The sequence below is a fragment of the Blautia sp. St.27G3 genome, from assembly GCF_059728505.1.
In genome coordinates, this window is sequence record NZ_BAAGFO010000001.1 from 1,728,574 (window position 1) to 1,786,244 (window position 57,671).

Consider the following 57,671-nt stretch of genomic DNA (forward strand, 5'->3'; position numbering starts at 1 on the left):
GGTTCTGTGCTACGACACGCTCGTAAATCTCTTCTGTGTATGACATAAAATATGGCCTCCTTATCTGAAATAAATTTCTGCGTTATTATACAACGCACAATCCAATTTGGCAAATCCTTTTTCACGTTAATAATGAGAAGTGGCAAAATGTTTAATTATAAACGGTCCAAAGCCACTTTCTTCAGCAAATCATCCATTAATTTTCTCATTCATAGTTTTGTTCTGACAATGGTAACTGTAAGATTTATTGTCATTGCAACAATCATAGTTTCCATATTTTTCCAATTGCAAAAGGGCTGCCGCACAGCCACCTGTGCGGCACCCCCACTCTGTTTTATTCGTTTCTGTAATCCTGCAGCGCGCCAAGTGTCACATCAACCTTCTCAGAAACATACTCACCATCATGAGCTGAGCTGACTGTCAGTTTCACATCCTCGCCTGCTGCATAATAAGCCAGTATCTCCCGCAGTCCTTCCATCGAAGTAATACCGCTGCCGTCAAATTTTGTGATAACGTCTCCCTTGTTCAATCCTGCCGCCTCGGCCGGACTGTCTTCTGCCACTTCAGTAATAAAAAGTCCTTTTGGAATACCGTACAGGGAAGACATCTCATCCGTCACACTCTGCCCGGAAATGCCAATGTAAGCACGATCCTCCTCCTCAACCGTCTCGGTACGCGTCTTTTTGTTCATCAGATCCTCAAGAACCGGCTTTGCATAGGAAATCGGAATTGCGTAGCCCATGCCCTCCACGCCTGCTGCCTTGATCTTTGCTGAATTAATGCCAATCACACGACCATTCATATCGAGAAGCGCTCCGCCGCTGTTTCCGCCATTGATCGCAGCGTCCGTCTGAATCAGTTTTGTATTATCATATCCGTCCGCCTGGATCGTGCGGTTCAAAGCGCTGACGATACCAGTCGTCACAGACTGTCCATATCCAAGCGCATTTCCGATTGCAACAACCTGCTCGCCTACCAGCAGATCATCGGAGTCTCCGATCTGAGCAACCTTGATCTGGTCTCTCGTGTCATCCTTCAGGTCAGAAAGCTTCACACACACAACCGCCAGGTCGTTTTCCGGATCGGTTCCTTTTACGACTGCCTCATATACCGCGTCATCTACAAAACCAACGGTAAGCTCTGTCGCGCCTTCTACCACGTGATTGTTCGTGCAGATCAGCAATTCATCTTCATTCTGTCCGATAATAATACCGGAACCCCTGCTCTCACTCTCATACGTGTAAGTCCTGCCATTTCCAAAACCATACATGCCGTACATGCTGAACAGATCCCGTACCTCCTGCACGGATTTGTTCGTAATTGATACAACTGCCGGCATCACTTCTTTTACAATATCCGAAACCCCTGTAATCGTGCCGTCTGTTTTCTTAACCTCCGCCGCATCTACCTCCGCTGTAGACAGAAGCGTGTAACCGCCTGCCTCACTGGAAGTATTTTCTCCGTCTGCAAACCCGGTCAGTCCTGTGACCGCTGCAACCATTAAAGTTCCTGCACATAAGAAAGAAAGTAAAGTCTGCTTCTTCATATAAAATCCCTCCTGGTATATTTTGTCTGAAAAATCGGAAATTCGTTCAGAAATCAAATCTCCTATTCCCAGTCCATTGTCTCTTTGTTAGTTCAGAGTATATCCGCGCCCTTTGACAAAACTGTGATAAATATGTGGTAAATCTGTGAACTCAGTCAAAAAATACATTTTTCCGGAAACTAACGCGTAAAATTTTTTATTTATAAAATTATCTTCCATACAAAATCAATCCGAACCATGTCACAACACCGCCCCCGTTCTCAAACGCGATTCCTGCGCGCTGCGCCAATAGCGGTACCACAATACCAAATCCCTCAATACAAGGGATCATCCGATCCGGATGCCTGCACGGTCCCGCCGGGTATGCACATTCCGGACAAATTGCACAGGAATCACCTGACATTGCCAACGTCCGGAAAGAACGTTTTCGAAACAGATCACGGATTTCGCGCGTCACTTCCTCATGTCCATCTCTCGTTGCCAGCGTCTCTTCCATATTCATAATATCCTGCACTTCCGCCACTGTCGTAAAGACAAATGCACCTTCAAATTCATCACAAATCGCACGACATTCCCCAACCGTACCTACGCCTGGCGGACATGCCCAGCTTTTCCCGTAACGCGGGCACTCCTCTTTACAAATTGTACGTACCTTTTCTGAAAAAGGAATTTCCGCTTTCGCTACCCATGCATACTGAATCACAGGAAGCTCCCGCAATTCCTCTTCCAGTTCTGTTCTGATCGTGTTGTCCATCTGTTACTGTTTCCCCCTGCAAATTCTTACTGATATATCCGGCAATTTTCCGCTTTTTTTAGTATTCCAAGTATACCTGTTTTTTTCTTCAGTAGCAATACCTTCCATATCATCATAAATAAAGGAGCCCCTTACAAAATTTTTCTGCCAGACTGCGGCATTTCCGTTCGAATTTTTTAAGAAAGATTGCCTTGCTTTTTCCTGCAATCCCTGCTAACCTCATCTTGTATCATTTTTTCTAAGGACAGGTGATCTTATGCATTTTACAATAAAAGCGCTTCTTGCCGCATTCTGGCTCATTTTTGTGCCGACAGCCTCAGGAGCTTTATTTTTAAGAAAAAAAGAAAGCTTTACGCTCTGTGAAAGCTTTTTGACCGGCTATCTATTTATATTTGCAGCGACAGAACTTTTGACGGTACCCATGCTCTTTGCAGATCAGCCGCTTCATGTTCTTGTTATCTGCTATGCCGTAGTTATGTGTATTGCTACTGGTGCCGGCCTTTTCAGTATGAAAAAACGTGGTTTTTCCACATGGTTTCCCACAAAGGAAAAATTGCAGGATACCTCTTTATTTTTCTGGATGGCAGTCCTTTTAATTGCGCTCCAGGTTTTTGTCGTTGTCCGCTACGCACATCTTGATGCAGACGACGCACTTTACGTAGCTGCATCTACTACAGCGATCCATGAGGACAGCATTTTTCACGTAAACTCTTATACGGGACTTGCCTACCGTGAATTGCCGCGCAGATATATTCTGTCGCCGTTCCCGATTTTTCTGGCTGTGATCAGCCAACTGGTAGGGGGACTTCATGCGGCCATCACTGCGCACACGATTTTTCCGGCTGTCTTTCTGCCTGCTTCTTATCTGGCTTTGTACCAGCTCGTAAAAAAATGGTTTGCCAAAGATAAGGATGCCCGTGGTATTTTTCTGTTCCTCGCAGCTGTGCTCTTCTGGTTTTCTGCCTATTCCACTTACAATTCCGGCAGTTTCCAGATGATCCGTATCTGGCAGGGGAAAGCCTTGCTCGCCGCATTTATGCTGCCGCTTGTAATCTGGCTTTCCTTGTCCGTTATCATGAAAGAAAAACCGGAATATTCCTGGCTGTTATACGGCATGGCCAACCTTGGCGCCTGTCTGCTTACCTCCGTCGGTATCATTCTTACTCCGATTATGATGGGCTGCTTTACGCTGATCGCAACCATTCATTTTAAAAGTCTTCGGAGAATGGCAGCGGGCCTGCTTTGCTGTCTGCCGTCTGTGATATGCGGTGTTGCATATATTATGATTTTAGTGTTAAGGAGATATGGAATCCTATGAAAGAACTCATGACATGGATCCTTTCCAACTGGAAAATGTACTGGGAGGGCGGCTATTACCAATATCTTTTGCTTGCCGCTGTGATCTATCTTCTGGTACAAAAACGAAAGGAAAAAAATACGCGCTTCGTATTGCTCTATTCCGCGTTGCTGTTATTCATTTTTCTTTGTCCGCTCACCGCAGCCATCATCCACGCCTGTCTCGGCGATGAAGTTTACTGGAGAGTTCTGTGGCTGCTTCCTACTGTCTTCCTGATCGCGCTGGCAGCGGCAGATTTTCTGAAAAAAAGAAAAACCAAAATACAAAAGCTTATCCTGATGCTTCTTTTTTCCGCAATCATTGCCGTTAGCGGCAAAGGCATGTTCGCTGCCAACAATTTCTTTCTGGCAGACAATCCGCAGAAGGTTCCAAGCGAAGTAGTTTATCTCTGCAACCTGATCAACAACAAAGCGGCCGCAGACGGACTTGAACTAGTGCGCCTCGCCACAGATGAACATATCGGCGCATATGCCCGCGTCTATGACCCATCAATTCTGATGCCATACGGAAGACGCGGCAAAGGTTCCCTTGGAAAATACAGCCAGACACTCTACAAACAGGTCAATTCCACGGAACCAAATTTCAAACAAATTGCCAAATGTGCCAAAAAACTCAAATGCAATTTTATTATCATGGATTTGCGCGGCCAGTCGCCTATGGACACCTTTTCTGCTTACGGCTACGCAAAAATCGGAGAACTCAACAAATATACAATATTTCAGTTCATAGAACAGGGGGATGCATAATATGGCAAATTTTTGTCTGATTCTTGCATACGACGGCACACGTTACAACGGCTGGCAGCGCCAGGGCAACACTTCGGACACCATTCAGGAGAAACTGGAAAACATCCTGGAACATCTCTACGGAGAGCCGGTTGAAATCCACGGTTCCGGCCGTACCGACGCCGGGGTACACGCCCTTCGCCAGGTCGCAAACTACCACGTTCCAAGAATGCTCAGCCGTTTTTCCTGTCAGGAAATCCAAACGTATTTTAATCAGTATCTTCCTCTGGACATTCGTGTTTTGTCTGTCTCCAAAGCAGACAGCCGTTTCCATGCGCGTTTAAGCGCCGAAAGCAAGATCTATGAATACCGGATCGACTGCGGTCCGATTGCCAATATTTTCAACCGGCGTTATCTCTACCGCATCGAAGAACCGCTGAATCCCCAGAAAATGCAGGAGGCGGCCTCTTATCTGATCGGCACACATGATTTCAAAAGCTTCTGTGCCAATCGTCATATGAAAAAATCAACCGTCCGTACCATTTATGACATATCCTTTGAACTCGTGGATGGTATTTTGTATATCCGGTACTGCGGAGACGGCTTTCTGTATCACATGGTACGCATCCTCACTGGAACACTGATCGAAATCGGTATGGGTGACCTCCTCCCAACACAGCTTCCCACCATCCTCGAAAGTCAGAACCGGGCACTTGCAGGATTCACAGCACCTGCCCAGGGATTATTTCTCGTGGAGGTTCATTATCCGGAAGCAGGCGAATAATCTATATTTTTAGTTACTGCACGCGCTATTCCATATATTTTTTCAGTACCTGCCACAAAGCTGATACAGGCAGGCCAACCACTGTATTATAATCGCCCTCTATTTTTTCAATCCAGGCAGCAAACCTGCCCTGTATTCCGTATGCCCCTGCTTTATCCATAGGCTCCTTCGTATCCAGATACTGCTCGATTTCTTCTCCCGTCATCGGTAGTACATACACCTGTGTCTCTTGAAAAAATGTATGACAGTTCTTGTTGCCATTTTCCTTTATGATTACTGTGACACCGGTAAACACAGAATGCGCACCGCCCTGAAGTCCCTGCAACATTGCTCTGGCGTCTTCCCGATCCACAGGTTTCCCAAGAATACGCCCTGCATGATACACTACGGTATCTGAACCAATCACGATTCCTTCGGTAATTCTTTCTGCCACATCTTCCGCTTTCTGTCTTGAAAGCTCTTCCACTACTTCACCCGGATTCTCTTTTGTAATCATTTCCTCGCACGTGCTCGGTATCACTTCAAAATTCAGCCCGATCTGTTCCAACAGCTCTCTGCGTCTTGGCGACGCTGATGCCAGTATCAATCGTTTCATTTCATCTAATCCTCCCTTTTTCTTCTGCTATTCTTTTCGCCGAAATGTAAAACTTCTTGTCTGTACCTCCAAACTTCTTCTCAATATTTCTCTGGACAATTCCCGTTTAAAATATTACTTTAAACCAGACAGAACAACTCTTTGTATCTTTCAGCAGTCTGCCCTGTATCTTTGCATAAACAGCATCCCCGCCGGACACACGGTCAGACGGGGATTACAATACAGTCTTTAAAGAAAGGACCTGCATTTCTGTTTGTGATTATCATAAACCAAATTTTCAAAATGCTTCTTCTCCCTGGCAACCATCCCGCTGTTCATCTATGCCGCAGAATAGCTGCTTACTTGATACCGGAAACTGATATTAAAAACCGATATTGAATATTGACATGGAAACTGATATCCGATCGCACTGCGCACGGATGTAACCTAGTTAAAAACTCTATTGCCGAATGTAAACACCCTGAGACTCAATGAAATCATCCAGATCCATAATAGCCTCTTCCGCCCAGGTAGCGCTGATGTTATGCTCAGCCTGGGCTCCCTGGTTTTTCTGTTCTATCTGCACAGTCTCCTGTTTCTGTCCTCCATGTGCCCCTTGCACAGCTTCGCTTCTCTCACCTGCACGCTCCATTTGCACAGTTTCGCCTTTCTCACCCGCACGCTCCGTTTGCACAACCTTCATTTCCTCGCCTGCTTGCACAGCTCTGCCTTTCTCATCTGCACATTCCATTTGCACAACTTCTATTTCTTTGCCTGCTTGCACAACTTCTATTTCTTTGCCTGCTTGCGCAGCTTTGTTTTCCCGATCACTGTGAGTTTTCTGCACCGTTTACGCCTCCGTCCTTTTATCTCTTTTGTAATCGCCAGCAAGCCTATCAGTCATTTCCTTTCCAGAAACCTTCCTGTCCAAGCTCTGTCATCCGGATACGATCCTTAAACTGCAACTCAGGATTTTTAATGCTGACCCTTGTTCCGCCCGGCACTGAAGAGGTAATAAACGCATTCGAACCGATCACAGCGCCTTCTCCGATCACTGTCTCTCCGCCAAGAATTGAAGCCCCCGAATAAACGGTCACATTATCCTCCAACGTCGGATGCCTCTTAGCCCCCCGCAGGCTCTGTCCGCCTCTTGTCGAGAGTGCTCCTAAGGTAACGCCCTGATAAATTTTGGCACCCGAGCCGATTCTTGTCGTCTCTCCGATTACTACACCCGTGCCATGATCAATAAAAAAGTAACTTCCGATCGTTGCTCCCGGATGAATGTCAATCCCCGTAAGGCTGTGCGCATGCTCCGTCATAATCCTCGGAATCAGCGGTACCCCCAGCTGATGCAACTCATGTGCAATTCTGTTCACCGTGATCGCAAACACACCTGGGTAAGAAAAAATGACCTCATCTGTATTAAAAGCTGCCGGATCTCCATCATACGCCGCCTGTACATCGGTTGCCAGAACTGCCCGCAGCGATGGAAGCCGTTTTAAAAACTTACTCACAATCACTTCAGCCGCCTCGAGCGCATCCTCTTCACTTGCCGGTGCATGCTCAGAATGAAACAACGCCTTTGTCACCTGCTTAGTCAGGCGGTACTGAATATCTTCCAGCAATTCCCCCACATGGTATTCTATAAAATGGTCATTTAACGTCTTTGTCTCAAAAAATCCCGGAAAAACAATACTCCTGATCTTCTCCAGCAAATCAACAATAATATCGTTATTCAATCTGTGTCTCGTACTGATACTGCAAATTTCCGGATATTCCTGATAACTCTGAAGCAGTTTCCCCACCAAACGATCCATCTCTTCTTTATATGAACCCCTCATCACATCGCTCCTTTTCTTCTTTTCCCACCGCTTTCTTTATCCTATGCGGCTTCGTCCGAATGCGCGCCTATCTCATCCCGGCTCACACCACGCGCAAAGTTTCCCGCACAGTATAACACAATTTCCCATAAGATGCCAACCCTTCCACCGTCAAAAAAACGCTGCCAAATACAGGATAAAATCTCTTTCTCCCATATTTCGCAGCGACTCCGTTTTTGTCAGCAAAAGCTACTTACAGAATACAAACATTTATTGGGAATATCGGTTGCAAATCCGATACAGCAAATCTTCTGTCACCTCAAATGGTACATTGCGCAGCTTACTCTCGTTTGACATGAGGCCACTCACTGCCTTTTTCATCAATTTTTCGTCCATTTTCTCAGCTCCTAGCAGTCTGTGAATAAATGCTGTAAAATACTGCATATCCGGGAATCCGGCATAAGAAAGTATCTTTTTACGAATCATCGGTCCCGATGCCGCAAGATATCCCGGCAGAAAATAGCCGACTGCTCTGCCGTGCGGCACTCCATTCTCATACGTCAGATAATAACTCAGACCGTGCGGCAACGCCGTTCCGGTATGCGCAATGGCCATTCCTGCCAAAGTAGAGGAAAACATCATCGCATCACATTCCTGAACCGTAAGCCCGGCCCCAATCAGAACATTTTTCACACTTCTCCAAACACCCAGTCCATACTCGCAGAGCATCCGGCTAAAATCCGTCGCATTTGTATTGATATAGCTTTCAATAAAATGCCCCAGAGTATCTACTGCTGTATTCACAATAATCTCACGTTTCGTACCTAACAGATATTTGCCGTCTACCAACGCATACGCCGGATAAATTTTGTGAGGCAGACTTGCCTTAATACATGTATCATGGCGCGTCAAAATGGCATAAGGCGTGACCTCTGATCCTGTTCCGCACGTTGTAGGTACCTCAACCACCGGAAAGGCCGCATCATAATCCTGCTCCCCGGCAATATTTCTTTCGTAGAGAAATTCCGCTCCTTTATCAGAATGAGCTAGCATCAAAGCTACAGCTTTTGCCGCATCCATCGGCGAACCGCCGCCAATACCAACCACAAAGTCCACCTGTTGCTCAATGCCTGTTTCTCTGATTTCTAACACAAGCTCCACGGATGGATTTTGCTGTGTCTCATCGAATACAAAATACGAGGTTCCCTGCTTTTCAAGCGCTTCTATAACATCCTGTAGAGCTCCGTTTTCTGCTGAACTCTTTCCCGTTACAATCAAAGCCTTCCTGCCAAGACACGCCCATTCGTTTCCATGCTTTTTTACAGAATCTCTTTCGCTGTAAATCCTGGTCGGCAAATAAAAATACATCCTCTTCTCCCCGGCTTTATGCCTCATCATCTTTTGTCATTTTATGTTTTGCTGCTTGCTTATTTTCGCCTCTGCTTTCGTGTTCTCTATCCTTGTATCTATTCGACTACTTCTCCACTTTTTTCCTGTGCAACCTGAGTTCCTTCTACTACTTCTTCTTTTTCTTCCTCTGGCGCCACAGTTTCTTCTACTACCTCTTCACTTTCTTCTACCTCAGCACCTTCTTCTGCCGTTTCCGCGGCTTCTTCCACTGCTTCTGCTTCCATTGTTTCCTCTGTTGTATCATGGACTGCCGCACCGTCACTTTTTTCGGCAGACTCTGCCTCCGTTACATCCACAGAATCTACGACAATGGCATTTTCATCTGTTTCGTCCGGATTCACAACCTCCGGCATCTTATTGCCACAGTTTGAACAGAAACGCTCTTTTTCTCCTACCTCCATATTACAGCACGGACACAGAACAACACCCTTTACCTTGCGAATCTGCTCTTTCAGCTCTTCAATCAAATCACTCTTTTCATTGATCGTCTCTATTTCCGTCTCAAAACCGGAAAAAGGCGCCTCCTTGTACTGTTCATACAACTTTTTGCCGATTTCCGTATACAGATTATTAATCTGCTTTTTGGTATCGCTCACTTTGTTGTTCAGCTGTCTGACCTCATTCATTTTCTGTACTTCTTCAACGGTATCCTTACCAAACTGTTTCACCTTTTTTCCAAACATTTCAAAATTCATATTCAAATCCTCCTGTCTATTTATTATAAATTAAAGCCATAAATACTAAATCTTTATCAGAATTATTTTCTATCGCATGACCCTGACCTATCTCGATTACACAGACGTCACCTGGTCCAACCGCAATTCTCGAACCATCATGATCAACAAAAATTCCTTTGCCCTCTAATATAAAATATGGTTCTGTGTTGTCAATGTGCTCATGCCAGCCAATACTGCTTCCCGGTTTTAACCGGACAAGCGCATACATACCACCATGCCCGTTCAGTTCCTCTTTGGAGACAATATGATAAAACTCTGCCTCGCCATTGCCTCCCCGAATTCCCTGTTTTATCTCCACCTGTGTTTTTCTGACCATAAGGCCACCCCTTTCTGTATCACAGATTTTTCCCTGCCGATGCGCTGTACTGTTCCTGAACGCCACTGTTCCGGCTGGTTGCTTGTGATAAATTCATCTTAAAAAAACAGCCAGAAATTGTCAAGGCATGCAAAAAAATGTTCAGAAAAATTTAAGTACCGCAACACTTTTCCAACAAACCGCTTTTACCGATGTTTTGCAATTTTCTAATTTTATTGACAAAGCAAAACCTTTCTCCTAAAATTCTTTATGTTGGCCGTCTGGCCTTTTTTACCAAATCCATAAAACTATTTGATTTGAGGTACTTTCACATGAAATCCTGTTTAAAAGAAAATTACAATCACACGCTGTACGCCTGCTTTATCGGCTACATCATTCAGGCAATTGTAAACAACTTTGTGCCACTGTTATTTTTAACATTTCAACGGGAATATGATATTTCTCTGGAAAAAATATCGCTGCTCATTACCTTTAACTTTGGAATACAGCTTCTCGTTGACTTTCTGGCCGCAGGATTGACGGATCGAATTGGCTATCGGATCTGCGTGGTTGCCGCACAGCTCTTTTCCTGTGCAGGGCTTCTGGCGCTTGCCTTTCTGCCGGAGCTCGTGCCGGACCCATTTCTCGGCCTCCTGTCTGCTGGAATTATTTATGCAATTGGTGGAGGACTGATCGAAGTTCTGATTAGCCCGATTGTTGAGTCATGCCCTACCCGGCGGAAAAAAGCAGCGATGGGTCTACTCCATTCCTTTTATTGTTGGGGACATGCCGCAGTAATTATCCTTTCTACCTTGTTTTTTATGATTTTTGGTGTTCAGAACTGGCGCATCCTGGCTTGCATCTGGGCTGTTATTCCACTTCTGAACGCCTTGTATTTCACACAAGTACCGATTGCTTCCCTGAATGAAGAAGGTACCGGCATGACTATCCCTGCGCTTCTAAAAACCCGCAAGTTCTGGTTTATGATTGTTTTAATGATCTGTGCAGGCGCCTGTGAACAGGGAATCAGTCAATGGGCTTCCGCATTTGCTGAAGCCAGCCTGAACGTCTCCAAAACAATCGGAGACCTTGCAGGACCATGCGCATTTGCTGTCTTAATGGGGCTTTCCAGAATCATTTATGCCAAATTCAGCGAACAGCTCTCCCTGTATCATTATATGTTCTGGTGTGGCCTGCTCTGCCTCACCAGTTATCTGCTCGCGGCATGTTCTGTAAATCCGGTCCTTGGTCTTGCTGGATGTGCACTTTGTGGCCTTTCGGTTGGTGTCATGTGGCCTGGTACCTTCAGTCTTTCTTCCCGCAATATTCCCAAAGGTGGAACTGCCATGTTTGCTTTTCTGGCCCTGGCCGGAGATATCGGCTGCGCAGGTGGTCCTACCCTTGTCGGTTTCATTTCCGGACAGGCCGGAGGCAATATGAAGATTGGAATCTTATCCGGTATGATCTTTCCACTGTTCCTCATATTTACACTTTTATTTTTAATGAAAAACAGGCGCGCCGGTTAACCCGGCGCTTTCTGCTTTCCACCTTGGTAATCGCTTTAGTTACTGCCTTCGTTTTGTGTTTCACTGGTATTCACATTCACAGTGATATCCTTTCCTTTCCCAGAATCTTTCAGTGATGCGCCCATAAATCCAGCCAACAATGCTTTCACATCAATTCCAAGGGACTCACCGAGACCATCTGAAATCTGCGTCACTGTATTCAGAATATTTCCTGTCAACTGTGCGGAATCTCCGCCGTACATCCGAATGGAATCTACATTGGTGTAAGCCTCTCCCGCAGCTTTCGCAATCGACGGAAGCTGCTCAAAATATGAAGTCAAAGCCTTGAGCTGCATATCCATCTGTGCTGCTTCTCCGTACTGTTTCATCGCCTCTGCTTTTTTCAGGATACCTTCTGCCTCTGCAAGCGCTTTTGCCTGAATCGCCTCGGCCTCTGCCCTTCCTTTTGCAGCAATGGCTTCCGCCTCGGCAAGACCCGCTGCTTTGACTGCCTCCGCTTCCTGTTCCTTCGCATATTTCTCGGCCTCTGCCTTTGCTTTCTGTGCCTCGGCGCGTTGCAATGCTTCGAATTTTTCAGCCTCTGCCTGTTTCTGACGCTCATACAGCTCTGCCTCTGACTGCTTTTGTGTTTTATACAGATGTGCGTCTGCTTCCTGCTGTGCTGCATATTTTGACGCCTCTGCCTGTTTTTTCACCGTAGCTTCCAGTGATTTTTCTGTAATTGCAACCTCGCGTTCCTTTAACTCAATTGCCTTTTCCTGACGAGCAAGATTGGCATCCGCGGACGTAATTTCAATTGTCTTTCTCTGCTCTTCCTGCTGAATCTGATATGCTGCATCTGCTTCCGCTTTTTTGATATCCGAAATCTTTTTCAGTTCCGCCCTCTGCACATCAAGCTCATTCTGTTTTTTTGCAATTTCCGTGTCAGCTGCTACCTGTGCTTCATTTGCAGCCCTGGAAGCTTCCGCTCTTGCCACTGCAATTTCTCGCTCTGCATTTGCTTTTGAAATCGCTGCATCCTTGCTGATCTGCACTGTATTTTCCAATCCCAGATTTTCAATGACACCATTACGATCCTTAAAATTCTGAATGTTAAACGTTGTCAGATCAAGACCCATATCTCTTAAGTTCGGTGTCACATTTTCAATCACTTTTTCAGCAAACGCTTTTTTGTCCCCCTGGATCAATTCTTTTAGCGTTGTCTGAGAAATGATTTCTCGAATATTTCCTTCCAGAACCGGCGTAATGATTTCTCTGATCTGATCCGGTTTATATCCGATAAATTTTGATGCCGCCACTTTTAATAAAGAAGGTTGCTGAGAAACCGCTACATTTGCAACTGCATCTACCATTATATTAATGGCGTCTCTTGTAGGAATTTCATCTCTTGAAGTAAAGTCTGACTGAATATTTTCAAGTGACAAATAATCCACACGCTGTAAGATCGGAATCACAAAACAGCCTTTACCAATCACTGTTTTACAGCCTCCCGGCCCGGTCACAATCATTGCCACATTCGGTGGCGCTTTCTTATACATAACTTTCGATACAATAAGTACCAACGCAAATACTACTATTACAATCGCTGCTACGGTCAGAACCGGAATAATCCCAGACATTATATTATTTTTCATACTCTTTCTCCTTTCGCAATTCCCCAATGTCCATGCTGTTTTTCCTTATTACTCCATTATTACTCCAACTTCTGTGATAACTCTTCTCCCATACTCACCTCTCCTTTCAACAATCATTCAGGTGTTCATTTCAAAATCTTACTTTTGAACTCACTCCCATGGTAGAGCAAAAAGCTACTTTATAAATATCCGGATATTTCATCTAATATGAAAAAAAGACCTATCATGACTCAGTCACAATAAGTCTCGCCATCTCATTTGATACGGGTACACATCGCACCGTTCTGACGTTTTCAAACCCACCTTTTGGATGTTCGGCTACTCCCTTGTTGGATTGTCAAAAATATAACATTATTTTTATATTTTGTCAATATATTTATTTATTAATCTTTTATTATCTGAAAATCAAAAGAAAAAGCTAAAAAAATATTCTGCTCTCGGTAATATAATCATTGCTTATGCTGAAATGTTATCTTGGATTATTTTGCTCACTTTGTATAGATCTGCTTCTTTCACCAAAAATGATTGTTTATTTGAGGAAACGTAAAAGATAGTCGGTTCATCTATTTGAATAAGATACGCTTTTTAAACTAAGAAAATAAAAAAGCTTCTGGAAAACCAGAAGCTTTTTAAGAGGCGCGAACCGGATTTGAACCGGTGATAAGGGTGTTGCAGACCCGTGCCTTACCACTTGGCTATCGCGCCATATAAGTGACTCCTACGAGAATCGAACTCGTGTTACCGCCGTGAAAGGGCGATGTCTTAACCGCTTGACCAAGGAGCCATGTTTTTGTATCTTTTCTTAGATACTACAAAACTCCCCGAGTTGGGCTCGAACCAACAACCCTTCGGTTAACAGCCGAATGCTCTACCATTGAGCTATCGAGGAATATCTTCAGGTATATTCTGTTCTTAACATACCTTCAAAACCACATACAGGATACTATATCTTTCCGTTTTTTGCAAGTCCTTTTTTCTCTTTTCTTTCTAACCCTTCCGTTTTCGCTTCAAAAGTCTTCTTCTTCCTTTCTCCACGCTTGGATAAGCTTGCGACCTATTAGTAGCAGTCAGCTCCATGCATTACTGCACTTCCACCTCTGCCCTATCTACCTCGTGTTCTTCAAGGGGTCTTGGGATATCTCATCTTGAGGGGGGCTTCACGCTTAGATGCCTTCAGCGTTTATCCCTTCCCGACTTGGCTACCCGGCCATGCCTTTGGTAAAACAACCGGTACACCAGAGGTCAGTCCACCCCGGTCCTCTCGTACTAAGGGCAGCTCCTCTCAAATATCCTACGCCCGCGCCGGATAGGGACCGAACTGTCTCACGACGTTCTGAACCCAGCTCGCGTACCGCTTTAATGGGCGAACAGCCCAACCCTTGGGACCTACTACAGCCCCAGGATGCGATGAGCCGACATCGAGGTGCCAAACCACTCCGTCGATGTGAACTCTTGGGAGTGATAAGCCTGTTATCCCCAGGGTAGCTTTTATCCGTTGAGCGATGGCATTCCCACTTAATACCACCGGATCACTAAGCCCTACTTTCGTACCTGCTCCACCCGTCGGTGTCGCAGTCAAGCTCCCTTCTGCCTTTGCACTCTTCGAATGGTTTCCAACCATTCTGAGGGAACCTTTGGGCGCCTCCGATACCCTTTCGGAGGCGACCGCCCCAGTCAAACTCCCCGCCAGACATTGTCCCCCAACCGGTTCACGGTTGCAGGTTAGAAACCCAATAACGCAAGGGTGGTATCCCAACAGCGGCTCCATGGAAACTGGCGTTCCCACTTCTTCGCCTCCCACCTATCCTGTACATGCATTACCGGATCCCAGTGTCAAGCTGGAGTAAAGCTCCATGGGGTCTTTCCGTCCTGGCGCAGGTAACCAGCATCTTCACTGGTACTTCAATTTCACCGGATGCATTGTCGAGACAGCGCCCAAATCATTACGCCTTTCGTGCGGGTCGGAACTTACCCGACAAGGAATTTCGCTACCTTAGGACCGTTATAGTTACGGCCGCCGTTTACTGGGGCTTAAATTCAAACCTTCGCGTTGCCGCTAAGCTCTCCTCTTAACCTTCCAGCACCGGGCAGGCGTCAGCCCATATACTTCACCTTTCGGTTTTGCATAGACCTGTGTTTTTGCTAAACAGTTGCTTGGGCCAATTCTCTGCGGCCTGGTCTCCCAGGCACCCCTTCTCCCGAAGTTACGGGGTCATTTTGCCGAGTTCCTTAACAATGCTTCTTCCGTCGGCCTTAGGATTCTCTCCTCATCCACCTGTGTCGGTTTATGGTACGGGTACGATATAAGCAATAGCGGCTTTTCTTGGCACATGGCTCACATGCTTCCCTACTTGTATTCGGTCCGCCTCACGTCTTTGCCTTATGCGGGGGTTTTTCCTCCCGCACAGCTCCTTCGCTTGCACGCAGCTTTCCATTCTGCGCCCATGCTCTCCACATGCGTCCCCACAGTTCTGTTATACCGTAGTACAGGAATCTCAACCTGTTGTCCATCGACTACGCCTTTCGGCCTCGCCTTAGGTCCCGACTTACCCAGAGCAGATCAGCTTTACTCTGGAAACCTTGGATATTCGGCCGGAAGGATTCTCACCTTCCTCTCGCTACTCATTCCGGCATTCTCTCTTCCATACGCTCCACAGCTCCTTTCGGTACTGCTTCTTCGTGTATGCAATGCTCCTCTACCAATCCTTGCGGATTCCTCAGCTTCGGTGTCGTGTTTTAGCCCCGGACATTTTCGGCGCAGGACCTCTCGACCAGTGAGCTATTACGCACTCTTTGAATGTATGGCTGCTTCTGAGCCAACATCCTGGTTGTCTTCGAAATCCCACATCCTTTTCCACTTAACACGCACTTTGGGACCTTAGCTGGAGGTCTGGGCTCTTTCCCTTTTGACTACCCAACTTATCTCGTGTAGTCTGACTCCCGTACATCATCTATATGGCATTCGGAGTTTGATATTCTTCGGTAAGCTTTGACGCCCCCTAGGAAATTCAGTGCTCTACCTCCACTAGACTAATACGAGGCTAGCCCTAAAGCTATTTCGAGGAGAACCAGCTATCTCCGGGTTCGATTGGAATTTCTCCCCTACCCACACCTCATCGCCACCCTTTTCAACGGATGTGCGTTCGGTCCTCCACTACCTCTTACGGCAGCTTCAACCTGGACATGGGTAGATCACCCGGTTTCGGGTCTGCATCCACTGACTTTACGCCCTATTAAGACTTGGTTTCCCTCCGGCTCCTCACTTTCCGTGATTAACCTCGCCAGTGATCGCAACTCGCCGGACCGTTCTACAAAAAGTACGCGGTCCTACCTTAACGTAGTTCCACAGCTTGTAAACACAGGGTTTCAGGTTCTCTTTCACTCCCCTCCCGGGGTTCTTTTCACCTTTCCTTCACAGTACTATGCGCTATCGGTCACTAAGTAGTATTTAGCCTTACGGGGTGGTCCCCGCTTGTTCCCACAAGGTTCCACGTGTCTCGTGGTACTCTGGATCCCGCCATGCTTCCTTTCGTTTCGGGTACGGGTCTTTCACCCTCTTTGGATGGCTTTCCCAAAACCATTCCCCTACAATCAGAAGATCAATTATGCGGTCCGAACCCCAGGGTGCACGCACCCTGGTTTGGGCTCTTCCGGTTTCGCTCGCCGCTACTCCCGGAATCGATGTTTCTTTCTCTTCCTCCGGCTACTTAGATGTTTCAGTTCACCGGGTTCCCCTCCATACGTTATGGATTGGCGTATGGATACTGGAGCTTTCCTCCAGTGGGTTTCCCCATTCAGATATCTCCGGATCTATGGATATTTGCTCCTCCCCGAAGCTTTTCGCAGCTTATCACGTCTTTCATCGGCTCTTAGTGCCAAGGCATCCACCCTGCGCTCTTATTCGCTTAACCTGTAAATCGCGGAGAAAACACAGCTCTCGAGGTGTTTTCGTCGCTTTCTACTTTCTCACATATATAGCGTTATATGTGTGGTTGGGTTGTTTTTCTGAGTTTTCTCTCCGCAGCCTTCCCCTTTCGGTTCCTGCTGCTTTACTTGCTTGTTTCTAAGCTCAGGTTTCCCTGAACTTATCCTCGGATGTCTTGTGATGAATTCTTTCTTGTTCCATCCATTTATGATCTATAAATGTTTGTTCAATCAGATTCATCGGATATTTTTTTCTGTATGCGGTTTTCAAGGTACGTTTCTGACTGAATGTTTTATCAGCCATTTAAAACCAAAACTATTTTTGATTTTAAATCACTGGTAAAACCAGTTATCGAAACAGCACTTCCCTGCTGATTGGGTTAGCATATCGCTTTTCACAGACGTGGTATTCATCCCACTGTCATTGGATACGCCGGTATATATATCAAACAGGATTCCTCCCGTTTTTTCTTTTTTTAATCTGGCAGCCACCTACTCTCCCACACCGTCTCCAGTGCAGTACCATCGGCCGCTTAGGTCTTAACCATCGTGTTCGGGATGGGTACGGGTGTTTCCCCTAAGCGCATCGCCACCAGAAGCTTTGAGCACTTATTGAGTGCAAGTTTTGCGCCGCACGAATTTAGTGCGAAAGCTGTTCGTTGCAACTTGGCGAGGTCTTTTCGAGCCTAGTACAATCGAACTTCCTTGTCTCCCTTAATAACTCAACAGTGATACAACCTTTACTTCTCGATTCTTCCTTAGAAAGGAGGTGATCCAGCCGCACCTTCCGATACGGCTACCTTGTTACGACTTCACCCCAGTTACCAGTCCCGCCTTCGGCAGCTCCCTCCTTTCGGTTGGGTCACTGACTTCGGGCGTTACCGACTCCCATGGTGTGACGGGCGGTGTGTACAAGACCCGGGAACGTATTCACCGCGACATTCTGATTCGCGATTACTAGCGATTCCAGCTTCGTGCAGTCGAGTTGCAGACTGCAGTCCGAACTGGGACGTTATTTTTGGGATTTGCTCCAGATCACTCTCTTGCTTCCCTTTGTTTACGCCATTGTAGCACGTGTGTAGCCCAAATCATAAGGGGCATGATGATTTGACGTCATCCCCACCTTCCTCCAGGTTATCCCTGGCAGTCTCTCTAGAGTGCCCATCCATAATGCTGGCTACTAAAGATAAGGGTTGCGCTCGTTGCGGGACTTAACCCAACATCTCACGACACGAGCTGACGACAACCATGCACCACCTGTCTCCTCTGTCCCGAAGGAACGGCAGCGTTACCTGCCCGTCAGAGGGATGTCAAGACTTGGTAAGGTTCTTCGCGTTGCTTCGAATTAAACCACATGCTCCACCGCTTGTGCGGGTCCCCGTCAATTCCTTTGAGTTTCATTCTTGCGAACGTACTCCCCAGGTGGAATACTTATTGCGTTTGCTGCGGCACCGAAGAGCTTTGCTCCCCAACACCTAGTATTCATCGTTTACCGCGTGGACTACCAGGGTATCTAATCCTGTTTGCTCCCCACGCTTTCGAGCCTCAACGTCAGTTACCGTCCAGTAAGCCGCCTTCGCCACTGGTGTTCCTCCTAATATCTACGCATTTCACCGCTACACTAGGAATTCCGCTTACCTCTCCGGCACTCAAGATTTACAGTTTCCAATGCAGTCCAGGGGTTGAGCCCCCGCCTTTCACATCAGACTTGCACATCCGTCTACGCTCCCTTTACACCCAGTAATTCCGGATAACGCTTGCTCCATACGTATTACCGCGGCTGCTGGCACGTATTTAGCCGGAGCTTCTTAGTCAGGTACCGTCATTTTCTTCCCTGCTGATAGAGCTTTACATACCGAAATACTTCTTCGCTCACGCGGCGTCGCTGCATCAGGCTTGCGCCCATTGTGCAATATTCCCCACTGCTGCCTCCCGTAGGAGTTTGGGCCGTGTCTCAGTCCCAATGTGGCCGGTCACCCTCTCAGGTCGGCTATGGATCGTCGGCTTGGTGAGCCGTTACCTCACCAACTACCTAATCCAACGCGGGCCCATCTTACACCACCGGAGTTTTTCACACAGAAACATGCGTTCCCGTGCGCTTATGCGGTATTAGCAGTCATTTCTAACTGTTGTCCCCCTGTGTAAGGCAGGTTGCCCACGCGTTACTCACCCGTCCGCCACTCAGTCATTTTAAAATCCACCCGAAAGTCTCATTTAAAATGCTTCGTTCGACTTGCATGTGTTAAGCACGCCGCCAGCGTTCATCCTGAGCCAGGATCAAACTCTCTAATAAAGTGTTGTTCAATCCGGTCAGATAACGTCTTGGCTATCTTTCCTTTTACTGTTTTTAAAGGTCAGTTCCTTAGAAAAAAATCTCTTAGAATCTTTTCAAGGTTGTCTCACTGTTCAGTTATCAAGGTGCTTCTTGATCGTTTTCCTGATGATTTATCAGTTTTTCGATCTGTGACTTTTCGTCTTTTCTGTTGCCTCTCTACCGGAGCAACTCTGATATCATATCATGTCTTTTTCGGTTTGTCAACAACTTTTTTGGATTTTTTTACTTTTTTATTTCTCAACTGTTATTTTCCCTAACAGCGTGTTTTATTTTATCACCCGTTTTTTGGTTTGTCAACTATTTTTTTACTTTTTATTTTTCTTTTTTTGTATCACACCACTGCAAGGGAAAAACAACTTAATAACCGAAGAAAATGGCGATACAATCCCCATTACAGAGAAGTACCGCCTGATCACAATCATCTCTTTGCCATCAATTCCTGATCCCATGATGTAATAGCGCCCGCGTCAGCGTCCACATCAAAATCATACTTTACACCGTTAAGAATAAATTCAATTTCATAATACAAAATTCCGTCGTCCCGTTCCGCCTCAATCCACATGTCATCTGTGGCGGCTTCTGGTACCTTCTCCAAAATCAGGGCTGCGGCTTCACTGTCAGAAATAGCGGTGTCCTGCACGGGAAGCTCTCTTTGTTTCCGGTCAGACATATCATAGGATGCACTGAGAATACGCCCATCATCCAGGTCAATCTCGTATTCATACTCGTCATCATCCACCTCAAATTCTACTTCTAAAATATTCATTCCGTCATCCCGGTCATACTCTGAACGCTCACGTTTTACTTCATCCCGGGCAAAACCGGCATGCGCAAAGGCTAAGGCAATCCCCTCCTCTTCTGTGATTGTCTGCCCAGAACCATAATCCTGAATTGAAAAAGATGCTTCTCCTCTCTGCTCAAATCCTTTAACCGTCGTTTCTTTGACGGCTTCGGAAGCCAGAGCGGAAAACGCTACAAATACTGCAAAACCAAGCGGGCAGATGGTCGCTGTTAAAAATTTTTTTCTAGTCATGCTATTGTCCTCCTGCTATTCAATTGTTTACTATATTCTTTGTAATTGAAAATATAACTGCAAAAGATTAAAACAAGATTAATACAAAAAAAATTTCACTCTGTGCTCTACATTCTTTTATTAACCGGCTCTGAGGGAAGTGTAAATGTAAATATACTTCCTTCTCCTTCTTCGCTTTGTGCCTGAATACTCCCTCCGTGCGCTTCAACTATCCATTTCACCATAGATAGCCCGAGCCCTGAATGAGAAGGTTCAAAGCGGGAAGGTTCTGCCCTATAAAAACGCTCCCAGATTTTCGGCAGATTCTCCTCGGAAATTCCTACCCCCGTGTCTTTCACATACCCGGTCACACTTGTATCATCTGCGAAAAGTCCGGCCTGAATCCGTCCTCCTTCTTCCGTATAAGCGATTGCATTGTCAAACAGGTTCATCCAAAGCCGGAACAGCATTGTCTCGTCTCCCTGCAAAATAATATCTTTCTGAATATGAGTCTCCATAATGAGTCCCTTTTGCCTTGCAATCTCTCCCTGTTCTTCCATGACAGTTTGTGTTAGCAGACTAAAATCCAGTATCTCAAAACAGAGCGGCTGACGGTTCTGGTCAGCGCGGGACAAAAGCAACAGCTGAGATACAAGGCGAATCAATCCCGTTGTCCGGTCTCTGATCACCTGCAAAGCCTGTCTTTCTTCCTCGTAAAGAGCCGGATTCGCCAGACAACTCTCACATTGCGAAAGAATCACTGACAAAGGCGTGCGAAGCTCATGAGAGACGTCCGAAGTAAACTGCTTCTGGTTCTCAAAAGCTGCCTGAAGCTGAGTAAGCATCTGATCAAAGGTTTCTGCAAGGACACCGATTTCATCTCTGCTTCCTTTTAATCCAATCCTGCGTGAGAGATTTTTCTGTTCGCAGATTTCCGCTGCCGTCCGGGTAATGCGGGACACCGGACGCAGCGTGCGCTTAACCAGAGAATAACAAAGTACCGCAGACAAAATCACACTCAGAGGAAGAAGTATGAAACACAGTTTTATGAGAAGATACAACTCATTCTCCACAGCGGACACAGAACAGATTCCCCTAATATGAATCACGCCGTATTTTCTTATCTGAAATGCAGCATCAAAAATATACCACGTAGTTTCATTTAATTTTGCAGTCTGTAATGTATTTTCCTGAAAGGATACGGCAGACGTGAATCCGTATGGAATCCGTCCTGCCAGAAGAACCCCTGTTTCATCGTATGCAGACAGATAAATGCCATTTTCCACATCAGAAAAATCAGAATCTATGATTAACGTCCCTTTTTTCATTTTCACCAAATCGACGCTTTCAAAAACCCTTTCTTTCAAAACGTCGGTTGCAGATTCCAGAAACAGATCACCTCCCAGATACAAAAGTACGGTCAGTACCACGCCTGTAAGCAGCGTCATCAGCAATGTATACAGAATCGTAAGCTTCCATTTCAGGGAAATTTTTTTCATTGGTCTGGCTCCTCTCTCAGCACATATCCGGTTCCACGTACCGTATGAATCAGTTTGCTTGAAAAAGGATCATCTATCTTCTTTCGCAAATACCGAATGTACACGTCTACCATATTAGAAGAGCCGGCATAATCATAATTCCAGATATGCTGCTCGATCTGATCACGGGACAGAACGTTCCCCTGATTCATCATCAGATAACGCAGAAGCGCAAATTCTTTCGCTGAGAGGACTATCTTCTGCTCCCCTCTTGTAACGGTGTGACTGCTCAAATCCATTGTCAGGTTTCCTGCACGAAGCAGGTTCGAAAGCTGCCCACTGTGCTTACGCAGCATAACCCTAATTCGTGCCAGAAGCTCTTCAAACGCAAACGGTTTTACCATATAGTCATCTGCCCCGGCATCCAGACCGATCACGCGGTCTTCAATGCTGTCCTTTGCTGTAAGAAGAAGCACCGGAGTCCTCCGGTTTTTTTGCCGCAATGCCTTCAACACCTCCAGGCCACTCTTCTTCGGCATCATAATATCCAGCATAATTACATCGTACTCTGTACACGCAATATAGTCTATTGCCTCCTGCCCGTCAAAACAGGCATCCACACTATAAGACTGCTCTTCCAGACGTTTTTTCAGAAGGGCATTCAAATCTTTCTCGTCTTCTGCAATTAAAATCCGCAATTTCAGACTCCTTTCACTGTTCCCACAATAAATATATACTGCTGCAAATCACCTGAAAAATAAAAAGTCCTGATAACATACGTAAAACGAAAGTCCGGGAGGCGTTTCATTGCTGAAACGATTCCTCCCGGGACTTAATTTCTGGTTATTTTCCTTCTATTTTTGAAAACAAGATTCTGTCGTTATCCAGCGCCTTTCCGGTACCCACGCTGAACTTTTCCAAAAGTCCGTCTACCGTCAGCCCGGCGCGCTCCTCTCCGCTGATATCCAGAATGATCTTCCCTGCATCCATCATCAGTGTTCGATTGCCGAGTTCCAAAGCAGAATGCATATTATGGGTAATCATCAGGCAGGCCAAATGATTCTCCTCCACTATGCGTTTCGTAAGCGCAATCACCTTGTCAGCCGTTCCGGGATCAAGCGCAGCGGTATGTTCATCAAGCAGCAAAACCTTGGGCGGTATAAGCGTTGCCATCAAAAGCGTAAGCGCCTGTCTCTGACCCCCTGAAAGCAGTCCCACCGGCTGCTTCATCCGATCTTCCAGTCCCATATTCAAAAGAGACAGTTTTTCCCGAAATTTCTCTCTGTCCTTATTTCCAATCCTGGAAAAAACAGAGTTTCTGCTCTTTGCGACACGCAGATACGCAAGCGCCAGATTTTCTTCAATCGTCATATGCGGCGCTGTTCCTTTCATCGGATCCTGAAACAGTCTCCCGATCTCAACCGCCCGGCGATACTCGGGCATATAGGTGATCTCTTTCTCATCAAGATACACACTTCCCTCGTCTACATAGAAACTGCCGCAGATGCAGTTAAATAACGTAGATTTTCCTGCTCCGTTGCTCCCGATAATGGTTGCGAAATCCCCGTCCTCCACCGTCAGGCTCACGCCATCCAACGCAACCTTTTCATTCACGGTTCCTTCATTAAACACTTTTCTTATATTTGTCAGTTTTAACATGTCCGGCTTCCTCCCTTTCTGGCAGAAGCAGCAGCCAGCCTTTTCTTCTGAAATGCAATCTGTTTTTTCAAATAAGGCGACGCAATGGCTATTGCCACGATGACTGCCGAGACGAGTTTCAGGCACTCTGCCGGAATATGAAGCCGCAGTGCAATCGCAATAGCAAAACGATACAAACAGCTTCCAACGATAACGCCAAGAATTCTGCGGAACACGCTGCTCTTTCCAATTAAAGTTTCACCGATAATCAGGCTAGCCAGAGCAATCGTGACCATTCCGGTTCCCAGATTAATGTCGCACGTTTTCTGATACTGTCCGATCAGACAGCCAGAAAGCGCGGTCAGAGAACCAGAAATACAAAGCCCCACCGTGATCGTAAAACCAGGGTTGATGCTGGACGCGCGGACCATGTCCGGATTATCTCCCGTTGCGCGAATCGAAAGTCCGATCCGCGTACCGAGAAACCACGCGATTATCACGCAGGCAACCACAACAATGACAATCGAAACAATCAGCTTATACCAGGTACTTCCGAACCAATCTTTGCAAAGGCTGTAAACCGTATCGCATTTAAAAAGAGACAGATTCGAAGAAAATCCCATCACTGCAAGGTTAACCGTATAAAGGCCTGTATTAACTATAATTCCTGCCAGAATTGATTCCACTCCCAGTTTTGTCTGCAAAAATGCCATGATGTACCCGGAGCACACACCAGCAGCCATTGCCGCAAACAATGCCAGAATCGGATGTCCCATAATTGCCACCTGTGCACCTACCGCACATCCCAGGGTAAAGCATCCGTCTGTTGACAGATCAGCAATATTCAAAATTGAATAACTTAAAAACAGTGCCAGCGCCACCAGAGCATAGATAAAACCAAGCTCTAATGCACTGATGATCACCGGGAGGGAAAGTAGTGATTCCATATTTTACTCCTTTTCAAACGACAGCTTTTCGCTTATATACAATCGCTTACCCAAATCTCGTTTTTTCTCTTAGTCAGACGCTTATTCGAATTCTTCTGCGGTAATTGTCTCAATTACTGCACTGCAGTTTGCTGCAAATCCGCTGTAATCAAGTCCGATTGCTTCTGCTGTTTCCGTATTAACCGTAACAATTCCGTTATCGAATGTCTGAATCGGCGTTGTCGCCGGATCTGCACCCTGAAGGACTTCAACTACCATATCAGCCGTTGCCGTTCCAAGGTTTACGTAATCCACACCGTAACCGCAAAACGCGCCGTTCAGTGCAAAAGAATCTGCTCCGCCGTAATGCGGGATATTTGCATCAATAAATTTCTCATAAATTCCAAGCTCGGCCGTCATAACCGTATTGTCCGTCGGTGTAAAGACAGCCTCAACACCTGCTGCAATCAAAGCATCCACTGCCTGGGTCACTTCTGTGTTGTTTGTTCCGGTCTTTTCTACATAGTCTATACCTTTTTCCTCAAGATATGCCTTGGCGTCAGCAATCGGCTGTTTTGAGGCATCTTCAGACTGGCTGTACAGAAGTCCGACTGTCTTAATATCCGGATTTGCAATCAACATGAGGTCCAGAATCGCATTTGTATTCAGTGCATCGCTGGTGCCTGTGATATTTGCGCCCGGAGCTTCCATATTATCGGCAAGACCTGCGCCTACCGGATCCGATACAGCTGAAAAAACAACCGGTATCTCGTTATCCTCTGTTGCTGCCTGCACGATCTGCGCTGCCGGCGTTGCGATCGGAACAATCACATCCACACCGTCTGCAAGAAGCTGCGAGGCAATCTGATTCAGTGTAGTGGGATCTGCCTGACCATTGTATACATAACCTTCATAGATAAACTTGTCCTCGCCTTCTTCCGATCTCGCATCCAACCGGGCTTCGATTGCTGTTTCGATCTGATTCAGAGATGCGTCGTCCACGAACTGAATGATTCCTACCTTATACTCTGCTGCCATTGCTGTTCCTGCTAACATAATGGATGCCATAACGGATGCTGTTGCGCCTGCTAAAATTTTCTTTTTCATAGTTTTGCTCTCCTTTTCTTTGTGAGATTTCCTGATTCATTTTTAGATGCGCAAAGAAATAACCGGTGTTTATCTGAATGTGGTACGGGTTCATTGGCTTTCGCTGGGATGCGATCTTGATTATGACTTCGCGGCGCATCCTGGAGTCGCCGGGACGCCGCCGTGTTGCGACCTCGATTCCGCTTCGCTGCATCAAGGTCGCGGGCTTCGCCCTATCAATATGTCCAAAGGGAAACGCGTCTGCTAGCAGCCGGTTGCCCTTTGGACATATTGGCACGGCTCATTGCCAACGCGAAAAAAACCGTCTCAGATTTTATCTGAGACGGTAATAATTTCTTATTATCGCGGTACCACTCAATTTGACGTAATGTCCACTCTCGCATGTACTGTTATACACTCCTGATTGATAACGGGTTCGGTTCCCGGCGGCTCCTACTTTATTATATGATATATTTCAGGCCACCCTCAAAAGTCCATTCGGCAAACTGCTCCATGCTGCAATCACACCACCTGCAACTCTCTGTAACTTTGCATCGTATGCCTACTACTCTTTCTCATCGGTTTCTTCCTTTGTTGTGGTAAAGTGTAACATCTGGCGATACTTTTGTCAACCAGAAATTTCTGTCACCGCCTATTTGCGAACATCAGATTTTATCATATTTTTTCAGATTGTCTGTTCAATATCTATCTTGCACGATATGCCTTCCCGTACTACACAAAAAGTGAGGCTGCCTGAACAACGATCGTCATAAACAAATTGGCATCATACAGATATCCGAGCAGACGGCTTTCCTGTACCATGGACATCAGCTGAAGACCGATTTCCGTTGTCGAGGTCATCGACAAAATCAAAAAGAAAATCCAGACAAAAAACAATGCCTGCAAAAGCCCGAGCAGCAAGCCCAGAAGCCGGTTGACCCCTCCCAGAAGCGGAATATGCGATATAATATCAAGGGCTGCAATCGCTGCCCGCAAAACAAGCTGTACGGCAAGCAGAGCAGCAACAAAAGAAATCACATTCAAAATAATCGTCGCAATAAAATGAATAACGTAATCCTGGAACGTGGAAACGCCAAGGCTTGCATAACCATCCGCATTGTTGTAGTCCAGAAGAAGATCCCGCAACACCTCCGGAACCGGCAGATTTTCCAACAGCTCTGTCTGTTCAATGCGGGTTGGCTGCCAGAGCGTACCTGCGCTTTTTTCGCTGGACTGTCCACTGCTTTCTGTATCGCTGATCCCCAGGTAATCGCCAAGATATTCTTCGATAAACTGTTCTTTGTATTCCTCCAGCTGGGCATCGGTAAGCGTATCCACAACCGTACTGTCATAACCGTACTGGTCCATCAGCGACTTAATCTGCTCACGTCCCATATTGCGATACATATCCAGCTGTGATGTGCCGCTTTTTCCGTTGCCTGACTGCGCCTCAGAACTGCCGACCAGTGCTTCTGTCACCTGTTCCGTCACTACTTGACGGCACTGTTTTACAATGTAATCATACACCGGTGTGCTGCTTTTCAGAAAATCTGTCATATACGGCAGAAAAACGGAAACCAGGACGATGGACAGAACAAACGACACCATAGAAGCCAGCTTCCGCACAAATCCTTTGCGGTACCCCGACAGCGCGATTCCTGCAATAACTATAAGTACAATAATCTCCAGTAAATTCATATTTCCTCCATAATCGTAACAATGGCCACAGCCTACAGTCAGCTGATACGAATCCGATCAAAACTGTCCCTTGTAATAATCATATATTTCCGGAATTCTGAAAAATAAAACACATCGGCTATTTCTTTTTCATAAACAGAAGAAAAACGCTTCGTCCCGGACAGGGTATAGACTTCGCAGTGATGATCGTCATACATCAGTATCTGCCCGTTCTGTATGCGGATCATATCAAAGCTTGCGTCAATTTCCTTGGAAGCTTTCCTGTGGCCGCTGTAATTATAGATCTCCATCCGATACGGATATTCCGCACTGCCGCTTCGAAACAGGAATCCGATCCGGCTGCCATCGTGAAATGCACTGACAACCTCCTCCTCAAATGATACGGAAGCCGACTGTTCCGGTGCATCATTTCCTTTAAATACCATGAAGCCGTTGTCCGCCACTGCCACTGCTCTGGAATTATCCGTAAAATAAATTTCCGGTATCACCGTATCGAGATAATTGGCGCTGCTCACAACATGATCCTTTTCGGATTGCCCGGCCTGACCGAAATGGTAAAAGACCACCCGGCTTTCAATAATGCCCTCTTTGATCCCAAGATACGAAACTGCAAGCTTTTGGCCGTCCGGAGACAAATCAATATCAAGCGGATAGCCCGACTGCGCAACGGTAGTTTTATCGTTTGCAATCGAGGTCCCGTCCGGGCGGTACAGGCTGACCCATGTAATGCCTTCCTCCTGCAATACCACAGCCACAACCCCCTGCTTGGACACCCGTACTTTCAGGATTGGAAGCAGCGTGTTAAAGTTTCCAACCAGACCGTCCTCATTTACCACGTATATCTGATTCCCCTGCTGCTCTGCCACTGCCATCGTACCCCCGCAGACATCCGCAACCGGAGCCTGCATATTATAGGTAATGCTCCATTTCAGTTCATTTTTTCGACTGACGCAGGAAATCCCGTCAGAGCTGTAGCGGTAAATATTTTTCCCAACTGACTCATACTTACTGCCGGCAGCCACCTTATTTTCATAAGAATCGACAATCACATAATCACTGAATGTGTTCGTTCTATTGTATAGTGTAAAACCACCGGCTACCAGCACAATAAGCACGACAATAGCAATTCTGCGAATCCGTACGAAGCGCCTGTTTCTTGCCAGCTTTTCCCGCAGATCTCCCTCCGGTAAATCCCGTTCTGACGGACTACCGGAGGAAAGCTCCTTTTCCTCTACCAGTATTTCATCTTCCGAATCCGGATCCTCCTCTTTTAAAAACCGAAGTTTCTGAATCAAAGAGTTGAATCTGTTTTTCCATTTATCTTTATTCATGTATTATACCTGCTATCTGTTCTGCAGTTACCTGCTGCGCGGTTCCTGCATATACTAAAACCAAAGAATACTTCCTTTAAACCTGTATGTTATCATAGCAGAATCTGCTGGCAAACGCAACCGAGCCTTCAATTTTCTTTCCCGTTCTTTACGGAAGCACAATTTTCTGTCCTGGCATAATCATATTTGCATCTGCAATATGATTCACGCTGCAGATTTCTTCTACCCGATCCAAACTTCCGTAATATCGGCTGCAAATATCCGCCAGTGTATCTCCCTGCCGGATTACATAAGAGGAGTGAATGGCCCTTGACGACGTTTCACTTGCTGCCGGAGGAGCTGACGTACCATCTGTCGTACTGCTCTGTGTACCTGCTGTGTCGGCTGCGCTGCCTTCCACAGGTGAAGAATTCATGCCAGATGTACTGCCAATGGATGTATCCCGGGCGCTCTCTGAACTCTGCGTCCCCGAAACATCCTGTCCTCCGGCTGCGCCTGCCAGGTTCCCCGTTCCCTGTATACTACCGGTTCCGCCTGAACTTTGTGTATTTCCATCCCCTGACAGGTTCTGCCCACCACTTTGCGCTGTATCTGTATTTTGCAGAACATCTGCACCACCCTGCATACTGTCAGCCTGATTTGTCAGATTTCCCGTTGCGTCCTGCATTCCCTCCGCAGAATTCTGCATGTTTCCCACTGTGCCTTGTACCCCTTCTGCTGCATTCTGCATATTTCCTGCCGTACCTTGTATTCCTTCTGCTGCATTCTGCATATTTCCTGCCGTACCTTGTATTCCTTCTGCTGCATTCTGCATATTTCCTGCCGTACCTTGCATTCCTTCTGCTGCATTCTGCATATTTCCTGCCGTACCTTGCAGCCCTTCTGCTGTATTCTGTATGGTATCTGCCACGTTTAGCAGATCGCCTGCCGTATCAGTTCCGGCGCCCGGCTGGCCCAAAACATTTCCGGAAGTTGCCGTACTTCCTCCATCTGCACCGGGATCTGAAGCAGGCAGCCGTTCTCCCTCCTGCTGAACTTGCCCTGACAGTGCCTCCTGGCCGTTCTTCAGTGCGTTTCGTCCGGCCCGGATATCATCAATCCGGTTCACTGCGATTGCACCGACAATCAAAACAGTCACAACAAAAAAGGAACTGGCCAGCCGCAGCATGCTTCCTGTTCTCTTTTCTCCTTTTTCACGTATTTTCTCTCGAAAGCTTCGAATTGCCTGATCCGGCAAGCTTTCTTTTTCTACACTTTTGTCCTTAAATTCCTCGGTCATATACTCCTGCATTTTTCGATTTTGCTCGTAAAAAACCAGATATCCCCGGAGTCTGCGATATTCTTCTGCATCCCTCCAATAAAGTGTTTCCTCCTGTTCCTGCAGATGATAAATCAGTTGTCCTGCCTCTGGTGCTATCTCGGCAAGCTGCTCAAGCTGCTTTGGCTGATACATACCGATGACACAGCAGCCCTGGATCTCCCATCCCGGAAAATATTCCTCTTTTTGTTTTTCGAACCATTCTCTGCTATTTAATGGTACTTCCTCTGTCTCTTTCGGTGTGCCTTCTTCCTGTAGCGTTTTTCCCTCTATTTCGGCCTTCTCGAGTTTGCCTTTCTTCTCTTCTTTGTTCTCTTGCGCTGCTTTTACCGCGTTCCCGTCCATTGTTTCTCTTTCTTTTCCATGTTCATCGCGTACCTGTATTTTTTCTTCCTGATCATTCTGTGCACGCAGTTCTCCGTCTTTTCCATCCTGAGCCTCTGTGTGCATCTCTTCTTTTCGCTTTTCTTCCCGTACCCGCTGCGCTGCTTTCATCTGGTCATCCGCAAAAGACATTTCCAAAATACCGCGTATGAACACATAGGTACCCTCTTCCGTCTCCTTACGCTCTCCCAAAAAGACACCCAGGTACCCCTTTTCTTCCTGCGGTTCCTTTTTGTGAATATACGTCATCACGTAATCCTCAATGCAGACTTTTTCTTTTCCCTGGATTTCCCCTATCTGGCGTATGTTCTTCGGCAAAGCCGTCCCTTTTTCCATACTCCTCTCACTCCTTTTGCCATATTCACATAACCTTACCATATACTTTATGCAGAATTTAGTATTTCATGGACAAAAACAGAATTTTTTTCAAAATTTTTCTTTTTTTGTATACTGTCCCGGGTTTCCGGATAAAATGAAAAGATTAGTAACAGAGAGGTGGATTATGACAGCTTACCCAAATATTTCATATTTACCGGATACTTCGGCTTCCTCACAGGCAATGTGCCTCAAAAAACTGATAAAATCTTTCCCGGACAGGCCAGATACCCCTGTTATTCTCTGTATCGGGACGGACCGCATCATCGGCGACTGCCTTGGTCCGCTGGTCGGAACAACACTGGAACGTACCGTGAAAGACCAGCTGCCTATTTACGGAACGCTTCAGCACACAGTACATGCACTGAATCTTCCAGACACCATTTCACAAATAAAAAAGAAGCATCCCAACCGCATTGTCATTGCAGTGGATGCCTCTCTTGGCGACCCGAATCAGGTCGGTGGTATTTTTATCCGTCCCGGACATCTGCGCCCCGGAGCCGGTGTTTTCAAAAAGCTGCCCGAAATCGGAGATATTTCTATCACAGGAATTGCCAACAGCGAAAGCAGCCAGCCTTACCTTGATCTGCAAACAGCCAGGCTTTCCACCGTATCTGCTATGGCAGATATCATCTGCCATTGTATCGTGAACGCCTGTCTGCCAGCGCGTAAGGGCTGACTTTGCGCAAGGGCACAGGGCTGACGAGTTTTATGCAAAAGACACAGCGAATGCCTAAAGCTCAACCCGCCCCTCCAAAGCACGCAGAAGCGTAACCTCGTCAATATACTCGAGATCCCCGCCTACCGGAACACCGCTTGCAATCCGGCTGACCTTAATCCCGGTCGGCTTGATTAGCTTGCTGATATACATCGCTGTCGTCTCGCCTTCCAGGCTGGAATTGGTCGCAATGATGACCTCGTTCACGTCTCCCTGAAGTCGCTGCATCAGCTCTTTTAGTCGGATATCTCCCGGACCGATCCCGAGCATAGGGGAAATCGCTCCGTGAAGGACATGGTACACACCCTCATATTTCCCGGTCTTTTCGTATGCTGCCAGATCTCTGGTACTCTCCACCACCATAATTGTCTTCTTATCTCTGGCAGGATTGCTGCATATCGGACACGTTTCCTGATCTGTCATCGTAAAACATTCGTTGCAATAGCGGATGTTGTTACGCGCATTAGTGATTGATGTGGTAAGCTGCTCCACCTGTTCTTTCGGCATATGCACAATATGAAATGCCAGGCGCTGGGCGGACTTGCCGCCTATGCCCGGCAGTGATGAAAGCTGCTCAATCAGCTTCGTCATCTGGCTTCCGTAATAGTCCATCAGAACCCAAAGCCTCCCAGTCCTCCCCCAAGCCCGCCTGCGAGCTTAGACATTGCAGACGCGGATGCTTCCTCTACCTGACGCAGCGCTTCATTCGTAGCTGCCACAATCAGATCTTCCAGCATCTCGATATCATCCGGGTCCACAACCTCCTCTGAGAGCTTTACCTTGGTCACTTCTTTTTTGCCGGATATCGTCACTTCTACCGCTCCGCCACCGGCTGTAGCCGTAAACTCTTTCTCTTCCAGTGCTTTCTGGTTCTCTTCCATCTGCTTCTGCATTTTCTGCGCCTGCTTCATCAGATTACTCATGTTGCCCGGCATACCTCCCGGGAATCCTCCACGCTTTGCCATATTTCTCCTCCATCATCAAAACTGTTCTTTTTGATTGTATCATTTTTAATCTTCGATTTCTATATCTGTATGAATAAATTCATGAATTCTTTCATCAATATCAATCGAAGAGAGTTTTCCACGCTGAATACTCTCATCTGCTGCCAGAACAAAACGAACCTCTGCCTTTTTTCCGGTCTTATCTGCAATAATCTGTTCCAGCTCTTCTATTCTCTCACGATTATCAATATAACGCTCTGCCAGAAAATCTGCAAACACAACGTACAGCCTTCCATCCTGTTCATCCTGAACATTAAACTTCGGTTCCGCTGAGGCGAGCGCAATTCGAAACCGTCCTGTAGTCTCTGCAATAATACTTTTCCACATGGACCGAATCCGTTTCAAATCGTCCGGGGCTGCCTTCGGATAAGAGATCCCGAACTCCTGCCCGGCTGCATACATATCTTTGCCTGCCTGCATTCCTGAGCCCATCTGCATGGTTCCGCCTGCCTGCATTCTGGGGCCTATCTGCATGGTCCCATCCGGCTGCACTCCGGGCCCCATCTGCATGGTTCCGCCTGCTTGCATTCCGGACCCCATCTGTATCATACCGCCTGCCTGCATTCCGCCATTTATCTGTATCATACCGCCGGCCGCAATCTGTTCCAGGCGCCGTTCCAGTTTCCGGATGCGTTCGATCTGTGAAAGTTCATCCCGCTCCGCCTCCGGCTTGCACAGCTTGATCAGAGCCAGTTCCAGCAGCACGCGCTTATTCGATGCATAGCGAATGCTGTTTGCCAGCTCTGAAAAAATCCGGATAAACCGCATCAGCGTGTCACTTCGAATCAATGCAGCCTCCTCCTGCAAATGAAGCAGATTTTCTGTGGAGACATCCAGAACGTCCTCCATATCATCAGAGGCTTTCAGAAGCATGAGGTTCCGCATATACCAGGTGAAATCATTCACAAACTGCGTCAGGTCACGACCCTGCATCATCAGCGTTTCCAACAGACGGATTGCGCCCACCAGATCTTCATCCAGAATTTTGCGCAAAAGATCACTGAATACCTCTGTGTCAACCGCACCGAGCACCTCAAGCACTTTATCGTATGTCAGCGTCTCACCCAGATAAAATGCAATACACTGATCCAGAAGGCTCAGCGCATCACGCAAGGAACCATCCCCCTTTTTGGCAATATAGCGCAGCGCACGCTCTTCCGCACTGACCTGCTCCTGTTCCATCAGTTCTGTCAGCCTGTCTTGTATGGTCTCCTGCGAAATCCTGCGAAAATCATACCGCTGGCATCTTGATAGAATTGTCACCGGTATTTTATGCGCCTCGGTTGTTGCCAGAATAAAAATAACATAGGAGGGTGGTTCCTCCAAAGTTTTAAGCAGTGCATTGAAAGCGCCAATCGACAGCATGTGCACCTCGTCTATAATATAAACCTTATATCTTCCCTCCGCCGGAGAATATGCCACTTCTTCTCGAATTTCCCGGATGTTATCCACACCGTTGTTCGAAGCTGCGTCAATCTCCATTACATTCATAGAAGAGCCCGCAGCTATGGCCCTGCACGCAGCGCACGTATTGCAGGGATTACCGTCCACCGGATGCTCACAGTTGACTGCCTTGGCAAAAATTTTTGCAACCGTGGTTTTCCCGGTACCCCTTGTTCCACAAAAAAGGTATGCATGTCCGATACGCTCCGCCTTGATCTGATTCCGAAGTGTCTTAACAATATGCTCCTGTCCTTTTACGTCTGCAAAGGAATCCGGACGAAATTTTCTGTATAATGCTGTATAGCCCATGATGCGTTCTCCCCGTCTGCCACCAAATCCAAAATCACAGTATTTTTGTTTTATTCCAACCATTTATTTGTCTTACGGTTCTTGTACTTTTCTGAAAATGAGGCTGCCGCACAGATATCCGCCCGTGCGGCAACCTCACTTTACGTTCCTGCCAGAAAGGTTTTTTTTACGGAAACCGGAAAGCCTTTCGATTAATCTCCAAAACTGATTCCCATCATTTTCATTTCCTGAATAATCGGGTCCTTCGGGGATACTGTTTTCAGCTTTCCCGCCACTTCCTTGAGCGGCACCTTTTTCATCTTCCCATTCACAATCGCTACCATATAGCCGTACTCTTCGTTCAGAATCAGCTCTGCCGCTTTTACCCCGATTCTCGTCGAAAGGACACGGTCATACGGACACGGACTTCCGCCGCGCTGTGTATGCCCCGGAACCGTAATACGCACCTCAGGGCCGTTCGCAGCCTTGATCTCTTCCGCCAGCTCATACGCAACAGAAGGATATTTCTTTTCTTCGATCTTTTTCTTATATTCTTTCTTGCTCAGTTTGGCATCTTCTTTTGAGATTGCCCCCTCTGCCACTGCAATAACCGTGAAGCCCTTTCCCGCTTTCGTTCTCCGGTCAATCGCTGCAATCACTTTTTTGATGTCATACGGAATTTCCGGAAGCAAAATGATGTCGGCACCGCCTGCAATGCCGGAATACAGTGTCAGCCAGCCAACCTTGTGTCCCATAACCTCTACAATAAAAACGCGGTTGTGGGAAGCAGCCGTTGTATGAATGCAGTCAATTGCTTCTGTCGCAATATTTACCGCACTATAAAAACCAAACGTCATATCAGTACCAAAAATATCATTGTCGATCGTCTTCGGCAAATGGATAATATTCAGACCTTCTTCACTCAGCAGATTGGCAGTCTTCTGCGTGCCGTTTCCGCCAAGAATCACGAGACAGTCAAGACGAAGCTTGTAATAATTCTGCTTCATCGCTTCTACCTTGTTCAGACCCTTCTCATCCGGTTCCCGCATCAGCTTAAACGGCTGTCTCGATGAGCCGAGAATCGTTCCGCCCTTTGTCAGAATACCTGAAAAATCTCTTGAGGTCAGCAGCCGGTAATCTCCATAAATCAGCCCTTTGTAGCCATTCATGAATCCGTAGACTTCCAGATCATCCAGATTGCTGGAAAGCCCCTTTACCACACCGCGCATTGTAGCGTTCAATGCCTGACAGTCGCCGCCGCTGGTTAACAAACCTATCCTTTTCATGATATCACGTCCTTTATGATTATTTACAGATCATTCTCTGTATGAATATTTCTGTCCGGCTAAGATATCCCTACTGCTGCCTGGACAGAATTTCTCCTTCGTTAACAAGGATATCTTCAGTATAACGCACTTTGCACGTTACCACAACCAAAAATAAAGCCTCTTTTCCACACAGCAAATAAGCAGTTCTTTTTCTTGCAGGTAAAATCCACTTATACTATACTGTATGTAACCGGAACCCTGATTCCGGAAATTTAAACCCACGGGAGTAACCTATGATAAAATGTGTGATCTTTGATATGGACGGCGTACTCATCAACACAGAACCTGTACACTTTCGCATCTGGGAACAGATCTGCGCGGAACACGGTTTTACCCTTGCATACGACTGTTACAAAAAATGTATCGGTTCTACCACCCGCTATCTGCACGATCTGATTCAGGAATGGTACGGCGTTTCCTTTCACGATAATTCCCAAATCCGTACCCGCTTTGTAGAGCTGAAAGAGGAGATTTTCAAAAACGAGGGCATCCCCGCCATTGAAGGCGCTGCAAACGCAGTCAGAACCCTGTGTGCAAAAGGCCTCCCGCTCGCCGTCGCTTCCTGCTCCGATCAGTATTACATTGAATACACCATGAAACGGATGCAGATTGACCAGTGCTTCCGGCTCCTGTTTTCCGGCGAACGCGTCAAGCACCCGAAACCTGCTCCAGATGTTTTTCTGGAAACAGCAAAGCAGCTGCAAATCCCGCCAAAGGAGTGTCTTGTGATTGAAGATTCCCGCAACGGAAGCCTTGCTGCCAAAGCTGCCGGCATGACCTGTTTTGGCTTTATCAATCCGGATTCCGGCAATCAGGACTTATCTGCCGCTGATGATGTTTTTACATCATTCTCAGAGCTGCCGGAAATGGTTTACCATCTGTGTCACACAGACAAACACTGATGCTTCAGCCGCGTAAGCCTTTTTCATGGGTATCTGCAATGTTATTATTTTTTTAGGAACACTGCATTTTCCCGTACTGTCACGGTTTTCAGGCTTCGCAGAAAGCTTGAGATGCGGCTGTATCCATATTCCTTGAGATCAAGATGGCTGTATGTTTTGTGCAGCTCATCATTGATTGTGGAGAGATTCTCTATCACTCCCCCGCTGCGCTCAATCATTTTAATGATATACTGTTCCAGCTCCTCTTTTGATACGGAATCGCCCCGTTTAATAAAAGTGCGGTGCCCCACTTTCTGTAAATTCAACTCCTGAAGCTCCTCCAAAATCATAACACTCAATTTGGAATACCCGTAATTACGCACATCAAAATCCGTAAATCTTTCATTCAGGCGGCTTCCGACAAGTCCCAGCTCAATTCCGCCTTCGCCCGTATCATTTAGCATTCCCAAAATGGCCTGTTTGATCTCTTCCAGCGAAGTGACATACTGTTCCACATCGCTACCCTCCGGTACGCTCACAGCGCCGCTGTCCTTGTTCTGCTCTGCAATCAGATTCAGATAGATAAATTTATTGCAGGCTCTCGTCAGTGCCAGCGGTGTTTTGGATTCTCCCATGCCCAGAACAAACTTGTTCTCTTCACGCAGCCTCATGGCCAGCCTTGTAAAATCGCTGTCGCTCGTCACAAGGCAAAAGCCCTGTACCTTATCCTTATACAAAATATCCATGGCATCAATGACCATAGCCATATCTGTAGCATTTTTACCGGTTGTATAAGAAAACTGCTGCACCGGAATCGTGGAATATTCCAGCAATGTTTCCTCCGTCCATCCATTTCCTTTAGACCAGTTCCCGTAAATCCGGCGGCACGTGGAAAACCCGTATTTTTCCATCTCCTCAAAAATAGTTGCCGCGTACCGGGAGCTGATATTATCGGCGTCAATTAAAACCGCAAATTGCATCTTTTCAACTGTTTCTTCCATGTTTGTTCTGTTCTCCTCTTTTTTTCTGCACATCTTCGGCGGAAGATACTTCCTGCCTGCCGCCGTCTATATGTCCGTTTATCCGGTATACCGGATATGGTCCAACCCGCATAACCTCCTCTGCACTGGCGTCACTGCTGTAGCAGTCATGCAGGTACTTGAGGGTTGATTCAATTTTCTGGTCAATCAAATAAATCGTATCACTTCCGATCATATCCCGAAACGGATTTTCCACGCCGTAACGCTCCAGTACAGTAGTATAGACCGGCGTCTTTGTCGGCCAGCCGCCAAGCGGATACAGATTATCACCGATGCCATACGGAATGCGATCAAACACACCATACGCTTTCGCAAATGAGACACTTCCCATTTTAAGCAGATACAGATGCTCCTGATCGCTGTGAATGGTCTCGATCACAGTTCTCTCCTGCAGCATCGTTTCCTTTTCTTTTGCTGCATTCCATCTTAACTGTTCTGCCCAGTTCAACTGAAATACACAAACGCAGGACAGTACAAACGCCAATCCGGTCCGTTTTGTAAACGGATTCATCCGCTGCTCCGACAACCGGATCACCACGAGAATTGCCGCAAACCAGATTCCAGTATCAACGCGGTTATGGATATACCTGCCACGGTAAAACAGATACAGGTATAACCCTGCAATCACCACAATTTCATACAAGATTCCAATTCTGTCACTTTTCCGCCATCTCCCCCAAAGCAGTCCATATAGCCCGTAAAGTGCACAGAGGAAAATACCGGCAATATTTACAAAACGGGGCAAAAACTCCTCCAAAAACTCTATTTTTAATTCATTCCCAAATGTCCGCGGCTCCTTTAATTTTATCAGTTCCTGCATTGTTTCTGTAGAAAACCGCTCCTGATCCATATGGTTCCACGACTCATAAAACCTTTTGGCTGTTTTACTGATTCCAAGTGCCTGATACGCCTCTTTGTTTTCGGAATACGCCGGAAAACCATAATCAAACAGCTCTGTCCGCGCTTCGTTGTAAGCGAGATATTCCTGCCATGCGGGCTCTCTGTATGCCATACGGTCCGAAGTCCAAAAAACGCCAAGTACCAAAAGCAAAACAGTTGCACTTCCCACGTAACGCAAAAGCCGCTTCCTACGTCTCTGTCTCTCCAGCCCTTTCAGCTCAAGCAACAATGCCACGCCAATCCCCGACATAACCGCTGCCTCTGCAAAAAACTGCTCTGACCGGTACAAAAAACCAAGACAGGTCAGCAGATACCCCCAAAGAATATCTCTGAAATACAGTTTTTCCTGCTCCAACGCGTAAAATAAAAGGAAAAAACCAGCAGCCGCTGCTATCCCTGCCGTCTTCGTGTACTGAAGCCGGATATAACCCTGATAAGAAAAGAAAACCAGCATCGGCAGGGGAAGCCACAGTGCATAGGTGCTTGAAACTTTTCGCTGTATCACATAAAACACTGCCGTATAAGAAAGAAAAAGAGTCGCATACTGAAGCAGCGGGTACCACGGTACACGCTGCGTAATGCGGTAACACCAGGACAGCACTGCGCCCAGAAAATAGTTCGAGTAGACCAGATGACTCTCATACACGCCTCTCGCGCCATTGACCAGATTGCAGATCCCCATATCGTCATTTGTCTCATACTCCGGTCGGAAGAAAAGCAGAAGGAGAATGAGAATCCCTGCATTTACCATAACAGAAAAACTCAGCTTTTTCTGGTTTTTATTTATCCAGCCTGTCACTATTTTTTGCATCAGCTCCCCCTCTTTTATTCAAACTCTTTCTTTTCCGGCTCTTCCTGCTGTTCCCCTGATGGAAACATTCCAATCCGATCTTTTATAATATACCTCGGTCTCGCCTTGGCCTCCATATAAGTCTTCCCAACATATTCGCCAATTACACCAAGACTAACCAATTGAATTCCGGAAAGAAAACAGAGAATACAGATGATACTGGTCCACCCCGTAACCGTTCTGCCCATCAATCTGGAGCCCACAGCCCAAATAACACCGAGAAAACTCAGAAATGACACAAAAATCCCCATTGCCGTTATGAGACGAATCGGACGAATACTCAGGCTCGTGATCCCGTCAATCGCCAGACCCAGCATTTTTCCGACCGGATAATGAGATTTCCCGGCTTTTCGTTCCATACGCTCATAATATACCTGACCGCTCTCAAAACCAATCAGAGGAAACATCCCCCGAAGAAACAGATTCACTTCTTTATAATCAACAAACTCATTAAGCACCCGAGAAGATACGAGTCGGTAGTCTGCATGATTAAATACGATCTCACAGCCCATCCAGTTCATCAGCCGGTAAAAACTCTCTGCCGTAAACCGTTTCAAAAAACGGTCCGTCTTCCGACTGCTCCGCACACCATAAACGACATCGCAGCCCTCCTCATACTTCTGAATCATCTCATCCACTGCATGAATATCATCCTGCCCGTCGCAGTCAATCGTTACGGCAATATCACACCAGCACCGCGCCTCCATCATTCCAGCCAGAACAGCACTCTGATGTCCCCGGTTCCGACTCTGACGGATTCCGATGCAATGCACATCCATCCTGGCAAATTGCCGGATAACCATCCATGTCTGATCCCGGCTCCCATCATCCACATATAGGATTCTGCTTTTCTCATCAATTACTTCACTCCGGATCAACTCTTTTATCTTATTTAAAAACAAACTCCCAGTAACAGGCAAAACCCTTTCCTCGTTATAACATGGAATGATCAGCGCAAATATCGGTCTCATATTAATCTGACAAAACAGGGACGCCACTCCGACAAATGTATCAAAGCGCTCTAGCCCTGCCCCTTTCTTTTTATCATTTATAACTTTTCATATTTTACCACGTGAAAGTAATCCTGTCATTCATTTCCGTTAAAGCCAGGAAGTAGTAAAATTATATTTTTTAGTTTCCTTTTGTGAAAGAGAATAGCTTACCGCCCAGGTCGGGCAGGCACCGCATGGGTGATTTCAATCCACGCTTCCGCGAGGGAAGCGACATAACGGCTCATGCCGAACATTTCCGATGTTTCACGATTTCAATCCACGCTTCCGCGAGGGAAGCGACTTCCAAGAAGAGTGGATGCCCGGATTTATGGTTATTTCAATCCACGCTTCCGCGAGGGAAGCGACGAGGAGCAAGAGCGGTATGAGGAGAGCAGGTAAATTTCAATCCACGCTTCCGCGAGGGAAGCGACCGGATGAAATGCGGGAGCTGAATCGGGAATATGAATTTCAATCCACGCTTCCGCGAGGGAAGCGACGGGACTTACAACAGTAGGCGGGACATATATTAGCGATTTCAATCCACGCTTCCGCGAGGGAAGCGACTTGTTTTGTCCGGCCATCAAGCGGCTTCTCCGCAGATTTCAATCCACGCTTCCGCGAGGGAAGCGACGCAGCTGGTTTCCAGGCGATCATAAAATAGCAAAATTTCAATCCACGCTTCCGCGAGGGAAGCGACGAATCCTCCACAGCTTTCTGTGATAAGGCCATAATTTCAATCCACGCTTCCGCGAGGGAAGCGACTATACAAATGTGATCTATAAGTCAATCTTCGGAAAATTTCAATCCACGCTTCCGCGAGGGAAGCGACCGCGTACCGGTGTGCTGACTGATATGACGGTTGTATTTCAATCCACGCTTCCGCGAGGGAAGCGACACCAAAATTCACCTATTTCTTTTAAAAATAGGGATTCTATTTAAGCAATACTTACAAAGTATAGCACTCGACATTTAATTCAAACATCAATCTTACTCTATTTTGTTACTTTATTATGGTGCGAACCCTCTGACCTTTTCTGTCAACTTACGGTCCGCACCTGCTTATATCATTAGAGTTCCTTCCGCATCATAAGAGGTTTTACTACCGAAATGTTCGACTTTTGTCCGATAGTTATTTCCTAGACAATAAAAACGCAGACTGTCTTCTTTCTCGTTAATCAACGATACAAGCCTGTCTTTCAACAGCAATAATTGTGATGCATCTAATATGCACTCAAACACTGAATTCTGGACACGCTGTCCATAATTGACACACTCTTTTGCCACTTTACGAAGGCGCGTCCTTCCCGCCGCGTCCTGAGTAGATACATCATATGTAATCAGCACCAACATTTAACCACCTACTTCCACAAAAATGGCGGGTATTCATCAACATCCCCACGGATAGTTCTGGCAAGCAAAAGCGCCTGTACATAAGGAACCAACCCCCATTCCATTTTTACTTTTAAATATGGATGCGTTATCATCTCTTTTTTATGAGTTTGCCACGCATTAAAAAATACTTTCCTGCCATCTTCATTTAATAAAACCGCATTGTCCTTTTGCTTGTCAAAATGAATTGCCCGAATTGCCTTGGTATTAATCAGTGTTAAAATAAAGCGATCTGCCAGAACTGGTCTCAGTTCTTCCATCAAATCAAGGGCAAGAGATGTCCTACCTGGCCTGTCACCATGCATAAAGCCTACGTAAGGGTCCAGCCCGACACTTGACAGCGCATTGGCACATTCTCCTGCAAGCACTGTATAGGCAAAGGACAATACAGCGTTAACATTGTCAAGCGGTGGCCTCCGATTCCTTGTTGTAAAGAAAAAATCCTCTTTCTGATTTAAGATCATATCGTTTAATACAGAAAAATATTGCTCGGCAGCCTTCCCTTCTATTCCCCGAAGTTCATCCACTGAAAGCGTCCCATCTATTTTAGGTAATGTGCCATACAGAGTATCCGAGATTTGTTTCAGCTTCCCGGCGTCCACGCGATAAGCATGGTCACGCAACGTGCGCTCTATGCTCCATCTGCTGTTAAAAACCTTTCCAGCAATCATGTTTTTCGCATACCCAATGCTTCTGTTCTCATCATCCGATATGCGATACTGTTCTTTTCTAAGCAGTACATTCCCATACTCTTTTCCGACAATTCTTGCCAAAAACGCCCCTCTTGGCGAGAAAAAACTCATTCCAATTTTTCGTTCTGCACAAGCCCCCATCAATGCAGGACTTGCTCCTTTGTAGGTAAAACATACAATATTCTCCAAAGTATGTAAAGGAAATCTGCCTAGCATTTTTTCTCCATCCTGTATTACAATATTTTGTCCGTCAAGGGTTAAGTAGCAGCTCTCCGTCATAACATATAGTGTATTTAATAGTTTTCGCACACCGCTCCTCCCAGGTTCTCATCTGCAAAAGAGACCTTTTTAATCATTCATTTTTAGATATTTCTCCATATATTCTCTGACTTTCATTCCTTTTTGCAGCTTTGGAACGCACAAATTCTCCAGAGAGCATGATTTGCACTGTTTTGTCGGCTTCACATTTGGCGTATATCCTCTTTTAAATAAATCATGCATCTTCCGGGACATGTTCTTAACTTCGGTCCTCAGCTCATCGGTAAATACCACATGACTGCGCCGTCTGTTTTCCCCATAATACAAATATCCATCCGGTATTTCTGTCTGAAACATTTCTTCCAAACAGATTGACACCTGCTTCGCCCTCATGAAATTCAACAATGTCACACTGACCGCTTAATCCGAGTTCCCGCGACGAAATACGCAACCCTCGAACCGTCAGCAAATTGCCTCTCTTTTCAAAAGCACCTTCATCGTGCGCCTTTTTGTGCATGAGTTCACCGGCAGTTGTCCAGTAATTTTCGGCCCATTGCTGTTCGATATGGATGATTGCCCACTGCCTTTCGCAAAACGCAAAATGCTGAATTCCGGAAAGCATCAAATACGCTTCTTCTGGATACATCATCAAATCCCTTCCAGCTCTTCAAGCGCCAGATTCGGTAGGGAATCGACTTCTACTGTGTAATCCTCGAATTCTTTCGGGTCATCTTTCTTTGGCGTAATCTTGACAAGCTTATGTACCTTTGCCGAAGAATACTGCCCCATCGGGCAATTATGTTTCCACCAGTATAATCTGCAAACCTCCATACTCCCGTCAGGTCTTGCAGAAGAACTGTCATTTACAAATAGTGTGCGCAGGGCCTCTTTTATTTTCTGTGCATCTTCCTCACTGAATCCTGTCTTTTCCGCAAGCTGATGATTGATACTGCCTTTGATCACATATAATGCCGAATAGATCTTGTGTTTCATCCCCATGGTATCAGAAGATTTTTTGTCCTTTGTCTCACTGTTGACACTTTTCGTGATCTGCATACTGTTAATAGCCACAGGCAGCACACTGAACGCAGAATGAATGGAAACCGGCCCTCTCACTCCCACAGATACGCTATCGTCCTTGAAAGCAAATACCTGTCCAAAACTGCGGACGTCCATCCATGTCTCACATGCCGCTTTTGCATATGCTTCTTTGTCCTTACTCTTTAACGCCTTCTGCATCATATCGTTGCTCTTTGCCCGTTCTGCAAGGCTCCTGCATTGATCGTCAGAACGCTCTTCACTCTGTACAAAAATCTTTTCACCCATATCCTGCAGCCTGTTTCGGATCTTTCGTTTAATACAGACATCCGATATTTCGCCAAATCCATCATACGTCTCGCGCGGCCTGTTTCCGTTCAGCGGATCTCCGTTTGGATTTGCATTTTTTACCATTACTAATACTTCAAAATCAATTTTGTTTGTAAATTCACCCATGATACTTTTCTCCTTTACTGTTCTTTTTTCTGAAACGCCTTTTTCATCTCTTCCATCTGCAAATAATAGCCCGGCAAATACCATTCCGATAAACCGGTATTATCAAATCCACTTCCAGCCAGGTAAACCGTGATTTCGCCGAACCATTCTTCAAACTTCTTTAACTCAAAACCGCTCAGCTTTTTCTCATACGCAATCAGATTCTCCCGGATCGTTTTCCACGTCGCTGCCGGCCTGCTGCTGTATGCGTTCCAATAACGCTTTGCATTCGTCATACGTCTCTCACTTACATTTCCATTCTCATCAAATTCAAACATAGCCCTCTGTTCCATATAATCGCAGACTGCTAGCAGTCTTCCAAACAATACATTGCGGTCATTCGTGTTGTCATTCAGGAAATTATCCATTGTTTTATTATCCTCCTCATAGTTGAAGCGTATCATTGCGCACACAACGCACAGGACATCATTGTACCATACAAAATCACTCATTGTCTGCGGCATGGATGCCCGCCTTGCGGCAGCCCTAATAATATCCGCAGGAATCTTTCCTCCCTTCCGGATGATACATGGAAGCAGCCTCTTTACGGTAGCTCTGATCAGCTTGCTGTCCGCTTCCAGCCACTCTGACCGCTGCACTCCAAATGCCGCAAGCGCCATATCTCTAGGCGAAGGCGTACATTCACACGTGACTCTTTTTTTGCTTCCTTCTGACTTTTCCAGTTTTACAGTCCTGCGCCATTTACAATGACCGTGCCAGTGTAATATGGCATCCATGTATTGCTTTGCCCCCATCTCGTCATAATACACAACACTCAGTCGGCCAGTTGTCGCCGCATCCAGGGCAATCATTGCAACCTTATCATCTGGTTTGAATTTATTCATATAACCATTTACTGCTTTGTTGAATTGCTCCGCAAAATATTTACCGGTGTCGTGTCTATTTTCATTTACATTTTCATACAGATCAATAGAATCAAAGTCCAGCTCCATATCAACGATATCCTGGTAAGCATTTGGGGAATCTTTCATTATATCAGGAACCTGCATATCCCGGTTCACCATCCAGCAGACAATTGCTGATTCATCGCGTGTATATCCCTGCTTCTGAATCAGCCAACGCAACGCGTTATGCGCTTTTTGCGATGTTTCATATCCTACAGAAACGGCCTGTTCTTTTGTCGTAAATCTTCCGCGATAGGTAAAACCTGATTCATCATTTCCTGAAATCAGCTTTGCCTTATCTGCGCTGTTCCGTATTTTGGAAGGATGTTTATCCGAGCAGGGTTCCATCTTTCCTGTCGCATAGCATAGTTTCTTCGCTCCTGCTTTCTGCCGATCATACTCTGAGTATTTTTTATACAGCTCTTGACTTTTCCATACGTTCCGCGGCCCGTTCTCTGTGTAAACCACAAATCTTACATTCGCCCCAGTCTGACCAAGCGCATGTATTTTTGTACGGTCTGTCAGCCTGCCATTGTCGTCCAGCTCCAGCGCCCCGGCTGCTGCCAGATCGCGGATCAGCGTTTTCTTTCCCAGATACTGATACACTGCCTGTACCATGGGATGCGTGTGTTCCGACTCCGCCCAATCCCGCAATTGCTCCATATAAGCTTCAAAATATTTTTCTTTCTCATCGCCGGTATATAGCGTATAGTCCCCCGCTATATAACAGAGCTTGTCACACAGCGGATGCGGTGCAATTCCGCTGCTTCTGGCTGCGGAATCCTCCGTAACCGGAATAATGGTAATTACGTCTTTGCCTTTATCCAGCCTGTCAGCTTCAATAAAATTGCCCTCTTTATCAATTGTCACTTCAATCTGCGCATTAAATGTAGAGTGTGAAATCGGCAGTAATACGGCCTGATCGTTTTTCTCAACTCCTGCCAAATCCGCGTAAACATCATACGTTTCCGCCAAAGTCTTCAGCCACGCCAAACAGGTCACCTCCCTCAAATTCTTTCAACCCTCTGAAATTCTTTTCAAACATAAATTCCTTTTCTTTTGCATTCCTCAGGATATGCCTGATTTCACATTTTTCTGGTTGCGGAAACTGTATGATTCCATCCATCATCTGCGCGTTCCAAAGCCGCACTGTCATCTTTCCCTTTTCTGCTTCTCTGACCGCCTCATCCGGATAGGTAATGCCATGTACCATAATGCCAAACGACAGCTTTTTATCCTGATACGCACTCTTTCCTTCACCGAATGAGCAAGGCTCCACATACCCCTGGCATTCTCTTGTCCCCAGGAAAATATCTCTTCTTCCTCCTCTTTCCACCATTCTTCTGGCAATATCATAATGCTTATTTTCATTTCGATCGTAAGCCAGGTCTTCCCTGTTTTGATTCCATTCAAAGTGCGCCCTTACCTGATACTCTACATCATGTAAATACGTATAGTACGACAGATCATTGCCCCCACTGTATTTGATTGGCCTTATCCCCTTGGATTCGGTCTGTATCGGCTTCATAACACGACACGCGTCAACAACCCATGTAATCGTAGGCTTCCAGTAAATGGATTCTGTAATTCCTTTCAACGCCTGATAGGTCGGTATTTGATAGCTGCACTTTTCACCGCCTGTCTTGGACAACGGGTCTGTAAATAATGCATATCTCCCGTAAACGCTGTATTCAATGATATTTGACTTGTCCATATTTCATCTGTCCTTTCCAATGTTCTTCCTGCTATCTGCTAAAATATCAGAGTTTCCCATTCCGGTGTAATTCCATAATCACTGTTATACGCTCCGGGGACCGCTACCATGTAAAGATCGGGAATGTTATCGCTTACCAGTGTGATCAGACCTTCCAGTTTTTTCAGCTGGTTTCCCCGCACATTAACGGTATAGCGCTGTGCCTGCCGGATATAAGCTTTTATATCTGCCGGATCGGATGTTTCCTGAATAGACGCAATGATCTCAGCCCCTTCCCCATATGGCACAATCACTCCAAAGGAACTGTCATCAATCACCCGATAGGCCTGCCCTGCTGTTTTGTATGCCTGGTTCATGGTATGTATCTTTTCCTCAGTGCCAAATCCCCGCGACAAAAGTTCAATGATATTTCTATCCAGTTCTTTGATTGGGAAGTTCATCTTATCAGCTGCTCCCTCATATACACATTTATAATACAGATCCATCCATCTGGGCATCAAAAGACTTTCCTCTCCACCGCTGTTTCTGTATTGATCAATCACATACTTTGTCACCCTTTTCTTTTCCTGCAATTCGTGCATATTACCAGTATCTTCGCCATCGAGCTTGATCAAATGAACGGTTCCGTATTCCAGCTCACCGTTTCTGTTGCAGCGGCCCGCCGTCTGCGCCACGCTGTCCAGCCCTGTCATAGAGCGGTACACACATGCAAATGACAAATCTACGCCTGCTTCAATCAAGTTGGTGCTGACAACAACGATGGGTTCCTCTTTTTTCTCAAGAATGGCTTTGATTGCTTTGACTTTATCGCTCCTATGCTCCGCGCATAAGTTTGTTGTAAGATACTCTGTGTTGATATTTTGTGATTTTAATACATCATACAACGCTCTCACGGCCGCCTTTGTATTCAATACCACAAGTATAGATCGATAGTTTTCGATTTGATTGGCAATCTCTTGCCCGAGTGTCTCAAATGTATAGTTCTCTCCCCTACTCGGAGTACAAATTTTTACCCGATCAAATGTTTCAAACCAGCCCGTAATCCCTTCTATCATATATTTTGGCTCACTGTAACAGATCGGGCACTCGGCTGCCTCCAGATCAGGCTGTGTTGCAGTACATAAAATAATGTTCGTGTTACACACTGCATTCAAAAAATTTATCATATAATTAAACGTGTGCACACACTTCAAAGGCATTGATTGAACCTCATCGATAATTACAACTGAATTGACAAGCCTGTGCATTCTTCGTATCGACTCGCTCTTATCAGAAAAAAGTGTATTCATAAACTGAACAAACGTGGTACAAATGAACGGCTCTTCCCAGTTCATATCATACCTTGTGCATTTATCCGCCCGCTCTTCCCCGCTTCCATTCCCCTCAGTCCTCACCATAGACGAATGGTGTTCCAAAATCCACTTGTTATTGCCAATCGCGTCCCGAAATACCTGTGCGTTTTGTTCTGTGATACTGATAAACGGGGATACGTAAATAATACGTTCTGTCTGCGGATGCAAGCTACAGTATTCCAGTGCATAGGCCAGCGCGCTGAGCGTTTTTCCGCCACCGGTCGGAATGGGGAGACAGTAGATGCCGGCAGGATTTTTCGCAAATTGGACACACGCTTCCTGTAAAGAATTCCTCGCTTCAAATATTGTTCTCTCTTTCTCCGTCAATCCGGAACTATTCACAGACTGCCGTTTTCTGTTCATATACGTATGAAAGTTTTCTTTTGCTTTTATAAATATCGCTTCTGGATAACATTCAGATTGCTTGGAAAGTGTATCGACATGAGCCATAAAATCCGAAGTTGCCTCCCAGTCTGAATCGATTAATATCGATAATAGTAGGCGTTGCAGACTTGCAAGTAGAAAAAATTTACAATCAAATAACATTCCCCTGACATCGTCCTTAAACCTAGATCCCAGTAGAATTGCTATTCTTGAATATGGTTCTCTTATTTTCTTCCATACGGACTGAAACTCTCCGGCTGCATGCTGAAAAATTTCATCCAGTTTATATTCTCCCAGATAATCCCTTTTTGCATTCTCACATGCTTCTTCATAATCATCTACCTTATGGAGTCTTGCAGAAAGCAAATCTGCGTGTTCTTTATCCACACAGTCAAACAGGCCGTGGTGCGCTGCAATCGCATAAGAGATCATCTCCGCCATCACTTTTGTATTGCCGGGGTTGTCATGGTATGCATCGTAAACATATCTTGCCCCGGTCGATGCATGCGCAATGGTTCCTCTCAGGGTTCTCCTTCTCTTTTCGTCAGCATGCAGGTAATCATCGAACTTTTGCTTGTTCTTACCCATATCATGAAAAATACCGCACAATGACATAAGCTCGGAAAGCCCGCATCGCTTTCCTTTTTCTTTGCATAAAAACACCGTCTTTTGCGTGTGTTCTGCTACGGTTTCTTCCCTGTTGTATCCATCATCTGAAATATGTGCGATCAAGTACATCAGCTTCTTTCTGTTCGTTTCTTTAATTGTATTTTGTCTGTTTCTTTTTGTCAATATTTGGTAAATATTAATATTTGCCGCTTCTTTATTCCGCAATAAAAAACAGAAAGCCCAAAGCCTTCTGCTTTTTATCTGTCATCTTATTGCAGTGCAAAATACATTTCTCATTTACACATTCCACAGCGATTGCTTCCATTGTTTGCCTGTTCCAGTAAGCGCAGATAATGATTTGCTTCCCTGAGCACATGGTCTGCCAAAAGTGGAAGGATCACAGAGCGTATGTCACAATCTGTAATTCCTTGCGTCCCTGCACTTTTAAACTTCTGGAACTCTTCTGTCAACTGGACACTTTTTGCATGGCAGGCATTGCCGTTCCTGGCTTCCTGTTCTTTCATGGCCTCCAAAAGCTCACAGTAATCCATCGCAAATCCATTGGCTGATTGTATCAGTTCACACTCTGTCGGGTCCAGAAGGCCGCGTATAAATTCAGCATGTTCCATCATAATCTGATTCCAGAATGCCTCTGTATTTCTCAGATCTGTCATCGCGATACAGCCATTTCTTTCAAGCTGCATGATAAACTGACGGTATAATCTTGCCTCCCTTAAAATGTGTTCAATCAAAAGCGGATAATTCGTGGTATAAAGTTTACAGCTCAGCACCTTCTGCAAAATTTCTTCTTTATAGGCAATCAGCCCGTTCAAGCACTCAAGCATTTCCCGGTTCAGCATTCTGACCTGATAAACCGTTTCCCGGCTTACTCCGGAGGGGCATCCGCTCTGAAGACATTTCTCAGCCTCCGTAATCTCTGTATCCACAGGAATACCTGTCAGCCTGCTCGTCTGACATTCTGCCTTCTGCGTAAATTCCGTCACAATTTCTCCGGAATCCAAAATGGCATTCCCCACCATTCCATCGGCAAGTCGTACGGTCTTTTTCAAGCCTTCTTCAAATCCTTTCCTGAAGCATTCCGCACGCCTTTTTAAGTCCGTCTCCTTTTCCGGAAGCGATGCCAGCAAAAACAAAGAATGTTCTTTCATGATCCTGGCGAAGAACAGGTGTGTTTCTATTGATAAAATAACATATTCTCTCATATGATTGCATACCTTTATAGTCTGATCTCTCTATTTATGATATGCAGATTTTTTTCGGCAGTTCGCGGGGATTTTATTTATTAATTTTCCAATAACCTTTTCTGTCGGAACCGATACGGGTAATTTTTCCAGCTTCCCGAAGTTTCTTTATAATATGGCTGATTTTACGGGTACTAAACCCCATTTTTTCGCTTATCCTCTTAGCCGTAATATCAGGCTCTTTTTCTAATATGAAAAGAATTTTAATATCATCGCCATTATCATCGCCATTAACTTTTTTTTCAGAAATATCATTCTTTTCGTCTGTCCAGGAAAATGGAAAAATAACTTTAACAAAATGTTCGGATATCTCAAAAATAGATTTATCATATGCATTTAAAATACGACTCATTCCTGATCCAAGTTGTTCTACCAAACCTACATCTTTAAATACCCGCATCAATTCTCTGTTTCTTGGCATACTACTACAACTGAAAAAATCTTCTCTGCTTTGTCCCTGAATCAAACCGCCATAAGAAGTAAACTCCATCCGGTCACTGAAAATCTCGAACACTGGCGGAATTTCTCTAGAAAAATCATTGTGAACAATACCCATATTCTTCATTTTCTTTTAGATCTACTTTATTTTTCCCACCGTATTTTGCAACTTTTATAGATACGCCGTTTTCATCAGCCAACAGATATGCAATATAATTATATTTACCATCAGGTGTAAACAATTCAAGACTATGTGCAAACTGCTTATTCAGTTCAAGTCCCCGCTCCTGATAATATATTTTTAGTTGCGCAAATGTAAGATCCTGCCTCGGGGCAAGTCTTCCCTTTCAAAGATCAACATGTGATTATCTAACAACAAATTCATAATTGCCCGCTCTGCACCGCCCTCACAAATACACGCTAAATATTTTTCCATTCTAAAAGTCCCCCTTACTTCAATGATATGAGAACTTTTTTTAAAGCAATGTATGATTTATAAGCAGGCACGGTTCCTTTTAGAAAATCACTATCGTATACTTCACTTCTCTTAATGTCATTTCTTTTTAAAATACTAGACAAATTTTCTGCCGCAATTCCCCCAATATTTCTTACAATATAAATGCCATCATTTCTCTTAAATTCATCTAATATCTCTGAGTAATGAGTTGAAAATACAAGGGTTGCCCCATTTTTATTTACTTTTTTATCCATAAAAAAGCGAACTAATGTGGACACAATTTCTTTATTAAAATGATTTTCTAACTCATCAACTACTAAATATCCTCCCTCCATAAATGTGATAACCGCACCCATAAATACACTAAGACCTTTAATTGTCCCCGACGAAAGATATCTGTTAAGTGCTAATGGATTATTTAAACTGATTTCCTCTTTTCCATAGAATTTTAATCTTATGTCAACTTTTTTTCTTTCCGGTGTACAATATAGATATTCGATGCTTGGATCCAAAAAAGTCAAAATCTCTTTCGGATACTTCCCTAAAACATTTAGCATATTGTGATCCGTAAACTGAGACATATCACATAAAAAAAGTTTGTACCCTGTTTTTTATTTAATGCTAATATAATGCTAACGTCTTCCAATAAATACTCTTCATTTTGATTCCTTCTTGTTCTTAATTCCGAGTCATTGAATACAAAAATACCCTTCTTCGTTTTCACTTTATTAATCTCTTTTGCCCATAAATTTTCCTCAGCAATGACCAGCTTGCCACTTCCATCAACTTGATTAACTTTTTTTTCAATAGCAGTCTGCAGTTTATTTACAATGCCTTCATGATAAAAATAAGTATTAATAACGACTCTTTGATCCTCATTTAAATCATCAAATATTTCTTTTGAATCAATCTTATTCAAAGCTTCATTATTCAGTAAACTTATCGCAAAAGAAATCACTTTTAAGATTGTTGTTTTCCCGGAAGCATTGATACCAATAAATGAGAGTGCCGGATTTGTATAAATATTAGAAAATATATTATATAATTGTTCCTTATCATCATCATCCACTCTCTGCCATGCGATAAAATCTATACTCAAGTCATTTTTTTAAAGCGGCAATCCTTTGACCTCTAATTTTAATATCTTCATCTTATTCTCCATTTAATTACGAAATATCCGTTTTTATTTTATATTATGTCCATTTTTTTTGTTTTATTCAATTGTTATTTTTAATTTTCTTGTAATTATTTACATTCAAAAATATTATTACGAACGTATTATTGCGAAAATGTTTGATCCGTTTAACCACAAAAAAGCGAAGAGCCTACCCTCTCCGCTTCCCATCTGTTATCTTACAATACACCACCGCCGCCACCGTACTCACCGCAGTAGCTATAATTCCCGGCCCTACAATCGCTGCCGGATTGACGCTCCCGTACTGGCTCCGATAGGCAATTACGCTGACCGGAATCAGCTGCAACGAGGATATATTCAAAATCAAAAACGTACACATCTCGTTGCTGGCTGTGCCGCGCGGCATGGCCCGCGAAATTCCTTTTCTCTTTTTCTTTCTTCCCTCTGCCGTATCTCCCGTCTGCTCTGGCAACTCTGCCTGCCGCCGCTCTTCCTCAAGATTGGCAAGCTCCTCCATTGCCTTTAATCCGGCAGGTGTTGCAGCCCATCCAAGGCCGAGAATATTCGCCACACAGTTCATTGTAATATGCTCGTTCGCCGGATGATCCTGCGGAATATGCGGAAACAGGAAATGAATAAATGGCTGAATCTTCCGCGAAATCAGCCGCACCAATCCAGCCTCCTTTGCCACCTCCATCAGTCCCATCCAAAGCCCCATCACACCCAGCATGGTAATGCACAGAGTAACTGCTTCCTTTGCCGAGGACAGCACCGCATCGGAAACGGCATCCACGCGCCCGGTCAGAGCGCCCCATACTACGCCTATCAGTATCATAATTCCCCAGATATAGTTCATATTGCTCTCCGGAATTTTTTTACTATTCTATTCCTCAATACTCCCAATCATGTGAGCCATAAAATATATTCCTTAAAATTTTAACGAAGAATCTGCCGTACCATTGTTCAAATTCCGGCCAAACGCAGAAAATCCCATGCTACAGGCGCCAAAGCTTGATTTCCACAAACATGAAGTTTATAATACCCTAAGACTGACGGACCTGAGCGAAATACTTGCATTGCGGAATACGAAAAAACGGCCTCCGTCCAATTTATCATACAAGAAAGGGTACCTGCTATGTCAATGGATGATTACAATAAAGCCTGTAAAGCTGGAAAAAAAGATTACCAGAACAGACTGCTGCGCGGTGAACGGCCTACGCTTCAGGTTCTCGACAGCATTCTTCCGCCAAACGACTCCTACTCTATGGTATCTTTGGGCCTTGTGCAGATCCCGATTGATCAGATTGTCGGTACAAGATATGAAGGCCGGAGCAATGCTTTTTCCGGCAATTTTATGCCGATTTTAAACGAAGACACAGAATTTGCCCGAAAATGGGCCGCCCTTAGCAGCTCTCACGAAGAAGAGGGAATCCGCGACCCGATCAAGGCATGTGAATACATGAACAAATTTTACATAGTGGAAGGAAACAAGCGTGTCAGCGTCATGAAGTATTTTGAGGCAATTTCCATTCCCGGCACGGTCACGCGTATTATTCCGAAACGTACAGAAGAAAAAGAAAATAAAATTTACTACGAGTTTCTCGATTTTTACAAACTGTCAAAAATCAATTATATCTGGTTTTCCAGGGAAGGGAGCTTTGCCAAACTGCAAAAAGCAGTGGGAAAATTTGCCGAGGAAAGCTGGTCAGAGGATGAACAGATTGATTTTAGCTCCGCATATTCGCGTTTTACTGCTGTCTATCGGACAAACGGCGGCAATAAACTGAAAATCACACCAGGAGACGCGTTTTTATCTTTTATCATGCTCTATGGGTATAAAACGCTTGCTGATACCACCACCACTGCTCTGAAAAATTTAATTGTAAAAAGCTGGGAAGAATTTCGCCTTCTGGAGCAGGATGATGAAATTGATTTGAAAATGAACCCCACGACAGAGAAAAAGCCCCTGCTCAGCTGGATTTTGCCGACCGGTCCGGCCAGGCTGAAGATTGCATTTATTTATGAAAAAACAGCCGCATCTTCCGCATGGTCCTACGCACATGAGTTGGGCCGCCTGCACCTTGCGCAGACCTTCCCGGACGAAGTGACTACACTGTATTATGACGGCGTTACGGTTGATACGATTGAAGAGTACCTGCAAAAAGCAATTTCCGATGGCTGTAACCTGATCTTTACGACCACCCCAGCCTTCGCTCCTGCAAGCGTAAAGGCAGCGATTGCGCATCCAAATATCCGCATTCTGAACTGTTCTCTGAATACATCCCACCGTTATATCCGGACGTATTATGCGAGAATGCACGAAGCTAAATTTCTGATGGGCGCGATCGCTGGGGCTATGGCGGAAAACAACCGGCTGCTGTACATTGAAGACTACCCGCTGTTTGGTGTAATTGCCAATATCAATGCCTTTGCACTGGGTGCAAGAATGGTGAATCCGCGCGCGCAGGTTTATCTGGAATGGTCCTCAAAAAAGGATGTTGATATTTCCGAGCGCATCCGGGAAGTAAACCCGGCCTGTATCTCTGGGAGAGACATGGTAATTCCGGAGGAAAATTCCCGTTATTTCGGAATTTATCATATGGCTGACGGGTATCCGCACAACCTGGCAATGCCACTGTGCCACTGGGGTAAATTTTATGAAAAACTGATTCGTACCATCATGAATGGTACCTGGAAGTCAGACGACCACTCCGGCAAAGCCATCAATTACTGGTGGGGCATGTCCTCTGGCGTAGTCGACGTTATTTGTTCCAAAAATCTTCCTGTGGGCACCAAACGCCTGGTTGATTTGTTGAGGCATACAATCCGTGCCGGAGAATTTAACCCGTTTTCAGGCGTTCTCCACACACAGACCTCAACGGCAAACAAAGACCCGAACCATACACTCTCGCCCGAGGAAATCATGACAATGGACTGGCTTGCAGAAAATATTATCGGTTCCATTCCACAGGCGCGTCAGCTTACAGAAAAAGCAAAACCCGTGCTCTCACAACAGGGAGTACCGCGCGTACAGGATGAAATTACAGCGGAATGAGGAAGGAGAACAGCGAACTATGCGGATACTTGCAATTGCAGACGAAGAATCTGCGTATCTGTGGGATCATTACCATAAGAGTAAACTTGCAGGAATTGATCTGATCATTTCCTGCGGAGATCTGCATCCGCACTATCTCTCCTTTCTGGCTACCTTTTCCAATGTCCCCGTACTTTATGTGCACGGCAACCATGACGATAAATATCAGCAGATTCCGCCGGATGGCTGCATCTGCATTGATGATAAAATTTATGTGCACAATGGCATCCGCATTCTGGGGCTGGGAGGTTCCATGCGTTACCATGCCGGAAGCTGCCAGTATACGGAGAAGGAAATGAAACGAAGGGCCGCAAAGCTGTGGTTTCAACTCCTGCGGCACCGCGGATTTGATATTCTGGTCACGCATGCCCCGGCTTATCAGTTAAATGACGGCCGCGATCTGCCGCACCAGGGTTTCAAAACTTTTATCCAGCTCATGGAAAAATATAAACCAAAATATTTTCTGCACGGACATGTGCACCTTTCCTACGGCCGGACGTATAAACGCTACGACAAATATTTCGATACCCATGTCATCAATGCCTATGAACGTTTTGTTTTTGATTACGAAGCAGAGCAGCCGAGCACGCTTCGCTACGGCATACCAAATGCAACGGCTGTCACAGAGTGTGATGTAGATCCTTCCTGAATCCCCCACACGACTGTGACAGCCGTTTTTGTTCCAAGTATTTCCGTTTTCCGCTTTTCATTGTTTCATATTTTCATATTTTGCTTTCCGGATTTTTCTTTTCCTGATCTGCTTTTTCTTTGCCTCCAATCCGCTTTGCAATCAGATAGCGCGGACGCCCCTTCACTTCCTCATAAATTTTTGCAATATAGTACCCGATAATCCCAAGGCTTATCATAATGATACTGCCAATCATCAAAATCAGCAGAATTACGGTTGTAAAACCTTCCACCGCATGACCGCTGAAATACTTCACCAGCGACTGAATCCCGAGCAGAACAGCCATCAGAAACACAAGCACTCCCGCTACGGTCACACACTGCATCGGGACCGTAGAAAACGCCACAATATTTTTAATCGCATACTGAACGAGCGACCAGGATGACCATTTTGATTCTCCTTCCGTGCGCTCCTGAACGTCAAACTCAACGGAAGCCGACCGAAATCCAATCCAAGAGGAAAGCGCGCGAAAGAAGGTATTCCGCTCCGGCATGGCCAGAAGCGCGTCCACAGCCCGCCGGTCAAGCAGTTTAAAGTCAGATGCCCGCGACATATCAATCCGCACCGCCCTGGATATGATCTTATAAAACATCCCCGCACTCGCCCTGTGCATGGCGCTCTCCTTCCCGCGGCTTCGTTTTACACCTTCGACAACCTCATATCCCTGTTCCCAGAGACGATACATCTCGATCACCGTTTCCGGCGGATGCTGCAAATCACAGTCCATCACCACACAACAATCCCCGGACGCATTCGCCAGCCCTGCCAGCATCGCAGACTCTTTCCCGAAATTTCTTGAAAACTTTAATCCAACAATATGAGAATCCCTTATTGCCGTCTCTTCGATTGCCTCCCACGTTCCATCCTTTGATCCATCGTTTACAAAAACAATTTCATATGCAATCTGCGCTTCTGTTAAAAGCCGTCCGATTGTTTCCGCCGCCTTCGGCACCATTTTTTCCTCATTATATGCCGGTAAAATCACTGAAAGCATATTTCATTTCTCCTGTCCGTCCTGTTCCCTGCAGGCACCCGTTTATTCGTAAGCAATCCCGGTCAGTCAAATCCGATAATCCGAGTACTCGCCCAGATCCATCAGCACAATGCTGTGACTCGTCCTGCGCTGGCTCACCGGAATCATCTGCATGTAATCTCCGTACAGATAAGTGAGATATTTATCATATTCCTTTGGGACAGGAAACTGATATCCCTCGAAATCCACATAAACCGCCTCCGAAAGCCAATTGGCCGGAAAAGCGCCCCGTTTCAGATTCCGCCCCATGCCGTCATACAGATACCCGGTATCTTTGTTCTTAAAAAAAGTAAGCGCATGATTCTGCGCCCACAGCGCCAGACGCATCGGAATAAGATATTTCACATGATCGACAATTTTGCAGATCACCGGATGCGCGCCGCCGCCTTTAATATCCGTGTTCCCCCACTTGTTAAAAACCACTGAACGTGTCAACATGGTCGCCATCAGATGCAGTTTCTGCGACCACTTGTGCCGGCCTGTTCGGTCATGCGAAAGTACATCAAAGAAAATCCCATTATGCATCTCCATAAAATGCCCCGTAAACTCCGTTGCAAACATGGTATTATTGATGCGCAGCTTTGTGAACGGATTGTAATTCCCTTTCTCGGTCTCCG

General features: G+C 45.6%; 48 protein-coding genes, 3 tRNA genes, 3 rRNA genes, 1 pseudogene, 1 CRISPR repeat array and 1 other annotated feature (2 of these 57 only partly in view). Of the genes and pseudogenes, 8 read left to right on the top strand and 47 right to left on the bottom strand.

The features are described from left to right. From gdhA to AC6I2O_RS08085, 4 genes are all read right to left on the bottom strand, one after another. Positions 1-46 carry the 5' portion of an NADP-specific glutamate dehydrogenase gene (gdhA, locus tag AC6I2O_RS08070; protein WP_497742356.1) on the bottom strand. The gene continues 1,292 nt to the left of window position 1, outside the view, so 46 of the gene's 1,338 nt are visible here — the first part of the coding sequence; it begins with the start codon at positions 44-46; its stop codon lies off the left edge, out of view. A gap of 288 nt (positions 47-334) precedes the next feature. Continuing rightward, on the bottom strand, positions 335-1,546 hold the full coding sequence (locus AC6I2O_RS08075) for a S1C family serine protease (protein WP_120391306.1): 1,212 nt from the start codon (positions 1,544-1,546) through the stop codon (positions 335-337). 208 nt (positions 1,547-1,754) lie between these two features. Then, positions 1,755-2,300, bottom strand: a complete 546-nt coding sequence (locus AC6I2O_RS08080; RefSeq protein ID WP_120391307.1) for a DUF2284 domain-containing protein — start codon at positions 2,298-2,300, stop codon at positions 1,755-1,757. A 3-nt stretch (positions 2,301-2,303) separates the two neighbouring features. Beyond that, positions 2,304-2,507 carry a hypothetical protein gene (locus AC6I2O_RS08085; RefSeq protein ID WP_120391308.1) on the bottom strand — a complete coding sequence of 68 codons (204 nt, stop codon included), beginning with the start codon at positions 2,505-2,507 and terminating at the stop codon, positions 2,304-2,306. Positions 2,508-2,556: 49 nt separating this feature from the next. On the opposite strand from AC6I2O_RS08085, the gene AC6I2O_RS08090 reads away from it, so the two are divergent. From AC6I2O_RS08090 to truA, 3 genes are read left to right on the top strand one after another with little or no spacing between them, the layout of a single operon-like run. Then, the gene (locus tag AC6I2O_RS08090) at positions 2,557-3,618 is read left to right on the top strand and encodes a DUF6077 domain-containing protein (protein WP_497742357.1); all 1,062 of its coding nucleotides are present in this window, start codon (positions 2,557-2,559) and stop codon (positions 3,616-3,618) included. Next, the gene (locus AC6I2O_RS08095) at positions 3,615-4,403 is read left to right on the top strand and encodes a hypothetical protein (RefSeq protein WP_497742358.1); all 789 of its coding nucleotides are present in this window, start codon (positions 3,615-3,617) and stop codon (positions 4,401-4,403) included. The genes AC6I2O_RS08090 and AC6I2O_RS08095 overlap by 4 nt, the downstream gene beginning before the upstream one ends. Position 4,404: 1 nt before the next feature. Beyond that, on the top strand, positions 4,405-5,166 hold the full coding sequence (gene truA, locus AC6I2O_RS08100; protein WP_120391311.1) for a tRNA pseudouridine(38-40) synthase TruA: 762 nt from the start codon (positions 4,405-4,407) through the stop codon (positions 5,164-5,166). Between the two features lie 25 nt (positions 5,167-5,191). Here the strand turns inward: truA and AC6I2O_RS08105 are convergent, their stop codons facing one another. The 6 genes from AC6I2O_RS08105 to AC6I2O_RS08130 form a co-directional block, all read right to left on the bottom strand. After that, entirely contained in the window at positions 5,192-5,761 is a 570-nt protein-coding gene (locus AC6I2O_RS08105; RefSeq protein ID WP_120391312.1) for a Maf family protein, read from the bottom strand. A 439-nt stretch (positions 5,762-6,200) separates the two neighbouring features. Continuing rightward, positions 6,201-6,587 carry a hypothetical protein gene (locus AC6I2O_RS08110; protein WP_497742359.1) on the bottom strand — a complete coding sequence of 129 codons (387 nt, stop codon included), beginning with the start codon at positions 6,585-6,587 and terminating at the stop codon, positions 6,201-6,203. Between the two features lie 49 nt (positions 6,588-6,636). Next, positions 6,637-7,581, bottom strand: coding sequence for a serine O-acetyltransferase (locus AC6I2O_RS08115; RefSeq protein WP_497742360.1), 945 nt, complete (start codon positions 7,579-7,581; stop codon positions 6,637-6,639). A 249-nt stretch (positions 7,582-7,830) separates the two neighbouring features. Then, positions 7,831-8,928, bottom strand: a complete 1,098-nt coding sequence (locus tag AC6I2O_RS08120; RefSeq protein WP_497742361.1) for an iron-containing alcohol dehydrogenase family protein — start codon at positions 8,926-8,928, stop codon at positions 7,831-7,833. Between the two features lie 98 nt (positions 8,929-9,026). After that, a complete protein-coding gene (locus tag AC6I2O_RS08125) occupies positions 9,027-9,665 on the bottom strand; it encodes a hypothetical protein (RefSeq protein WP_497742362.1) in 639 nt (212 codons plus the stop codon). A gap of 16 nt (positions 9,666-9,681) precedes the next feature. Then, complete coding sequence (locus AC6I2O_RS08130) at positions 9,682-10,023, bottom strand: cupin domain-containing protein (RefSeq protein WP_120391379.1); 342 nt, start codon at positions 10,021-10,023, stop codon at positions 9,682-9,684. 311 nt (positions 10,024-10,334) lie between these two features. On the opposite strand from AC6I2O_RS08130, the gene AC6I2O_RS08135 reads away from it, so the two are divergent. Beyond that, complete coding sequence (locus AC6I2O_RS08135) at positions 10,335-11,528, top strand: MFS transporter (protein ID WP_120391316.1); 1,194 nt, start codon at positions 10,335-10,337, stop codon at positions 11,526-11,528. Between the two features lie 35 nt (positions 11,529-11,563). Here the strand turns inward: AC6I2O_RS08135 and AC6I2O_RS08140 are convergent, their stop codons facing one another. The 16 genes from AC6I2O_RS08140 to AC6I2O_RS08215 form a co-directional block, all read right to left on the bottom strand. Then, positions 11,564-13,162, bottom strand: a complete 1,599-nt coding sequence (locus AC6I2O_RS08140; RefSeq protein ID WP_120391317.1) for a flotillin family protein — start codon at positions 13,160-13,162, stop codon at positions 11,564-11,566. A gap of 634 nt (positions 13,163-13,796) precedes the next feature. Next, positions 13,797-13,867: transfer RNA gene (locus AC6I2O_RS08145), tRNA-Cys, on the bottom strand. Between the two features lie 7 nt (positions 13,868-13,874). After that, a tRNA-Glu gene (locus AC6I2O_RS08150) sits at positions 13,875-13,946 on the bottom strand. Between the two features lie 33 nt (positions 13,947-13,979). Continuing rightward, positions 13,980-14,051, bottom strand: a tRNA-Asn gene (locus AC6I2O_RS08155). A gap of 148 nt (positions 14,052-14,199) precedes the next feature. Next, positions 14,200-17,073 (bottom strand): 23S ribosomal RNA (locus tag AC6I2O_RS08160). A gap of 492 nt (positions 17,074-17,565) precedes the next feature. Continuing rightward, positions 17,566-17,683, bottom strand: a 5S ribosomal RNA gene (gene rrf / locus AC6I2O_RS08165). A 165-nt stretch (positions 17,684-17,848) separates the two neighbouring features. Beyond that, a 16S ribosomal RNA gene (locus AC6I2O_RS08170) occupies positions 17,849-19,379 on the bottom strand. The 16S, 23S and 5S rRNA genes sit together here with 3 tRNA genes alongside, the layout of an rRNA operon. 460 nt (positions 19,380-19,839) lie before the next feature. Then, complete coding sequence (locus tag AC6I2O_RS08175; protein ID WP_497742363.1) at positions 19,840-20,454, bottom strand: PepSY domain-containing protein; 615 nt, start codon at positions 20,452-20,454, stop codon at positions 19,840-19,842. 107 nt (positions 20,455-20,561) lie between these two features. Then, positions 20,562-21,932, bottom strand: a complete 1,371-nt coding sequence (locus AC6I2O_RS08180) for a sensor histidine kinase (protein WP_497742364.1) — start codon at positions 21,930-21,932, stop codon at positions 20,562-20,564. Next, complete coding sequence (locus AC6I2O_RS08185; RefSeq protein WP_120393530.1) at positions 21,929-22,609, bottom strand: response regulator transcription factor; 681 nt, start codon at positions 22,607-22,609, stop codon at positions 21,929-21,931. The genes AC6I2O_RS08180 and AC6I2O_RS08185 overlap by 4 nt, the downstream gene beginning before the upstream one ends. Before the next feature lie 145 nt (positions 22,610-22,754). Further along, positions 22,755-23,570, bottom strand: coding sequence for an ABC transporter ATP-binding protein (locus AC6I2O_RS08190; protein WP_120393529.1), 816 nt, complete (start codon positions 23,568-23,570; stop codon positions 22,755-22,757). Next, a complete protein-coding gene (locus AC6I2O_RS08195) occupies positions 23,564-24,496 on the bottom strand; it encodes an ABC transporter permease (protein ID WP_120393528.1) in 933 nt (310 codons plus the stop codon). Before AC6I2O_RS08195 ends, AC6I2O_RS08190 begins: the two co-directional genes overlap by 7 nt. Positions 24,497-24,577: 81 nt before the next feature. Continuing rightward, the gene (locus tag AC6I2O_RS08200; protein WP_120393527.1) at positions 24,578-25,582 is read right to left on the bottom strand and encodes an ABC transporter substrate-binding protein; all 1,005 of its coding nucleotides are present in this window, start codon (positions 25,580-25,582) and stop codon (positions 24,578-24,580) included. 315 nt (positions 25,583-25,897) lie between these two features. Next, positions 25,898-26,149, bottom strand: a binding site (T-box leader). A gap of 144 nt (positions 26,150-26,293) precedes the next feature. Next, on the bottom strand, positions 26,294-27,259 hold the full coding sequence (locus AC6I2O_RS08205; RefSeq protein ID WP_497742365.1) for a CvpA family protein: 966 nt from the start codon (positions 27,257-27,259) through the stop codon (positions 26,294-26,296). Positions 27,260-27,297: 38 nt separating this feature from the next. Next, the gene (locus AC6I2O_RS08210; protein ID WP_497742366.1) at positions 27,298-28,590 is read right to left on the bottom strand and encodes a DUF5711 family protein; all 1,293 of its coding nucleotides are present in this window, start codon (positions 28,588-28,590) and stop codon (positions 27,298-27,300) included. A gap of 148 nt (positions 28,591-28,738) precedes the next feature. Beyond that, positions 28,739-30,628: a LysM peptidoglycan-binding domain-containing protein gene (locus AC6I2O_RS08215; RefSeq protein WP_497742367.1), complete on the bottom strand. Its 1,890-nt coding sequence runs from the start codon at positions 30,626-30,628 to the stop codon at positions 28,739-28,741. 166 nt (positions 30,629-30,794) lie between these two features. Here AC6I2O_RS08215 and yyaC point away from each other — a divergent pair, with 166 nt between their 5' ends. Further along, on the top strand, positions 30,795-31,346 hold the full coding sequence (gene yyaC / locus AC6I2O_RS08220; RefSeq protein WP_497742368.1) for a spore protease YyaC: 552 nt from the start codon (positions 30,795-30,797) through the stop codon (positions 31,344-31,346). 54 nt (positions 31,347-31,400) lie between these two features. Here yyaC and recR read toward each other — a convergent pair whose 3' ends face one another. The 4 genes from recR to AC6I2O_RS08240 form a co-directional block, all read right to left on the bottom strand. Beyond that, positions 31,401-31,997, bottom strand: coding sequence for a recombination mediator RecR (gene recR, locus AC6I2O_RS08225; RefSeq protein WP_120393522.1), 597 nt, complete (start codon positions 31,995-31,997; stop codon positions 31,401-31,403). After that, positions 31,997-32,350 carry a YbaB/EbfC family nucleoid-associated protein gene (locus tag AC6I2O_RS08230; protein ID WP_120393521.1) on the bottom strand — a complete coding sequence of 118 codons (354 nt, stop codon included), beginning with the start codon at positions 32,348-32,350 and terminating at the stop codon, positions 31,997-31,999. The genes recR and AC6I2O_RS08230 overlap by 1 nt, the downstream gene beginning before the upstream one ends. Positions 32,351-32,395: 45 nt before the next feature. Beyond that, positions 32,396-34,141: a DNA polymerase III subunit gamma/tau gene (gene dnaX, locus AC6I2O_RS08235; RefSeq protein WP_497742369.1), complete on the bottom strand. Its 1,746-nt coding sequence runs from the start codon at positions 34,139-34,141 to the stop codon at positions 32,396-32,398. Between the two features lie 191 nt (positions 34,142-34,332). Next, positions 34,333-35,406 (bottom strand): 6-phosphofructokinase, encoded by a 1,074-nt coding sequence (locus AC6I2O_RS08240; protein WP_120393519.1) that lies wholly within the window; start codon positions 35,404-35,406, stop codon positions 34,333-34,335. Positions 35,407-35,681: 275 nt separating this feature from the next. On the opposite strand from AC6I2O_RS08240, the gene AC6I2O_RS08245 reads away from it, so the two are divergent. Next, a complete protein-coding gene (locus tag AC6I2O_RS08245) occupies positions 35,682-36,350 on the top strand; it encodes an HAD family hydrolase (protein WP_497742370.1) in 669 nt (222 codons plus the stop codon). 44 nt (positions 36,351-36,394) lie between these two features. Here AC6I2O_RS08245 and AC6I2O_RS08250 read toward each other — a convergent pair whose 3' ends face one another. From AC6I2O_RS08250 to AC6I2O_RS08320, 15 genes and pseudogenes are all read right to left on the bottom strand, one after another. Further along, positions 36,395-37,330: an NYN domain-containing protein gene (locus tag AC6I2O_RS08250; protein ID WP_120393517.1), complete on the bottom strand. Its 936-nt coding sequence runs from the start codon at positions 37,328-37,330 to the stop codon at positions 36,395-36,397. Next, on the bottom strand, positions 37,314-39,080 hold the full coding sequence (locus AC6I2O_RS08255; RefSeq protein WP_497742371.1) for a hypothetical protein: 1,767 nt from the start codon (positions 39,078-39,080) through the stop codon (positions 37,314-37,316). The genes AC6I2O_RS08250 and AC6I2O_RS08255 overlap by 17 nt, the downstream gene beginning before the upstream one ends. 14 nt (positions 39,081-39,094) lie before the next feature. Next, on the bottom strand, positions 39,095-40,090 hold the full coding sequence (locus tag AC6I2O_RS08260) for a glycosyltransferase family 2 protein (RefSeq protein ID WP_497742372.1): 996 nt from the start codon (positions 40,088-40,090) through the stop codon (positions 39,095-39,097). Between the two features lie 222 nt (positions 40,091-40,312). Continuing rightward, positions 40,313-41,006: a CRISPR direct-repeat array (repeat unit 32 nt; unit sequence ATTTCAATCCACGCTTCCGCGAGGGAAGCGAC). Positions 41,007-41,170: 164 nt separating this feature from the next. Then, positions 41,171-41,461, bottom strand: coding sequence for a CRISPR-associated endonuclease Cas2 (cas2, locus tag AC6I2O_RS08265; protein WP_120393514.1), 291 nt, complete (start codon positions 41,459-41,461; stop codon positions 41,171-41,173). Between the two features lie 8 nt (positions 41,462-41,469). Next, positions 41,470-42,501, bottom strand: a complete 1,032-nt coding sequence (gene cas1c / locus AC6I2O_RS08270; RefSeq protein WP_497742373.1) for a type I-C CRISPR-associated endonuclease Cas1c — start codon at positions 42,499-42,501, stop codon at positions 41,470-41,472. Between the two features lie 39 nt (positions 42,502-42,540). Further along, positions 42,541-43,099 (bottom strand): annotated as a pseudogene (locus tag AC6I2O_RS08275) (CRISPR-associated protein Cas4). Beyond that, positions 43,099-43,944, bottom strand: coding sequence for a type I-C CRISPR-associated protein Cas7/Csd2 (gene cas7c, locus AC6I2O_RS08280; protein WP_497742374.1), 846 nt, complete (start codon positions 43,942-43,944; stop codon positions 43,099-43,101). The pseudogene AC6I2O_RS08275 and the gene cas7c overlap by 1 nt, the downstream one beginning before the upstream one ends. Positions 43,945-43,958: 14 nt before the next feature. Continuing rightward, positions 43,959-45,881: a type I-C CRISPR-associated protein Cas8c/Csd1 gene (cas8c, locus tag AC6I2O_RS08285; RefSeq protein WP_497742375.1), complete on the bottom strand. Its 1,923-nt coding sequence runs from the start codon at positions 45,879-45,881 to the stop codon at positions 43,959-43,961. After that, entirely contained in the window at positions 45,847-46,602 is a 756-nt protein-coding gene (cas5c, locus tag AC6I2O_RS08290; RefSeq protein ID WP_497742376.1) for a type I-C CRISPR-associated protein Cas5c, read from the bottom strand. The genes cas8c and cas5c overlap by 35 nt, the downstream gene beginning before the upstream one ends. Before the next feature lie 38 nt (positions 46,603-46,640). Then, positions 46,641-49,076: a CRISPR-associated helicase Cas3' gene (gene cas3 / locus AC6I2O_RS08295; protein WP_497742377.1), complete on the bottom strand. Its 2,436-nt coding sequence runs from the start codon at positions 49,074-49,076 to the stop codon at positions 46,641-46,643. Between the two features lie 164 nt (positions 49,077-49,240). After that, on the bottom strand, positions 49,241-50,170 hold the full coding sequence (locus AC6I2O_RS08300) for a DUF2935 domain-containing protein (RefSeq protein ID WP_497742378.1): 930 nt from the start codon (positions 50,168-50,170) through the stop codon (positions 49,241-49,243). Positions 50,171-50,243: 73 nt separating this feature from the next. Further along, complete coding sequence (locus AC6I2O_RS08305) at positions 50,244-50,765, bottom strand: ATP-binding protein (RefSeq protein WP_497742379.1); 522 nt, start codon at positions 50,763-50,765, stop codon at positions 50,244-50,246. A gap of 332 nt (positions 50,766-51,097) precedes the next feature. Next, on the bottom strand, positions 51,098-51,661 hold the full coding sequence (locus AC6I2O_RS08310) for an AAA family ATPase (RefSeq protein ID WP_497742380.1): 564 nt from the start codon (positions 51,659-51,661) through the stop codon (positions 51,098-51,100). After that, positions 51,655-52,173: a hypothetical protein gene (locus AC6I2O_RS08315; RefSeq protein WP_497742381.1), complete on the bottom strand. Its 519-nt coding sequence runs from the start codon at positions 52,171-52,173 to the stop codon at positions 51,655-51,657. The genes AC6I2O_RS08310 and AC6I2O_RS08315 overlap by 7 nt, the downstream gene beginning before the upstream one ends. A 256-nt stretch (positions 52,174-52,429) precedes the next feature. Next, positions 52,430-53,095 carry a nucleoside recognition protein gene (locus tag AC6I2O_RS08320; protein ID WP_120393506.1) on the bottom strand — a complete coding sequence of 222 codons (666 nt, stop codon included), beginning with the start codon at positions 53,093-53,095 and terminating at the stop codon, positions 52,430-52,432. 279 nt (positions 53,096-53,374) lie between these two features. Here AC6I2O_RS08320 and AC6I2O_RS08325 point away from each other — a divergent pair, with 279 nt between their 5' ends. Beyond that, complete coding sequence (locus tag AC6I2O_RS08325; protein WP_120393505.1) at positions 53,375-55,294, top strand: BMP family ABC transporter substrate-binding protein; 1,920 nt, start codon at positions 53,375-53,377, stop codon at positions 55,292-55,294. A gap of 19 nt (positions 55,295-55,313) precedes the next feature. After that, positions 55,314-55,982 carry a metallophosphoesterase family protein gene (locus AC6I2O_RS08330; protein WP_120393504.1) on the top strand — a complete coding sequence of 223 codons (669 nt, stop codon included), beginning with the start codon at positions 55,314-55,316 and terminating at the stop codon, positions 55,980-55,982. Positions 55,983-56,055: 73 nt separating this feature from the next. Here the strand turns inward: AC6I2O_RS08330 and AC6I2O_RS08335 are convergent, their stop codons facing one another. Both AC6I2O_RS08335 and AC6I2O_RS08340 read right to left on the bottom strand, forming a co-directional pair. Beyond that, the gene (locus AC6I2O_RS08335; protein WP_497742382.1) at positions 56,056-57,015 is read right to left on the bottom strand and encodes a glycosyltransferase family 2 protein; all 960 of its coding nucleotides are present in this window, start codon (positions 57,013-57,015) and stop codon (positions 56,056-56,058) included. A 66-nt stretch (positions 57,016-57,081) separates the two neighbouring features. Continuing rightward, a protein-coding gene (locus tag AC6I2O_RS08340) for a LicD family protein (RefSeq protein WP_497742383.1) crosses the window boundary here: on the bottom strand, positions 57,082-57,671 show its final stretch. It continues 1,330 nt past the right edge of the window; only the last 590 of its 1,920 coding nucleotides appear in the window; the start codon falls outside the window, past its right edge; it ends in the stop codon at positions 57,082-57,084.

Excerpts from the sequence above, each read along its gene's own strand:
- AC6I2O_RS08075 (WP_120391306.1), bottom strand. The coding sequence starts at position 1,546 with ATGAAGAAGCAGACTTTACTTTCTTTCTTATGTGCAGGAACTTTAATG.
- AC6I2O_RS08080 (WP_120391307.1), bottom strand. The coding sequence starts at position 2,300 with ATGGACAACACGATCAGAACAGAACTGGAAGAGGAATTGCGGGAGCTT.
- AC6I2O_RS08090 (WP_497742357.1), top strand. The coding sequence starts at position 2,557 with ATGCATTTTACAATAAAAGCGCTTCTTGCCGCATTCTGGCTCATTTTT.
- AC6I2O_RS08095 (WP_497742358.1), top strand. The coding sequence starts at position 3,615 with ATGAAAGAACTCATGACATGGATCCTTTCCAACTGGAAAATGTACTGG.
- truA (WP_120391311.1), top strand. The coding sequence starts at position 4,405 with ATGGCAAATTTTTGTCTGATTCTTGCATACGACGGCACACGTTACAAC.
- AC6I2O_RS08105 (WP_120391312.1), bottom strand. The coding sequence starts at position 5,761 with ATGAAACGATTGATACTGGCATCAGCGTCGCCAAGACGCAGAGAGCTG.
- AC6I2O_RS08115 (WP_497742360.1), bottom strand. The coding sequence starts at position 7,581 with ATGAGGGGTTCATATAAAGAAGAGATGGATCGTTTGGTGGGGAAACTG.
- AC6I2O_RS08120 (WP_497742361.1), bottom strand. The coding sequence starts at position 8,928 with ATGTATTTTTATTTGCCGACCAGGATTTACAGCGAAAGAGATTCTGTA.
- AC6I2O_RS08125 (WP_497742362.1), bottom strand. The coding sequence starts at position 9,665 with ATGAATTTTGAAATGTTTGGAAAAAAGGTGAAACAGTTTGGTAAGGAT.
- AC6I2O_RS08130 (WP_120391379.1), bottom strand. The coding sequence starts at position 10,023 with ATGGTCAGAAAAACACAGGTGGAGATAAAACAGGGAATTCGGGGAGGC.
- AC6I2O_RS08135 (WP_120391316.1), top strand. The coding sequence starts at position 10,335 with ATGAAATCCTGTTTAAAAGAAAATTACAATCACACGCTGTACGCCTGC.
- AC6I2O_RS08140 (WP_120391317.1), bottom strand. The coding sequence starts at position 13,162 with ATGAAAAATAATATAATGTCTGGGATTATTCCGGTTCTGACCGTAGCA.
- AC6I2O_RS08175 (WP_497742363.1), bottom strand. The coding sequence starts at position 20,454 with ATGACTAGAAAAAAATTTTTAACAGCGACCATCTGCCCGCTTGGTTTT.
- AC6I2O_RS08180 (WP_497742364.1), bottom strand. The coding sequence starts at position 21,932 with ATGAAAAAAATTTCCCTGAAATGGAAGCTTACGATTCTGTATACATTG.
- AC6I2O_RS08190 (WP_120393529.1), bottom strand. The coding sequence starts at position 23,570 with ATGTTAAAACTGACAAATATAAGAAAAGTGTTTAATGAAGGAACCGTG.
- AC6I2O_RS08195 (WP_120393528.1), bottom strand. The coding sequence starts at position 24,496 with ATGGAATCACTACTTTCCCTCCCGGTGATCATCAGTGCATTAGAGCTT.
- AC6I2O_RS08200 (WP_120393527.1), bottom strand. The coding sequence starts at position 25,582 with ATGAAAAAGAAAATTTTAGCAGGCGCAACAGCATCCGTTATGGCATCC.
- AC6I2O_RS08205 (WP_497742365.1), bottom strand. The coding sequence starts at position 27,259 with ATGAATTTACTGGAGATTATTGTACTTATAGTTATTGCAGGAATCGCG.
- AC6I2O_RS08210 (WP_497742366.1), bottom strand. The coding sequence starts at position 28,590 with ATGAATAAAGATAAATGGAAAAACAGATTCAACTCTTTGATTCAGAAA.
- AC6I2O_RS08215 (WP_497742367.1), bottom strand. The coding sequence starts at position 30,628 with ATGGAAAAAGGGACGGCTTTGCCGAAGAACATACGCCAGATAGGGGAA.
- yyaC (WP_497742368.1), top strand. The coding sequence starts at position 30,795 with ATGACAGCTTACCCAAATATTTCATATTTACCGGATACTTCGGCTTCC.
- recR (WP_120393522.1), bottom strand. The coding sequence starts at position 31,997 with ATGGACTATTACGGAAGCCAGATGACGAAGCTGATTGAGCAGCTTTCA.
- AC6I2O_RS08230 (WP_120393521.1), bottom strand. The coding sequence starts at position 32,350 with ATGGCAAAGCGTGGAGGATTCCCGGGAGGTATGCCGGGCAACATGAGT.
- dnaX (WP_497742369.1), bottom strand. The coding sequence starts at position 34,141 with ATGGGCTATACAGCATTATACAGAAAATTTCGTCCGGATTCCTTTGCA.
- AC6I2O_RS08240 (WP_120393519.1), bottom strand. The coding sequence starts at position 35,406 with ATGAAAAGGATAGGTTTGTTAACCAGCGGCGGCGACTGTCAGGCATTG.
- AC6I2O_RS08245 (WP_497742370.1), top strand. The coding sequence starts at position 35,682 with ATGATAAAATGTGTGATCTTTGATATGGACGGCGTACTCATCAACACA.
- AC6I2O_RS08250 (WP_120393517.1), bottom strand. The coding sequence starts at position 37,330 with ATGGAAGAAACAGTTGAAAAGATGCAATTTGCGGTTTTAATTGACGCC.
- AC6I2O_RS08255 (WP_497742371.1), bottom strand. The coding sequence starts at position 39,080 with ATGCAAAAAATAGTGACAGGCTGGATAAATAAAAACCAGAAAAAGCTG.
- AC6I2O_RS08260 (WP_497742372.1), bottom strand. The coding sequence starts at position 40,090 with ATGAGACCGATATTTGCGCTGATCATTCCATGTTATAACGAGGAAAGG.
- cas2 (WP_120393514.1), bottom strand. The coding sequence starts at position 41,461 with ATGTTGGTGCTGATTACATATGATGTATCTACTCAGGACGCGGCGGGA.
- cas7c (WP_497742374.1), bottom strand. The coding sequence starts at position 43,944 with ATGGGTGAATTTACAAACAAAATTGATTTTGAAGTATTAGTAATGGTA.
- cas5c (WP_497742376.1), bottom strand. The coding sequence starts at position 46,602 with ATGGACAAGTCAAATATCATTGAATACAGCGTTTACGGGAGATATGCA.
- cas3 (WP_497742377.1), bottom strand. The coding sequence starts at position 49,076 with ATGTACTTGATCGCACATATTTCAGATGATGGATACAACAGGGAAGAA.
- AC6I2O_RS08300 (WP_497742378.1), bottom strand. The coding sequence starts at position 50,170 with ATGAGAGAATATGTTATTTTATCAATAGAAACACACCTGTTCTTCGCC.
- AC6I2O_RS08305 (WP_497742379.1), bottom strand. The coding sequence starts at position 50,765 with ATGGGTATTGTTCACAATGATTTTTCTAGAGAAATTCCGCCAGTGTTC.
- AC6I2O_RS08310 (WP_497742380.1), bottom strand. The coding sequence starts at position 51,661 with ATGCTAAATGTTTTAGGGAAGTATCCGAAAGAGATTTTGACTTTTTTG.
- AC6I2O_RS08320 (WP_120393506.1), bottom strand. The coding sequence starts at position 53,095 with ATGAACTATATCTGGGGAATTATGATACTGATAGGCGTAGTATGGGGC.
- AC6I2O_RS08325 (WP_120393505.1), top strand. The coding sequence starts at position 53,375 with ATGTCAATGGATGATTACAATAAAGCCTGTAAAGCTGGAAAAAAAGAT.
- AC6I2O_RS08330 (WP_120393504.1), top strand. The coding sequence starts at position 55,314 with ATGCGGATACTTGCAATTGCAGACGAAGAATCTGCGTATCTGTGGGAT.
- AC6I2O_RS08335 (WP_497742382.1), bottom strand. The coding sequence starts at position 57,015 with ATGCTTTCAGTGATTTTACCGGCATATAATGAGGAAAAAATGGTGCCG.